The organism is Streptomyces sp. NPDC033178, from assembly GCF_055577685.1.
The window spans coordinates 1-56,339 of sequence record NZ_JBVIPT010000009.1 but is presented as its reverse complement, the minus strand read 5'-3'; the positions used below and the strand labels follow the sequence as shown (position 1 = coordinate 56,339).

Here is a 56,339-nt window from a genome sequence, read left to right as displayed (position 1 = left end):
TCGTCACCGTGCTGCTCCTGGAGATCGGTCCCGACGGCGAAATGCGTGCCCTCAACTGCGGTCACCCGTGGCCGTATCTGCTGCGCCACCACGCGGGACCGGTCGGTGTACGAGGACATGTGGAGCACCTCGCCGTCGGCGATCCCCTGCCTCCCCTCGGGCTCTTCCCCCTCCCCGCCGAGCTGCCCGTCGTCCGCTGCGGGTCCTTCCTGCCCGGCGAGGCGCTGTTCCTGCACACCGACGGTGTCGAGGACGCCCGCGACAGCGACGGCCGGTTCTTTCCCCTCACCACCACACTCGCCGAGGCCGCCCACACCCAACCGGTCTCACCCCAGGCGGTACTCCGCACGGTCCTCACCCAACTCCTGCGGCACGCGGGCGGATTGCCGACGGACGACGTCGCGCTGCTGATCCTGCGCAACGACCGGGCAAGAGTGCCGGTCCAACAGGGCAAACCGGTGGCTCACAACAGTGCCCCGTAGGGGCGCGGGGCTGTGACATCGTGCGGCTCCGCCGCGTGGGCTCGACCAGCCACGAATCACCTGCAGCGAACGCGCGACAGGCATCCTTTTCCTGCTGAGCCGGCGGAGCCGTCCGCCCCGCCACGGAGTGTCGGGCAGGCAGCTGGGCGGACGGCGCGAATCGGGCCGCCGCACTGTACGAGGGGGAGCCGGCGGCCCGGCCGGCCTCTTACGAGGCAATTCAGTCAACCGGGTGGCAACTCTCCGCAACAGCGCGCGTACTGCCCGGATTCGAGCACTCCGTTCACACCCCGTGCGAAGACGGAGGCGCTACGTTAAGCAGCACCGTCTGCACCGAGCCACCGGATGGCATTCATGCAGCCCAACACTCTGCTCGACGCGATCCTCGACGAGGCCGGTATCTCGCACGCGGGACTCGCCGCCCATGTGAACCAGGCGGGCCGGGCGCGTGGCCTCGCACTCCGTTATGAACACACGGCCGTGGCGCGGTGGTTGAAGGGGCAGCGACCGCGCGGCCAGGTACCCGATCTGATCTGCGAGGTACTCGCCGGCCGCCTCCAACGGCCCGTCACACTCGACGACATCGGCCTCGGTGTGCCCGGCGAACCGGCCACCCCGCACGGCACGACGCTCTCCGGCTTCGTGGAACGCGCCACCGCGCTGTGGCGCTCCGACGAACAGCAGCGCCCGCACATCCTGGGCGCCCCCGCCGTCACCGGCACGCCGGCCGTGATGCCCGTGTGGGAGTGGGAGAACCCGCCCGAGGACGTGGACGTCTCGCGCGGCGGACGGCACCGCGTGAGCATGTCCGACATCGAGATGCTGCGCGCCGCCCGCGCCCACTACGAGCAGATGTACCGCAAGGCCGGTGGCGTGGCGACCCGTACCCGCATCGTCGGCTTCCTCAACTCCGAGACCGCGCCGCTCCTCAGGGGCAGCTACACCGACGCCACCGGCCGCCAGCTGCACCGGGCCACCGGCGGCCTGGTGGCGATCGCGGGCATCTGCGCCTACGACTCGGACGCGCACGGCCTGGCCCAGCGGTACTTCCACCAGGCACTCCGACTCGCGAAGGCCAGCGGGGACAGGGGACTTGGCGCCTATGTCATCGCGCTCCTCGTCAACCAGGCGCTGTTCATGCGCGAGCACCGGCAGGCGGTCGCCTTCGCGGAGGCCGCCTTGCGCGCCGCGGGCCGGCACATCACCCCGGCGCTCGCGTCGGACCTCTACGCGATGCAGGCCAAGGCGTACGCACACCTCGGCGACGGCAGCAGCGCGCTGTCCTGCATCCGGCGTGCCGAGCAGGCCGCCGAGCGCATCCGACGCGGCTACGAACCGGACGAGACCGGCTATGTCCAACCCGGTCTGGTCAACGTACAGGTGGCGGAGGCCCTCTTGAGCCTCGGAGATCTGAGCGCCGCGCGGGAGCACGCCGCGGCGGCCGTGGACAACCCGGCGCACGACCGGGGCAGGGTGCACCGGCTCGCCATGCTCAGCCAGATCGAACTGCGCCAGGGCAACGCCGACAAGGCGGTGGTCACCGCGGTCGAAATGGCGGAGCGGGCGCGGGGGATGGAGTCGCAGCGGCTGCGCGACAGACTGCGGGCGGTACGCGAACACCTGGTGGCCAACGGGTGCGCGGGCACCTCCGAAGCCGCCGAACTCATCGACGGGGCACTGCGCGTACCGCTCTAGACGTTCCGACCACCGCGGGGAGCCCCCGAGCCTCCCCGCGGTGGGCAACTCTGCACCTGCCGCTGCGCTGTGAGGACGCTCCTGCTGCCATATTGCCATCTACTCGGCGGAAGGTGGCAGAACCGTGCAGTGGACGAAACTGAACGAACAAACTGTGTACGCAAACCGCTGGTTCAGCGTCAATCTCGCAGATGTCGAGCTGCCGGACGGTCGGCACCTCGATCACTTCTTAATACGGCTGCGGCCCGTCGCCGTGGCCACTGTGGTGAATGAGGCGAACGAGGTGCTCCTCCTGTGGCGGCACCGCTTCATCACCGACAGCTGGGGATGGGAGCTTCCCGCGGGTGTCGTCGAGGACGGCGAGGACATCGCCGTCGCGGCGGCCCGCGAACTGGAGGAGGAGACCGGGTGGCGACCGGGACCCCTGCGCCATCTGATGAGCGTCGAGCCGTCCAACGGGCTCACCGACGCACGGCACCACATCTACTGGGCCGACGAGGGCGCGTACATCGGGCATCCCGTGGACGACTTCGAGTCGGACCGTCGGGAATGGGTTCCCCTCAAGCTCGTCCCCGACATGGTCGCCCGCGGCGAGGTCCCGGCCGCCAACATGGCTGCCGCGCTGCTCCTCCTGCACCATCTGAGGCTCGGGCAGGACGCTCTGCCCTGATCCCCCCACCGCGTCCTGGGGCCTAGCGGCCCAGAGCCTGATAGACCGCCACGGCGAGCGCGCCCACGGCCGTGACGACCGCTACCGCACGCAGCGGCCAGCGGGTGTGTTCCAGGGTGACGACCCGTGCGCTCAGGTCGTTCACCTCCTTGGCGGTCTGTTCGGCACGATGGCTGAGCAGAGCCAGGCCGCCCTCGACGCGGGCATGAGCCACATCGAGTCGGCGGCGTAACTCTGCGAGTTCTCCTTGGACCACGGGATGCTCCGGGTCGGCGGTCACGGGTCCGCTCCTTTCCGTAGTCGGCACATCCGCTTCATGCGCACGGAAAGTCAACTCGCCTGGTGGACACGTGGGGAGAGTGTGCGAGGGGCATATGCGGGCCCGCCACGCACACGGTGTGTGAATGACGCGGACCCGGCCCCCCGAAGGGAGCCGGGCCCGCGTAGGCCTGAGGTTGCACGGACAGTAGTCGCGCCCCGTAAGTGCGCGGGGCTGCGACACACGCGGCTCCGCCGCGGGAGCGCTCAGGCGGAGATGCAGAAATCAGGCGTACGTGTAGAACCCGGAGCCGGACTTACGTCCGAGCCGTCCCGCGTCCACCATCCGCTGAAGCAACGGCGGAGCCGCGTACAACGGCTCCTTGTACTCCTCGTACATCGAGTACGCGACCGACGAAACCGTGTCGAGCCCGATCAGGTCGGACAACTTGAGCGGGCCCATCGGATGGGCGCACCCGAGCTCCATGCCGTTGTCGATGTCCTCGCGACTCGCCATGCCGGACTCGAACATCCGGATCGCGGAGAGCAGATACGGGATCAGCAGCGCGTTGACCACGAAGCCCGAACGGTCCTGCGCACGGATGGCGTGCTTGCCGAGGATCTTCTCGACCAGCGACTGCGCCCGGCTGATGGTGCCCTCGGACGTGGTGAGCGCCGGGATCAGCTCGACGAGCTTCTGCACCGGGGCCGGGTTGAAGAAGTGGATGCCGATGACCTGGTCGGGACGCGACGTGGCGACGGCGAGCTTCACCAGCGGGATCGAGGAGGTGTTGGAGGCGAGGATCGCGTCCTGCCGGGTCACCACCTGGTCCAGCACCTGGAAGATCTCGGTCTTCACCTGCTCGTTCTCGACGACCGCCTCGATCACCAGGTCGCGGTCGGAGAACTCGCCGAGGTCGGTGGTGAAGGAGAGCCGCGCCTGGGTGGCCTCGTGCTCCTCCTCGGAGATCTTGCCGCGCTCGGCCGCCTTGGAGAGCGAGTTGTAGAGCCGGGTCCGGCCAATCTCCAACGCCTCACCGGTGGTCTCGGCGACCTTCACATCCAGGCCGGCGCGGGCGCACACCTCGGCGATGCCCGCCCCCATCTGGCCGCAGCCCACCACTCCGACGCGTTCGATGTCGGTCACATCGTCCCTTTCGCTCTCACTCGTCACTGGCCCGACAGGTCCCGGTCCGGTGCCTGTCACCGCCACGCACGTTACTCCGGAACTGCACACGATCGTCCGGCCGGGTCGGGCATGCTGTGCGGTGGAAACGGTCCGTGACCAGGCGGACCCGGAGTGTTTGGAGCGTGCGGCATGGGGCGTATGTCACGTCGGGGATTCGCGGCGGCCGCGGCGGTCGGGCTGTCGGGACTCGTGACGGCGGGACTGGCGGTGGCGGCGGAGGTCTCCGGGGGTGACGGGTCCGGTGGCGGCTCCGGGGGCGACGACTCCCGGCCCCGCAGGCGCCGCGCTCCGGCAGGCGAGCTGCGCGGCATGTGGGTGGCGACCGTCGCGAACCGTGACTGGCCCTCGAAGCCCGGGCTGACCGCGGCCCAGCAGCGCGCCGAGCTGCTCGGGCACCTCGACCAGGCGGTGGCGCGCAGGCTGAACGCGGTGATCTTCCAGGTGCGGCCCACGGCCGACGCGTTGTGGCCCTCGCCGTACGAGCCCTGGGCGCAGTGCCTCACCGGCGTCCAGGGCAAGGCCCCCGGCTGGGATCCGCTCGGCACCGCGGTGAAGGAGGCCCACGCGCGCGGCCTGGAACTGCACGCCTGGTTCAACCCGTACCGGATCGCCAACCACACCGACCCGACGAAGCTCGTCGCCTCGCACCCCGCGCGCAAGCACCCCGACTGGGTCGTGCCGTACGGCGGCAAGCTCTACTACAACCCGGGGCTGCCCGAGGTCCGCACGTTCGTCCAGGACGCGATGCTCGACGCGGTGGAGAAGTACGCCGTGGACGCCGTGCACTGGGACGACTACTTCTACCCGTATCCGGTCGCGGGCCAGGTCTTCGACGACGACGACGCGTATGCCGCGTACGGCGACGACTTCGCCGACCGGGCTGCCTGGCGGCGGAACAACATCGACCAGCTGGTGCTGGAGACGGCCGCCCGGATCAAGAAGGTCAGGCCGGGCACGAGGTTCGGGATCAGCCCGTTCGGGGTGTGGCGCAACGCCACGACCGACTCGCGGGGCTCGGACACCCGGGCCGGCGTGCAGACGTACGACGATCTGCACGCGGACACCAGGAAGTGGGTCAGGCAGGGCTGGATCGACTACATCGTCCCGCAGCTCTACTGGAACATCGGCTTCGCCGCCGCGGACTACGCGAAGCTGGTCCCCTGGTGGGCCGAGGCCGCGCGCGGCAGCAGCACGAAGCTGTACGTCGGTGAGGCGCTCTACAAGGCCGGTGACCCCGCGCAGCCCGCGGCCTGGCAGGACGTGGCTGAACTGTCCCGGCACCTCACCCTCGCGCGGAACCATCCGGAGGTACGCGGGCACGTCTTCTTCTCCGCCAGGGAAGTGGCGGCCGACAGCATCGGAGCCATGGCACGCGTGGTCGCCGACCACTACGAGCAGCCGGCGAAGCCCGCGCGCAGGGCCTAGTGGGCCGTGTCCTTGTGGTGCTGGACCACGCAGTCGGGGCCGGGTGACATCAGGGTCTCGTGGCCGTCCTCGAAGCGGACCCGGTAAGGGGGGCTGCCCTTCTGTCCGAGTACCTCGATGACTTCCGCGACCTTGTCGTGCTGCCCGACGATCCTGCCGTGCACCAGCAGATGGTCGCCTACGGTTGCTTGCATCTGTAGGGCCTCCTCGTTCCGCACGGGAGTAGCGGTTGGTGGCCGTAAGTCTACGGCGGGTGACACGGGTTGGTACCGGCTCGTGCGGGCCGGTCAACCCCGGGCCCGTTGGGTGACGGCGATGCAGACGAGCACGGCCGCGGCCGTCAGCGGTGCGGCCGGTGTCAGATGCTCGCCAAGGAGCAGCACCGACCACACCAGTGTGAGCAGCGGCTGGGCCAACTGCAACTGGCTGGCCTTGGGGATGCCGATCGCCGCCATGCCGCGGTACCAGACGACCAGACCGACGAACTGGGAGCCGGCCGCGACCCAGAGCAGCCCGGTCACGCTGTGCGCGGTCAGCTGGACGGGCTCGTACGACAGCGCGATCGCGGCCACGGGCACCGTCACCGGCAGGCACAGGACGAGCGCCCAGCCGATGACCTGCCAGCCCGGCATCACGCGGGCCAGCCGTCCGCCCTCCGTGTATCCAGCGGCGCAGACCAGCAGGGCCCCGAAGAGATAGGCGTCCGCGCCGGTCAGTGCGCCGCCGCTCTGCTGCACGGTGAACGCGATCACCACGGCCGCGCCCGCGGACGCCGCGATCCAGAAGGTGCGCGAGGGGCGGGTGCCGACGCGCAGCGCCGAGAACAGGGCCGTCGTGAGAGGGAGCAGCCCGACGACGACCGCGGCGTGCGCGGTGGTCGACGTCTGCAGGGCGAGGGTCGTCAGCAGCGGGAAGCCGAGCACGACTCCGGCGGCGACGACGGCGAGGCCCGCCCAGTGAGGGCGGCCGGGGAGCGGTATCCGCAGGGCGAGCAGGCAGCCGCCCGCGATGACGGCCGCCAGGACGGTCCGTACGGCGACGAGCGACCAGGGGCCGAACCCCTCAAGGCCCCAGGCGGTGGCCGGGAAGGTGAGGGAGAACGCCGTGACGCCGAGGGCGGCCTGGAGGGTGCCTGCCCTCGCGGCGGAGCCCCGGCCCGTGGCGGGCCGGCCGGATCCGGGGGCGACGGGCACCGCTATCGCGGTCTGCGCAGTAGCGCTATCCTGTGCTCTCATGCAAGAGCGTAGCAGTGTCGGTGATCTGGCGAATCAGCTGAAGAGCGAGCTGAACCGCTACTCTCCAGGTGGAAAGCTGCCATCCAGTCGGGCCCTCGTCGAGCGGTTCCGGGTGAGTCCCGTGACCGTGTCCCGGGCGCTGGCCCAACTGGCCGCCGAGGGGCTGGTGGTCACACGGCCCGGAGCGGGGGCGTTCCGGGCCGCGCCGCGCGATGCCGGGCCGGCCGTCGGGGACACCTCCTGGCAGGAGGTCGCCCTGAGCGCGGACTCCGCCGCCGAACTCGTACCGCGCACGGTCGACGCCTCCGCGGTGGTCGCCACGCTCGCCGCCCCGCCGCCGGGAGTCGTCGAGTTCAACGGCGGTTATCTGCACCCCTCGCTCCAGCCCGAGCGGGCGATGGCCGCTGCCCTGTCCCGGGCCGGCCGCCGCCCCGGTGCCTGGGGGCGTCCGCCCGTGGACGGGCTGCCGGAGTTGCGCGAGTGGTTCGCGCGGGGCATCGGCGGTGCCGTCACCGCCGCCGAGGTGCTCATCACGGCGGGCGGCCAGTCCGGGCTGACCACCGCGCTGCGCGCACTCGCCCCGCCCGGCGCCCCGGTCCTCGTCGAGTCGCCCACCTACCCCGGCATGCTGGCGATCGCCCGCGCCGCCGGCCTCCGGCCCGTGCCGGTGCCCGTGGACCGGGACGGTGTGAAACCGGCGCTGCTCGCCGACGCCCTGAGGGCGACCGGGGCCCGCGTCTTCGTCTGCCAACCGCTCTTCCAGAACCCGACCGGCGCGGTGCTCGCCCCCGAGCGGCGCGGCGAGGTCCTGCGGATCGCACGCGACGCGGGCGCGTTCGTCGTCGAGGACGACTTCGTACGCCGACTCGTGCACGAGGACGCGGGGCCGCTGCCGCGTCCGCTGGCCTCGGACGACCCGGACGGGGTCGTCGTGCACGTCTGCTCCCTCACCAAGGCGACCTCACCGAGCTTCCGGGTGAGCGCGCTGGCCGCCCGCGGGCCCGTACTGGAACGGCTGCGGGCGATCCAGGTCGTCGACACCTTCTTCGTGCCGCGCCCGCTCCAGGAGGCGGCCCTGGAACTCGTCGGCTCGCCCGCCTGGCCGCGGCACCTGCGTGCCGTCGCGACCGAGCTGAGGAACCGCCGCGACACGATGACCGCCGCGCTCCGGCTGAACCTCCCCGAACTCGCCCTGCCCCACATCCCGTCCGGCGGCTACCACCTGTGGCTGCGCCTCCCCGACGGCACGGACGAACAGGCCCTGTTCACCGCCGCGCTCCGCTCGGGCGTCGCCGTCACCGCGGGCCGCCCCTACTTCAGCGCCGAACCCCCGGCCGCACACCTCCGGTTGAGCTTCGCCGCGGTCGCCGGGACGGCGGAGATCGCGGAGGGCGTACGGAGACTGCGGACGGCCTGTGACGAGGTGCTCCGGGCCCAAGGCGCGCCCGGCGATCCGATGGCACCGGGTCTCCGGTGATCCACCGTCCGTGAGCATTCCGTGAGTGCTGCGGATCACCTCTTGACCTGCGGAGTCCCGCCCTCCACGATCGCCGCATGCATGTTCGGGTCACGCTGGTCGCCGCCGCCCGCAGTTCCTCGCTGCTCGCCGAGCGCTTCGACGACGACCGGCCGCTGGACCAGGCGGGCTGGGGCGAGGTGCAGCGCGTCGCGCACATGCTGGTGTCGTTGGCGGCGGCCGAGCTGCGGTACTGCTCACCGACGCCGCGCAGCCGGGCCACCGGTGAGGCGCTGGGTCTCGCGCCGCTGGCCCAGCCGGCCCTGCGGGACTGCGACATGGGGCGCTGGCGCGGGCTCACACTCGGCGAGGCGATGGCCCGCGAACCCGAGGCCGTGGACGCCTGGCTCGCCGACCCGTACTCCGCGGCGCACGGCGGGGAGTCGCTGGTGGAGTTCATCCAGCGGGTGGGCGGCTGGCTCGACACCCGCCCGGCCGACGACGGGGGCCGCATCGTCGGCGTGGCCGAGCCCGCCGTCGTACGGGCCGCGCTCGTCTACGCCCTGAAGGCGCACCCGTCGGCGTACTGGAACCTCGACGTCCGCCCCTTGTCGACGGTCACGCTCACAGGTCGGGCCGGGCGCTGGAACCTCCGCTTCGAGGCCCAGTCCGAACGCCTTTAGCGCTGCTCGGGATCCCGCTGGGAGGCTTTCGGCTCGGGGGCGTGCTCGGGCTCCCGCCCCGTGTCCCGCGTGTAGTCCGTCGTGAGTAGCAGGTCCTTGGCGGGGCCGCCCACCCGCCACACCGTCCGCCAGCGGTCCGCGTCGCGCACGGTGAACTCGCCGCGGTAGAGGTCCGCCGCGCACGGATGGTCGGTGACGTGGTGCCCGGAGGTCAGGTCCAGGTCGTGGAAGGGGCGGCCGTCGGCGAACCGTACGTCGGCCCGGCCGGCTCCGTCGCCGTCCGCCAGGAACCGCAGGGTGCGCTCGGCGGGGCGGGCCACGTCCTGCCACACGAAGGTGCCGGACTCGTGGTGGAGCAGCCCCTTCTCGTCGTCGAGCGGCTCGAACACCGTCGTCCCGCTGAACGAGCCCTGGGCCCCGCTCGCGAGATCCCGCACCGAACGCTCCACGCGCCAGCTGCCCGTCAGATACGCCAACACATCGGTCACCGGCCAGTATTCGGACATCCCCTCCGCCTCCCCGGCCTCTCCTGTGCAACCCATTGACGTGCTCCTGCCCTCTACCTATCTTGCCGTTCGAAGTATTGATCAGTGTTCGATATCCCGAACATATTGATCTCGCTTGCCGACCCCCTCTAGAGCCGCGGAGGATCCATGTCACGCACCCGCAACCGCTGGAGACTCTCCCTCACGGCCACCGCACTGCTGGCCGCGTCCTTCCTCGTCCCGGCCCCGGTGGACGCCGCCGCCGAGGACGTCACCGCCGAGGGCACCACCGACTACGCGATCACCGTCGACCCGAGGACCGCGGGCGCGAAGATCGACGACACGATGTACGGGGTCTTCTTCGAGGACATCAACCGGGCCGCGGACGGCGGTCTGTACGCGGAGCTCGTGCAGAACCGGTCCTTCGAGTACTCGAAGGCAGACAACGGCTCGTACACGCCGCTCACCTCCTGGGCGACCACCGGCACCGCGAAGACCGCGGACGACGACGGCCGACTGAACTCCCGTAACCGCACGTACCTCGCCCTGGACGGCGGCTCGTCCGTCACCAACTCCGGCTACAACACAGGGATTTCAGTCGAGAAGGGCAAGGTCTACGACTTCTCCGTGTGGGCCCGCGCGGAGGGCGGATCGGCGCTCACGGTCACCCTCCAGGACGCCGACGGCGAACTCGCCGGGGCCCGGCGCGTGACCGCCCGCGGCGGCTGGGCCAAGTACACGGCACACTTCACCGCCACCCGTACCAGCGCCACCGGTCGGCTCACGGTGGGCACCGGCAGCCCGGTCGCACTCGACATGATCTCGCTGATCCCGCGTGACACGTACAAGGGCCATGGTCTGCGCAAGGACCTCGCCCAGAAGATCGCCGCCCTGGACCCCGCGTTCGTCCGCTTCCCGGGCGGCTGCCTGGTCAACACGGGCTCCATGCAGGACTACAGCGAGGCCTCCAACTGGGAGCGCAAGCGGTCGTACCAGTGGAAGGACACCGTCGGACCCGTCGAGCAGCGACCGACGAACACCAACTTCTGGGGCTACAACCAGAGTTACGGGCTCGGCTACCACGAGTACTTCCAGTTCTCCGAGGACATCGGCGCCATGCCGCTGCCCGTCGTGCCCGCGCTCGTCACCGGCTGCGGCCAGAACAGGGCCGTCGACGACGACGCGCTCCTCAAACGGCACATCCAGGACACCCTGGACCTCATCGAGTACGCCAACGGTCCCGTGACCAGCGAGTGGGGCAGGAAGCGGGCGAAGGCGGGCCACCCGAAACCCTTCCACCTCACGCACCTCGCGGTCGGCAACGAGGAGAACCTGCCGAACGAGTACTTCGAGCGCTTCAAGAAGTTCCGCGCGGCCATCGAGGCGAAGTACCCGGACATCACCGTCGTCTCCAACTCCGGCCCGGACGACAGCGGTTCGACGTTCGACACGGCCTGGAAGCTCAACCGGGAAGCGAACGTCGACATGGTCGACGAGCACTACTACAACAGCCCGGCCTGGTTCCTCCAGAACAACGACCGCTACGACTCGTACGACAGGAACGGGCCCAAGGTCTTCCTCGGTGAGTACGCCTCGCAGGGCAACACCTTCAAGAACGCCCTCTCCGAAGCCGCGTTCATGACCGGCCTGGAGCGCAACGCGGACATCGTGAAGCTCGCCTCGTACGCCCCGCTGCTCGCCAACGAGGACTACGTGCAGTGGCGGCCCGACCTGATCTGGTTCAACAACCACGCGTCCTGGAACTCCGCCAACTACGAGGTACAGAAGCTCTTCATGCGCAACGTCGGCGACCGGGTCGTGCCCTCGACCGCGACCGGCACACCCTCGCTGAACGGGCCCATCACGGGCGCGGTCGGCCTGTCGACGTGGGCGACGACAGCCGCGTACGACGATGTGCGGGTGACCGGCGCGGACGGTACCGCGCTGCTCAGTGACGACTTCTCCGGTGACGCCTCCAGGTGGACCCACACGGGCGGCGGCAGCTGGAGCGTCCAGGACGGGCAGTACGTGCAGAGCGACGTGGCGGCCGAGAACACCATGGTCTCCGCCGGCGACCCGGCCTGGCACGATTACGACCTGCATGTGAAGGCCACCAAGAAGTCCGGCAAGGAGGGCTTCCTCGTCGCCTTCGGCGTCAAGGACACCGGCAACTACTACTGGTGGAACCTGGGCGGCTGGAACAACACCCAGTCCGCCGTCGAACAGGCCGTGGACGGCGGCAAGTCGACGCTCGTCTCCAAGGCCGGGTCCATCGAGACGGGCCGCGCCTACGACATCGACATCAAGGTGCGCGGCCGGCAGGTGACCCTTCTCCTCGACGGTCAGGAGTGGGGCAGCTTCACCGACGACAAGCCGGCCGAGCCCTTCCGGCAGGTGGTCACCAAGGACAAGAAGACCGGTGACCTGATCGTCAAGGTGGTCAACGCCCAGGCGGCGGACGCCCGTACGGCGATCGACCTCGGCGGCGCGAAGGTCCGCTCGAAGGCCGCGGTGACCACGCTGGAAGCCGCGCCCGACGCCGTGAACACCGAGACGGACACGGCTGTCGCGCCGGTCGTCTCCACGTTCTCGGGGGTGGCCGACAGGTTCACGTACACCTTCCCGGCGAACTCGGTGACGTTCCTGCGGATCAAGAAGGGATGACCGGGCGGGCGGCCCGGGCTCCGGACGGGGCCTGGGCCGCCTGTACGTCCTGTGCGCCCGGGCAGGCGCCTCGGCCGTGACCGGGGGCGCACCCCGACGCCGGAGTCGCCGCGTCGCCGGAACCGGGCGCTTCCCTCGGCAGGAGGCGCTCAGTTCCCGGCGCGCTCCGGCTCGGTGGCCAGAGATCGCAGGGCGAGGAGGTGGCCGTTGAGGGTGCCGACGTAGACCACGCCGTCCACGACCGTCGGCGAGCGCACCCGGTGACCGGCTGGGAACTTCCCGCGCAACGTGCCGGTGGCCGCGTCCAGGGTGTACAGGTGGTGGTCCCAGGAGCCGAAGTGGACCAGCCCGTCGGCCACCGCCGCCGAGGACGCCACCGCCCCGTCGGCGGCGAACCGCCATCGCGGCTCGCCGGTGGCGGCATCCACCGCGTAGTGATGGTTGTCCCAACTGCCGCAGTGCACAAGGCCGTCGGCGACCGCGGGGGAGGCGGTCACATAGTGGCCGGTGCGCCACTCCCACTTCCGCCGCCCGTCGTGGGCGTCCACCGCGTAGAGGCTGCTTCCGCTGCTCAGGAAGACCGTCCCCCCGGACACCGCCGGCGCCGACCCCTCGTTCCACTCGCGGCCGGTGGTGAACCGCCAGCGCCTCTCCCCGGTGGCCGCGTCCACGGCATGGAGACCCCTGTTGTCGCGCTCCCCGCCGACGTGCGCGTACACCACGCCGTCGGCCACGGTCGGGCATCCGAGCACCTCGCCGCCGGTCAGCTCCCATCGCTGCTCCCCGGTGGTGGCGTCGAGGGCCCGCAGACCGTTCCCGTTGCCGATGTACACCACCCCGTCGGCCACGGCGGCACGTGAGCTCACGGGCGCACCGGTACCGGCCTTCCAGAGCTGCCGCCCGGTGAGTGCGTCCAACGCGTACACGACGCCCTTCGCGTCGTCGCTGCCGAAGTGGACCACTGAGTCGGCCACCACCGGCGCCAGGGGTCTGATCCGATCATGACCGGTGGCGAAGCTCCACCGCTGCTGCCCGGTGGCCGCGTCCAGGGCATACAGCTCAGGCCCGCTGCTGACGTGCACGACGCCGTCCGCCACGGCCGGCCTCGACATCCCTCCGTGGCCGGGCGCGAAGCGCCACCGCTCCCTCGACTCCGGTGACACCATCCACCGCACCCCGTTTCCGCCCGTCCCCGCCCCGTGGGCCCGGTCGGAGCCCACGGGCATGATCCCTCACAGGGGCCGGGTGGAGAAGAAGACGTTCAGCGACGCCCGCAGGGCTCAGGTGTCGGGGTGTCGTCGAGGCGCCGTGTCAGGAAGGTGCGAGGACGCAGAACTCGTGGCCGTCCGGGTCAGTCAGGCACGTCCACGGGACGTCGCCCTGGCCGAGGTCGAGGTCGGTGGCGCCGAGGGCCCGCAGCCGGGCCACCTCCGCCGCCTTGTCGTCGCCGGGGTGGGGCAGCAGGTCGAGATGGACGCGGTCCGGCACGGTCTTCGCGCCGGACTCGCGGAGGAATTCGAGATACGGGCCGACACCGTTGGCGGAGCGCAACGACGCGTGATCGTCGGTCACCTCGCGCACGGTCCAGTCCGTCGCCTCGCCCCAGAACCGGGCCATGGCCCGCGGATCCGCGCAGTCGACCACCACCGCGGCGATCGGCCCGGTGTCCCGGTAGATCTCCCGGGGCTCCAGCACACAGAACTCGTTGCCCTCGGGGTCGGCGAGGACCGTCCACGGCACGTCTTTCTGACCCACGTCGACGGGCGTCGCACCGAGAGCCTTCAGGCGCGCGACCAACTCCGCCTGATGGGCGGCAGAGGTGGTGGCGAGATCGAGGTGCGTACGGTTCTTCGTCGCTGTCTTGGGCTCCGGGACCGGAACGATGTCGATGCAGACGGCGACCGGATGCGGCCAGACGAGTTCGCCGTCGGGTCCGCCGTCGGGTCCGACGTAGGTGGTCACACCGGGGCTGAAAACCCTCCAGCCGAGCGCTTCCGCCCAGAACCGGCCGACCGCCGGGCCGTCGACAGCCTTGATGTTCACCTGGACCGGTCGCAGCGCCATACCGGCGATCCTATGCACCGGCTCCGCGACGACATCCGCAGTTACCGGACCCGGCCCGCGCCACACCGCCGAGATTGCATAAACGTGCATCGAAACGTATAGTCATGCCATCCAGGAGGAGGGTTCCATGGCGGTACGTGCGGCAGTGGCCGGAGCGAGTGGGTACGCGGGCGGGGAACTGCTGCGTCTGCTCCTGGCGCACCCCGAGATCGAGATCGGCGCTCTGACCGGAAACTCCAACGCGGGGCAGCGGCTCGGTGCGCTGCAGCCGCATCTGCTGCCACTGACCGACCGCGTGCTTCAGGAGACCACACCCGAGGTCCTCGCGGGGCACGATGTCGTCTTTCTCGCGTTGCCCCACGGCCAGTCCGCCGCCGTCGCCGAGAAACTCGGTCCGGATGTACTGGTCGTCGACATGGGGGCCGACTTCCGGCTGAAGGACGCGGCCGACTGGGAGCGGTTCTACGGCTCGGCGCACGCCGGGACCTGGCCCTACGGCCTCCCCGAACTGCCGGGTGCCCGCGCTGCGCTGGAGGGGTCCAAGCGCATCGCGGTGCCCGGTTGCTACCCGACGGCCGCCTCGCTGGCGCTCTTCCCGGCGTACGGTGCCGGTCTCGCCGAGCCCGAGGCCGTGATCGTCGCCGCCTCCGGGACCTCCGGAGCGGGCAAGGCCCCCAAGGCGCATCTGCTGGGCAGCGAGGTCATGGGCTCCATGTCCCCGTACGGCGTCGGTGGCGTCCACCGGCACACCCCCGAGATGATCCAGAACCTCGGCGCGGCCGCCGGCGAGCCCGTCACCGTCTCGTTCACCCCGACCCTCGCCCCGATGCCCCGCGGCATCCTCGCCACGTGCACGGCCAAGGCTCGCGAGGGCGTCACCGCCGAGTCCGTGCGGGCCGCGTACGAGAAGGCCTACGCCGACGAACCGTTCGTGCACCTGCTGCCCGAGGGCCAGTGGCCCGCGACCGCGTCCGTCTACGGTTCCAACGCCGTTCAGGTGCAGGTCGCGTTCGACGCGGCCGCGCACCGCATCATCGCGATCAGCGCCATCGACAACCTCACCAAGGGAACCGCGGGCGGTGCCGTCCAGAGCATGAACATCGCCCTCGGGCTCGACGAGGCCACCGGCCTTTCCACGATCGGAGTCGCACCGTGAGTGTCACCGCCGCCAAGGGGTTCACCGCCTCCGGCATCGCCGCCGGAATCAAGGAGAACGGCAACCCGGACCTCGCCCTCGTGGTCAACACCGGGCCCAAACTGGCCGCGGCGGGCGTCTTCACCTCCAACCGCGTGAAGGCCGCGCCGGTGCTCTGGTCGGAACAGGTCCTGAAGGACGGCGAGTTGACCGCCGTCGTCCTCAACTCGGGTGGCGCCAACGCCTGTACGGGCCCCAAGGGTTTCCAGGACACCCATGCCACCGCGGAGAAGGTGGCCGAGTCCCTCAACACCGCCGGGCTGGACGAGACGGGCGGTCACGCCGCAGGCATGATCGCCGTCTGCTCCACGGGCCTCATCGGGCTGCTTCTGCCGATGGACAAGCTGCTGCCGGGCGTGGACAAGGCAGTTGCCCAGCTCAGCCCGCACGGCGGCGAGAAGGCCGCCATCGCCATCAAGACCACCGACTCCGTCCACAAGACCGCGGTCGCCGCGGGGGACGGCTGGACCGTCGGCGGCATGGCCAAGGGCGCGGGCATGCTCGCCCCCGGTCTCGCCACGATGCTGGTCGTCCTCACCACGGACGCCGACCTCGAGAGTGACGTACTGGACAGGGCCCTGCGCGCCGCCAGCCGTACGACCTTCGACCGGGTCGACTCCGACGGCTGCATGTCGACCAACGACACCGTGCTGCTGCTGGCCTCCGGGGCCTCCCAGGTCACCCCGGACGAGGCGGAGTTCGCCGAGGCGGTACGGAAGGTCTGTGACGACCTCGGTCAGCAGCTCATCCGGGACGCCGAGGGCGCCAGCAAGGACATCAAGGTCGAGGTGATCAACGCGGCGAGCGAAGACGACGCCGTCGAGGTGGGCCGCTCCATCGCCCGCAACAACCTCCTCAAGTGCGCGATCCACGGCGAAGACCCCAACTGGGGACGGGTGTTGTCCGCGATCGGCACGACCGAGGCCGCCTTCGAGCCCGACCAGCTCAACGTCGCCATCAACGGCGTCTGGGTCTGCAAGAACGGCGGTGTCGGCGAGGACCGCGACAAGGTCGACATGCGCTACCGCGAGGTCCACATCGTCGCCGACCTGGCCGCGGGCTCCGACACGGCCACCATCTGGACCAACGACCTGACCGCCGACTACGTCCACGAGAACAGCGCGTACTCGTCATGAGCACTACCCGCAAGCACACCGCACTGCCCAAGGCGCAGATCCTCATCGAGGCGCTGCCCTGGCTGACGCGGCACAACGGCAGGACCGTCGTCATCAAGTTCGGCGGCAACGCCATGATCGACGAGGACCTGAAGGCCGCGTTCGCACAGGACGTCGTGTTCCTGCGCCAGGCCGGGCTCAAGCCGGTGGTCGTGCACGGCGGCGGCCCGCAGATCAGCGCGGCCCTGGACCGGCACGGCATCGTCAGCGAGTTCAAGGCGGGCCTCAGGGTCACCACCGAGGACGCCATGGACGTCGTACGCATGGTGCTGGCCGGACAGGTCCAGCGCGAGCTCGTCGGACTGCTCAACCAGCACGGACCGCTCGCCGTCGGACTCACCGGCGAGGACGCGCACACCATCACCGCCACCAGGCACCAGCCCGAGATCGACGGGGAGTTGGTCGACATCGGGCGGGTGGGCGAGATCACCGCGATCGACACGGGCGCGATCGAGGCACTGCTCGCCGACGGCCGGATCCCGGTCGTCTCGTCGATCGCCCGTAGCCAGGACGACGGACATGTCTACAACGTCAATGCTGATACGGCGGCTGCGGCACTCGCTGCGGCGCTGGGCGCCGAAACACTGATGGTCCTCACGGACGTCGAGGGACTCTACGAGGACTGGCCGAACTCCGACGAGGTCATCAGCCGGCTCACCGCGAGGGAGCTGGAGAAGCTGCTGCCCGAACTGGCCAGCGGCATGGTGCCGAAGATGGAGGGCTGTCTGCACGCCGTCCGCAACGGCGTGAACACCGCCCGGGTGATCGACGGCCGGGTCCAGCACTCGATCCTGCTGGAGATCTTCACCGACGAGGGCATCGGCACGATGGTCGTGCCGGACGCGCAAGAGCCGCACGGGCCTGAGCCGATCAGTCATGAGCCGAACAGGCATGAGGGGGAAGCCGTATGACCGCCAACGAACAGCTCACCCAGCGATGGCAGGGTGCGCTGATGGACAACTACGGCACCCCGCGGCTGCCCCTCGTCCGCGGCGCGGGCACCAAGCTGTGGGACGCCGACGGCAAGGAGTACCTGGACTTCGTCGGCGGGATCGCGGTCAACGCGCTCGGCCACGCCCACCCGGCGATCGTCGAGGCCGTCAGCCGGCAGATCGCCTCCCTCGGCCATGTCTCCAACCTCTTCGTCGCCGAGCCGCCCGTCACGCTCGCCGAACGGCTGCTCCAGCTCTTCGGACGGGACGGCCGGGTCTACTTCTGCAACTCGGGGGCCGAGGCCAACGAGGGTGCCTTCAAGATCGGCCGACTCACCGGCCGCGGGCACATGGTCGCCACCCAGGGCGGTTTCCACGGCCGGACCATGGGCGCGCTCGCGCTCACCGGCCAGCCGGGCAAGCAGGAGCCGTTCCTGCCGCTCCCGGGCGACGTCACCCACGTGCCGTACGGGGACCCGCAGGCGCTGGCCGCCGCCGTCACCGAGGACACCGCGCTGGTCGTCATCGAGCCGGTCCAGGGCGAGAACGGTGTGGTCGTGCCGCCGCCCGGTTACCTCAAGGCGGCCCGCGCCATCACCGCCGCCACCGGCACGCTCCTCGTCCTCGACGAGGTGCAGACGGGCGTCGGCCGGACGGGGCACTGGTTCGAGTACCAGGCCCACGAGGGTGTCCTGCCGGACATCGTCACGCTCGCCAAGGGCCTCGGCGGCGGGCTTCCGCTCGGTGCGACCGTCGCCTTCGGCCGGGCCGCGCAGCTGCTGAAGCCCGGCCACCACGGCACGACCTTCGGTGGTAACCCGGTCGCCTGCGCCGCCGGACTCGCCGTCCTCGACACGATCGAGGCGGAGGGGCTGCTGGAGAACGTGAAGCGGACGAGCGAGAAGCTGCGGGACGGAATCGAGTCTCTCGGCCACCCGCTGATCGACCATGTCCGGGGAGCGGGCCTCCTCCTGGGTATCGTGCTCACCGAGCCGCTCGCGCCCCAGGCGCAGCAGACGGCTCAGGACGCCGGTCTCCTGGTGAACGCGCCCGCCCCCGATGTCGTACGGCTGATGCCGCCGCTGAACGTGAGCGACGACGAGGTGGACGTGTTCCTGCGGGCCCTGCCCGGCGTCCTCGACCAGGCCCGAGACGCCGACGGGGACGGAGCATCCTGAGGAATGGGACGACGACGATGAGTCAGGCGCAGGACCACGAGCACGCGGGGCCGGCGGTCCCGCAGACCCGCACCGCACGCCACCGCCGGATCGTGGACATCCTCAACCGGCAGCCGGTGCGCTCCCAGAGCCAGTTGGCGAAGCTGCTCGCCGACGACGGGCTGAACGTCACTCAGGCGACGCTCTCCCGGGACCTGGACGAGCTGAACGCGGTGAAGATCCGCAACAACGACGGCGACCTGATCTACGCGGTGCCGAGCGAGGGGGGTTTCCGTACCCCTCGCGCGCCGCTGGGGGAGTCGGCGAAGGAAGAGCGGATGCGGAGGCTGTCCTCGGAGCTGTTGATCTCCGCGGAGGCCTCGGCGAACCTCGTGGTTCTGCGGACTCCTCCGGGGGCTGCGCAGTTCCTCGCCTCGGCGATCGACCAGGCCGAGCTCCACGACATCCTCGGGACGATCGCCGGGGACGACACGTTGCTGCTGATCAGCCGGAACCCCACGGGTGGGCAAGCGTTGGCCGATCACTTGCTGCGGTTGGCTCAGAACCATCATTGAGGCTGCGTGGTGGGTGCGGGCGGGCTGTGGCTGGCCGCGCAGTTCCCCGCGCCCCTAAAGGGCTTGGCCCAGCTCAGACGGATTGCCCGGCCCTCCGCGCCCTTGAAGGCAGCCTCGGCTCAGGGCGCTTGCCAGGACGCCCGTGCTTCTAAAGGCTTGGCCCGGCTCCGACGGATTGCCAGGGCATCTGCGCCCCTGGAAACCCGCTGCAGCTCAGCCCGCTCGTCACGACGTCCGAGCCCCTGGACTCCTTACCGCCCGTGCGTGCCCGAAGGGCTGACTCCGCCTCAGTTCAGGCCGCTCGTCGGGACGCCCGCGCCTCTGCCCCCGGCTGCCCGCGCGCCCGAAAGGTGGCTCCCGCTCAGCCCAGCCGATTGGCCAGGCCCCCCGTGCATCTGACCTCGTCGCCCGCCGTGATCAGTAGGGCCTCGACGTCCGGCAGGGATTCCAGCCAGGTCAGGGCCTGGCGGGAGCCCATGGCGAAGGCCGCTGTCGCCCAGGCGTCGGCCCAGGTGATGCGGGGGCCGACGACGGTCACGGCGACCAGGTCGGTGACCGCGGAGCGGCCGGTGCGCGGGTCCACGATGTGGGTGCCGCGCTCGGCGGAGCCGGAGGTGGCCACGGCCAGCTCGTCGACCCCCGCCGCGGAGACGACGGCGGCAAGCCCGCCGGGCCGCAGCGGGTCGGAGACGCCGACCCGCCAGGGCCGGTGCGGCCCCGGCACGCCGTACATCTGCACGTCGCCGCCGCCGTTCACGCTGACGCCGCTCGCCCCGGCCGCGACGAGATGCCGGGCCACGCGCTCGACGGCCCAGCCCTTCACCATGCCGGTCGGGTCGATGAGACCCGCGTATCTCGTACTGAACCAGCCGTCGCTCAACCGCTCGGCCTCGGCGCACAGTTCGAGCACCTCGGCGACTTCCGGGTCGCAACTGTCGACGGTCAGTTCGCCGCGCGCCAGCCGGGAGATCTGGCTGTCCTCGCGGTAGGTGCTGAACACCTCGTCCACCGCGTGGAGTTGGGCCACGGCTTCCGCCAACGCGGCCTGTACGGCCTCGGGTTCACCGCCCCGTACGTCGAAGGAGAAGACCGTGCCCATCACCTCCTCCGCGTGACGCACCGCGACGGGCGCCTCGGTGGGTTCGGCGGGTTCGGCCAGGTCGGCCGGTTCGGTTGGTTCAGCCACCGGCCTGGTCCAGGGCCGACTGCAGGGACTTCTTGTAGCCGCCGCTGGTGTACGTGGCGCCGGACACGGCGTCGATGTCGGCGCTGCCCGCCGCGACCGCGGCCTGGTTGAGCTTGGGCACCGCGTCACCGCTGATCTGGCTGCTGCGTCCGCCGCTGGGCGACTGCACCGCCTCGGCCTTGGTGATCTTCCCGCCGGTGACGGTGATCCGGACCTGCACGGGGCCGTAGTCGGTCTCGACGGCCGTGCCCGTGAGGGTCTTCGCCTGGGCGGCACCCCCGCCGGTGGATCCGCCCGTGGATCCGCCGGTGGACCCGCTCGCGTCGGCCGAGCCGCCTCCGCCGCCCGAGCCGCCGCCGGTCGCCGCGGAGGAGCCCGCCTTGTCGAGGGCCGACTGCAGGGACTTCTTGTAGCCGCCGCTCGTGTAGGTGGCGCCCGAGACCGCGTCGATGTCGGCGCTGCCCGCCTGGATCGCCGCCTGGTTGAGCTTGGGCACCGAGTTGGTGCTGACCTCGGTACTGCGCCCGCCGCTGGGTGCCTGGACGGCGGCGGCCGAGGTGATCTTCCCGCCGCTCATGGTGACCCGGACCTGGACATTGCCGTACTCGGTCTTGACGACGTCACCGGTGAGGGTCTGGTCACCTCCGCCCGCGGCCTGCACGCCGCCGGAGCCCTGGGGCGCGACCGACTGCTGACCTTGTGGCGTGCCCTCGGCCGACGCGGCCGCCGGGTCCGAGGAGGGCTTCAGCGTCAGCAGCAGCACGATCCCGGACACCGTGGCGGCACCGGCCAGCACGATTCGTCGCAGGGGGTGGCTCTTCTTCATCGGTGCGGACTCCCGTTCGTCACAGCTCGAAGGACTCGTGGTGGATGCGGCGGGCCGGCACGCCCGCGCCGCGCAGTGCGGTGTACGCGCCCTCGGCGAAGCCGGGAGGCCCGCACAGGAACACGTCGTGCTCGTCGATGTCGGGCAGCTTCCGGCGCAGCGTCTCCGGGTTGATGTCCGGGCGCTCCCCGTCGGGGCTGTTCACGGCGTACATCAGGCGGGCGCCGCGCTCGTCGGCGATCGCCGACAACTCGTCCCACAGCGCCAGGTCCTGCGTGCTGTTGGCCCGGTACAGCAGGGTGAGGTCGCCGCGCTCGGCCGGCAGCGTCTCGAACAGCGCCCGCATCGGGGTGATCCCCACTCCGCCGGCCATCAGCAGCACCTTGCCGCGGCTGCGCCGGGACGCGGTCATCGCGCCGTACGGGCCCTCGGCCCACACCCGCGTGCCCCGCTTCAGCCCCTTCAGCGCGGTGCTGTGGTCGCCGAGCGCCTTGACCGTGATCCTGAGCAGCCCGGGCCTGGGCGCCGCCGACAGCGAGTACGGGTGCGAGCTGAGCCGCATGCCCGGTGCCAGGAACCGCCAGCGGAAGAACTGCCCCGGCTCGGCACCGATGCGGTGCAGCCGCTTCCCGCTGATCAGGACGGAGACGATGCCCGGCGCCTCCTCGACGACCTCCTCGACCCGCATCCGGTGCCGCAGGTTCAGCCGGATCGGCGTGATCACCCGGTACCAGAGCACCAGCGCCGTCACGGTCCCGTACAGCGCGTACCAGGCCGTCGTGGCGGCTGGCTCGACCGCGAAGTCGTTGCCGGTGGACAGCTGGTGCCAGAACGACAGGTACACGGCCGCGTACGTGAGCAGGTGGATGTGGTACCAGGTGTCGTACGGGATCCGCTTGCGCAGTCCGCCGACGGAGATCAGGCCGATGAACAGCAGCACACCCGTGCCGATGGCCGCCTTCCCCATGTCGGGCAGGGTCTTGACCGACTCGATGGTCTGGTCGACGACCCCCGTGTTCGCCTGCAGGGCGTAGCCGTACATCGTCAGACCGATGTGGGCGAGCGTGAGGCAGAGCATGTAGCGGCCGCTCATGGCGTGCCAGCGGGCGACCCGGTCGGAGCCGACCCGGCGTTCCAGCGCCGGCACCCGGGCCATCTGCAGGACCACGAGAGCCATCAGATACCCGGCCAGCAGACCGGTGATCCTGCCCGCGTTCAGGATCCGGCCCTTGTCGTCCGCGATGGACGGGGTGTTGCTCCACCACAGCCAGATCACGCCCGCCGCACCCGCCCACACGGCGATCAGCAACGGGATGGCGGGGGAGCGACGTGGGCGAATGCGGCGCATCGTCTGGCGCCGCGCCGCGCGGCCGCCGGCGATCGTGCTCACGGTTCCTCCGTGGGGGACGCTGGGAAGGGGAGTGGCCCCTTGGCCCAGTGGTACGTCCCGGGACGGCGGAGTGTTCAACGGCCCGCGGAGCAAGCCGTGAACTGGTGCGACTCGCGGTAACCCGAGGTGGCGCGGGTCTCTTCGGCGGACGGCCGAGCGGAGGTCGGTGCGGAGGTCGGTGCTGAGGTCAGTAGCGGACGATCGAGGTGGGCCCGCCGTCCGTCCCGATGGCGATGTGCGGGCTGCGTGCCGGATCGGCCCAGGTCAGGATGCGTCGCATCGCGTCATGGGACACGGAGACACAACCGGCCGTCGCTCCACTTCCGTTGACGTGCAGGAAGATCCCCGCGCCGCGCCCCCGCACCGGCCGCTCGTAGTTGAAACCGATGACGAGCGCGTACGCGTACTGCGTCCCGTACGTGATCAGGTGCTCGGACTCGGCGGCACGGCAGTCGGCCGGGCGTGGCTCGGTCCAGCGGTTGTAGGAGCGGGAGGCGGTGTCCTGGCACCACCAGGAGTTCTGCTTCACCGGGCGGTACTTCGCCCTGGTCCCCTCGGGCGCCGGCTTGATGCCGAAGGCGTACGGGAGGTCGTACAGGCCGGTGGGGGTGGTGTCGGTGCCCTGCTTGCGGGAGTTGCCCTCGACGAGCCCCTTGGCGCCGAAGCGCGCGGGCACGGAACCGGCCTTCACCCAGCGCCCGTCCCGCCGGTTCCACCAGGTGACCGTGCCGGTCGTCGAGGAGGTCCGGGAGGCCTGCGCGGTGATCAGCTGGCTGCCGCCGCCGGTGTCCGCCATCCGCTCGGGCAGCGGAGGCGGGCCGGCGGCGTCACCGGCCGGACCGGGGGCACTTGGGGCCAGTACGAACAGGGATACGGACGCGAGAAGGGCGGCTCCTGGGCGCATGCTCAGAAGCTACTGGGAGGCAGGGGCGGCGGCAGCCCGGGTGGGCCGTCCGGGCGCCGGCCCTCGGTGTGTTCCTCGGTGTCGCCGCCGGGGTTCCCGTGGCTTCCGGGTGGCCCGCCGGGGCGCCCGGAAACCACGGTGTGCACAGGGTCCGGGCTCACGGACCCAGCGGGTTGAGGAGTTCGGCCCTGCCCTCGAACGCGTACAGCAGGAGGTCGGTCATGTCGAACTTCCCGTCGGCCTTCCGCTGCGGGTCGGGCGTGAGGAACGGACGCCAGAAGGGGTCACGCACGATGGAGTGGTGACTGCCTTCGATGGCGCGGTGGAAGACCTCGGCGACGATGCGTCCGCCGACGCCGGTCAGTTTGCCGCCGCCGTTCACCTCGGCCTCGCGGAGGATGTAGAACCACAGCGGGCAGTCCTTGACGAGCTTCTTCCTGAGCGGGTCGGAGAGCTGGGCTCCGTCACGGTTGTCGAAGTCGGAGGCGAGCAACGGCTTCACCTTGAGCCGCGAGGCCATCTGCTGACCCGTGGCGAGACTCACCATGTTGGCCCGGGTGAGGTTCCGGAACGCCAGGTTCAACTCGATGGCGTCGCCGGGCCCCTGCGGGCGTGCGCCGAACGAGCCGAGCGGGAGTTTCGCCAGCGGGTCGACCAGCAGAGTGTCGATGCGCTTGGTGAGGTTGAACTCCGCGGCGGTCACGGCGAGGTCGGCGCGACCGCCCTTGGGGAAGTCGAACAGGCGCCGGAAGTCGGCGATCCAGTTGGTGGGAAGGCGCTCGAAGCCGCCCGACTCGGGGTCGTTGATGTCGCCGGCCGGGGAGAGGTTGCCGCTCGTGCCGGTGAAGCGGAACAGCAGCTCGAGCGTGGCCTCGGTGAGGCCCCCCGTGCGGAAGATCCTGTTCCACTCGTATTCGTCGCGCACCATGCTGTGGCCGAGGCGGTAGGCGGCCACGGAGAACTCGATCGGCATCGTCGGGCGGTCCTGATCCCCCGGCGAGGGCTCGAAGTGCTTGCGCCCCTTGGAGAAGACCTCGTCGATGACGCTCCCGTCGACGATCTGCGGGAGGAAGTCGTGGACGAGCATCCACTGGTAGTGCTTGACGACCGCCTCGCGCGCCGACTCGAAGAGCACCGCGCTGGACACGCCCTTGTCGGCGAGCTCGGTCACGAACCGGTTGTGGAAGCGGATGAACGCGCTGTGGATCTGGGCGACGGCGAGGTTCTCGTCGTTGCGCGGATCCGGGATCAGCGGACGGCGCCGCTCGGACGGCAGCGAGCCCGCTCCGACGCGCGGCAGGTCGAAGCCGGCCAGCGGGTCCTTGGTGATGTCGGTGGCGCCGGGGATGCCCTGGGTCGTGCCGGACTTCAGCCGGATCCCGTCGTCCTCGTAGAAGCGGCGGTCGAAGCGGTTGTCCGGTCCGAGGCCGTAGAGGCTGTCGAGGTCCAGCGCCGGCGACCTGCCCTGGAGCAGCTGCTGGACGGTGACGTCCTCCTCCAGTTGCACCGCCGTGGCGTCCAGGGTCATGTCGTGGTCCACGAACTGGCCGAGATAGGTGAAGCCCGCCGGTACCCCGGGGTTGGAGTTGGGCTGGCCGCCAGGGCCGGGCGGGTCCGTGGTCATCTTCTGGGCGAGTTCCGCGCGCTGGGCCCGGTCGAGCAGCTGGTCGGGCTTCGCCTTCGGTCCTAACCGGGAGAACTGGAACTTGCGCAGCGCCGCGACGCTCGACGCCGCCTGCGCTTCGGCCGGTTTGTCGGTTCCGGGGTCGGCGAGGATTCCCTCACCCACGACGAAGAACGAGTTCCGGACATGACGTTTGCTCTGAGGTTCGCTTGCGGCTCGGAACATGGATCCCCCATCCGTTCCTGGTGTCCCCGCCCGGTGGGCGGTTCTTGCCGAGCGTAGGGGCTGCGCACGGCGGAAGGGAGAATTCCGTCAAAAGGCACAACTATCATGTCCACTAAGAAGATCGGCAAAACGTCCATACTCCGACATCGCGCACTGGCGTGGTGCAAGGTTCTCGGGTGGTGCGGGCTCAGGCCGGGGTTGGAGGCAGCGGCAGGGGCAGCCCGGGCAGACCGTCCATGCTTGTCGCGATGTACTCCTTCTTCCCGAAGTACGCGTCGAGTGAGGCGTCGTCCTCCCGCGCGAAGCGCTTGGCGTGCAGATCGCGGTCCTCGTCGTACGACATGAAGGGGACCGCGTAGCCGCAGGTGTCCCGGACGAGTTCGGCCGTCACCACGATGACCGCGCGCAGGCCGTGCGGTGTCGGGTCGATGCCCGGGAAGTGCGTGAGGAGTTCCCTGAAGCGCGGGTCGTCGCGGAAGACCGGCTCGCCCCGGCCGTGTACGCGGACGATGTTCGGCGGGCCCTGGAAGGCGCACCACATCAGGGTGATCCGGCCGTTCTCCCGGAGGTGGGCGATCGTCTCGGCGTTGCTGCCCGCGAAGTCCAGATAGGCGACGGTGAGTTCGTCGAGGACCACGAACGAACCGGTGAGGCCCTTGGGTGAGAGGTTGACCGTGCCGTCGCCCGACAGCGGCGCGGTCGCGGTGAAGAAGATGGGCTGCGCCTCGATGAACGTACGCAGGCGGCCGTCTATGCGCTCATAAGTCTTTCCCATGTCTAACGATTATGGGTGCGACTCCTTCGCTTGTCTAACGAATTGCGCCGCCCGCGCGTGTGGGGGTGCGGCGGGCGGCGTGGTCTCCGTGTCGTGCCCGGAGATCCCCGGGGCCCGCGGACCTTGCGGCCTACGGGCCCCGGGGTCGCCCCGGCCGGCGTGCGGGGCGCCCGTGGGGGGACGTCGGTGATTCGGTGACTACTTGTTGAGCGTGCAGGGGGCGAGAGCGTCGAGGCCTGTGGGCTTGGCGGCGGTGCGGCCGATGGCGGTGGCGATGCGGTTGATGGTCGCGACGCGCTTGTCCTTGAGCGGGCCGACGATGGCGTTCTGTGCGAAGTTCGCGCCGCCCTGGCCGACGGTGTCGACGAGGCGCTTGTTGGCCTCGGCGATCTGGGTGTCGAGCAGAGCCAGGTTGCGGTCGACCTCGGCCTTCGCGGAGGCGGGGATCGCGGGCAGGCTCGGTGCGACGGCGGGGCAGCTCACGGTGCCGGCCGCGTTCGTGTTGCCGGTGTTCCCCGTGTTGCCCGTGTTTCCAGTGTTGCCGCCCGCCTGCTGTGTGGGGGACGCGCTCGGCGACGCCGCGGCACCGCCTCCGGCCGCCCCACCCGCGTTCAGCGTGCAGGGGGCGAGAGCGTCGAGGCCTGTGGGCTTGGCGGCGGTGCGGCCGATGGCGGTGGCGATGCGGTTGATGGTCGCGACGCGCTTGTCCTTGAGCGGGCCGACGATGGCGTTCTGTGCGAAGTTCGCGCCGCCCTGGCCGACGGTGTCGACGAGGCGCTTGTTGGCCTCGGCGATCTGGGTGTCGAGGAGGGCGAGGTTGCGGTCGACCTCGGCCTTCGCGGAGGCGGGGATCGCGGGCAGGCTCGGCGCGACCGCGGGGCAGCTCACGGTGCCGGGGGACGCCTTTGTTCTGGCGGCCTGGCTGTTGCCGCTCTTGGACGTTTCCCCGGCCAAGGCCGATCCGGCGATGACCGCTCCGGACAACGCCACCGCGGCCACGCCGCCGATGATGGCCACACGGCGCTTGTTGTACTTCGGAAGAGCCCTGGACATGCGAGTGCCTCACTTGGGTCAGGAGTGGGTTTACAAACGCGGCGCCGGCGTTCGGGGTGGAGTACGGGAAAGCGGTTTCCCGCGTTCAAGCGACTCCGGAATTACTTTCCGGCACACCTCGGATTGACGAATCATGCAGAGCACTGCATACTCATGCATGTCAGTGAATGCATTGTGAGGAGAAGCCCGTGACCGAGCGCGTCGTACTCGCCTACTCAGGCGGTCTGGACACCTCCGTCGCCATCGGCTGGATCGCCGAGGAGACGGGCGCCGAGGTCATCGCTGTCGCGGTCGACGTCGGCCAGGGCGGCGAGGACCTGGACGTCATCCGCAAGCGCGCGCTCGCGTGCGGCGCCGTCGAGGCCGAGGTCGCGGACGCGAAGGACGAGTTCGCCGAGGAGTACTGCCTCCCGGCGATCAAGGCCAACGCCCTCTACATGGACCGCTACCCGCTGGTCTCGGCCCTCTCCCGGCCGACGATCGTCAAGCACCTCGTCGCCGCCGCCCACAAGCACGGCGCGGGCATCGTCGCGCACGGCTGCACCGGCAAGGGCAACGACCAGGTGCGGTTCGAGGCCGGCATCCAGGCCCTCGGCCCGGACCTCAAGTGCATCGCCCCGGTCCGCGACTACGCGATGACCAGGGACAAGGCGATCGCCTTCTGCGAGGAGAAGGGCCTGCCGATCGCCACCACCAAGAAGTCGCCGTACTCCATCGACCAGAACGTCTTCGGACGCGCCGTCGAGACGGGCTTCCTGGAGGACATCTGGAACGCCCCGATCGAGGACGTCTACGAGTACACGCAGAACCCGGCGCTGCCGCGTGAGCCCCACGAGGTGGTCGTCACCTTCAAGGCGGGCGTCCCGGTCGCCATCGACGGCAGGCCCGTCAGCGTCCTCCAGGCCATCCAGCAGCTCAACGCCCGCGCGGGCGCCCAGGGCATCGGCCGGATCGACATGGTCGAGGACCGGCTCGTGGGCATCAAGTCCCGTGAGGTGTACGAGGCTCCCGGCGCGATCGCGCTGATCACGGCCCACCAGGAGCTGGAGAACGTCACCGTCGAGCGTGAACTCGCCCGCTACAAGCGGCAGGTCGAGCAGCGCTGGGGCGAGCTGGTTTACGACGGCCTGTGGTTCTCCCCGCTCAAGCGCGCCCTGGACGGCTTCATCAACGAGGCCAACCAGCATGTCTCCGGCGACATCCGGATGACCCTGCACGGCGGCCGTGCCGTCGTCACCGGCCGGAAGTCCGAGGAGTCGCTGTACGACTTCAACCTCGCGACGTACGACTCGGGCGATACGTTCGACCAGTCCAAGGCGCAGGGGTTCATCGACATCTTCGCGTTGTCTTCGAAGATCGCGGCCAAGAGGGATTTGGCGTAGGGGATCCGCGGGCCGGTGCGTAACCTGCGGGTTGTCGTGGGCTGGTCGCGCGCCGCGGCGGAGCCGCAGATCGACACAGTCCCGCGCCCCTTCGGGGCGCGTCCCGCTACCCAACAGTTCTGAGGAGCACAGCAAGTGAGCAGCAACAGCGGTGATGTACGGCTCTGGGGTGGGCGGTTCGCCGACGGGCCCGCCGAGGCTCTGGCCAAGCTGTCCGCGTCCGTCCACTTCGACTGGCGGCTGGCGCCGTACGACATCGCCGGATCGCGTGCCCACGCACGCGTGCTGCACAAGGCGAACCTCCTCACCGACGACGAGCTGGAGCGCATGCTCGCGGGGCTCGACCGGCTGGAGTCCGTCGTCGCGGACGGCTCGTTCGTGGGCACCATCGCCGACGAGGACGTCCACACCGCCCTGGAGCGCGGCCTCCTGGAGCAGCTCGGCCCGGACCTCGGCGGCAAGCTGCGCGCGGGCCGTTCGCGCAACGACCAGGTCGCCACGCTCTTCCGGATGTACCTGCGCGACCACGCCCGGATCATCGGCGGCCTGATCGCCGACCTCCAGGACGCGCTGATCGGGCTGGCCGAGGCGCACCCGGACGTCGCGATGCCGGGCCGTACGCACTTGCAGCACGCCCAGCCCGTACTGTTCGCCCATCATGTGCTGGCGCACGCCCAGTCCCTGGCCCGGGACGCCGAGCGCCTGCGGCAGTGGGACGAGCGGACGGCCGTGTCGCCGTACGGCTCGGGCGCCCTGGCCGGTTCCTCCCTCGGCCTCGACCCGGAGTCGGTCGCCAAGGACCTCGGCTTCGAGCACGGCAGTGTCGGCAACTCCATCGACGGTACGGCCTCGCGCGACTTCGTCGCCGAATTCGCCTTCATCACCGCGATGATCGGGGTGAACCTCTCCCGGATCGCCGAGGAGGTCATCATCTGGAACACGAAGGAGTTCTCCTTCGTCACCCTCCACGACGCCTTCTCCACCGGCTCGTCGATCATGCCGCAGAAGAAGAACCCGGACATCGCCGAGCTGGCGCGCGGCAAGAGCGGACGGCTGATCGGCAACCTCACCGGTCTGATGGCGACGCTCAAGGCGCTGCCCCTCGCGTACAACCGCGACCTCCAGGAGGACAAGGAGCCGGTCTTCGACTCCTGCGACCAGCTGGAGGTCCTGCTGCCCGCCTTCACCGGCATGATGGCGACCCTCACCGTCCACCGCGAGCGCATGGAGGAGCTGGCCCCGGCCGGGTTCTCGCTCGCCACCGACATCGCCGAGTGGCTGGTCAAGCAGGGCGTGCCGTTCCGTGTCGCGCACGAGGTCGCGGGGGAGTGCGTCAAGGCCGCGGAGGCCGACGGCATCGAGCTCGACGGCCTCACCGACGAGCAGTTCGCGAAGATCTCCGCCCACCTCACACCGGAGGTCCGGTCGGTCCTGAACGTGCCGGGCGCCCTGGCCTCCCGCAACGGCAGGGGAGGCACGGCCCCGAGCGCGGTCGCGATCCAGCTGACCGAGGTGAAGGCGAACGTGGCGGCTCAGCACGAGTGGGCGACGGCCAAGAAGAAGTAGCTATCGGTCCCTGAAGGGCCTCCGGCCCTTCAGGGGCGCGGGGCTGTGACATTTGCGGCTCCGCCGCGGGGCGCGACAAGCCGCGACGCACCCGCACCCGCCAAGGCGCCGAACGAACCGAGCTCTCAAGGCGCCCCGTCCTCACCAAAGGTCATCGCGGGTTACGTTGGTCGAAGCCGTACTGGAGCCGACCCAACGGAGCCCGCGATGCCCTTCGCCCGACTGGCCACAGCAACGACCCCCACCTGCCACATCGGACTGGGCCTCGCCGCAGTCGGCCGTCCCGGCTACATCAACCTGGGCCGGGACCACGATCTCGGCGAGGACCGCAGCGTCGAGACGCTCCGCACCCGCACCCACGAACTCCTCGACGCCGCCTACGCCCAGGGCGTGCGCTACTTCGACGCCGCCCGCTCGTACGGCCGCTCGGAGGAGTTCCTCGCCGGCTGGCTGGACACACGGTCCGACATCGGGGACGTCGTCGTCGGCAGCAAGTGGGGCTACACCTACACGGCCGACTGGCGCACCGACGCCGAGGCGCACGAGATCAAGGACCACGGCCTCGCCACGTACGAGAGGCAGCGCGCCGAGAGCGCCGAGCTGCTCGGCGACCGGCTCGACCTCTACCAGATCCACTCGGTGACCCCGGACAGCCCGGCCCTCACCGACAAGGAACTGCACGCCAGGCTGGCCGAGGCGGCGGCGCAGGGCCTGACCGTCGGCTTCTCCACCAGCGGTCCGGCCCAGGCCGACGCGATCCGTACCGCGCTCGCCGTGACGGTCGACGGCGAGCCCCTGTTCCGTACCGTCCAGGCCACCTACAACGTCCTGGAGACCTCCGCGGGGCCCGCGCTCGCCGAGGCGCACGACGCCGGGCTCACCGTGATCGTCAAGGAGGGCATGGCCAACGGCCGGCTCGCCGACCCGCACGCGCCGGACGCCGTACGCGCCATCGCCGAGGAGGCCGGCCTCGGCTCCGACGCGATCGCCCTGGCGCTCGTCCTGCGACAGCCCTGGGCAGGTGTCGTCCTCTCCGGCGCGGCCACCGCCGTCCAGCTCTCCTCGAACCTGCACGCCGCCGTCGTGGACCTCGACGACGAGCAGCAGGCCCGGCTCGACGCGCTGACCGAGGAGCCGGTGGCGTACTGGGAGCGGCGCGGGCAGCTGCCCTGGCACTGACCGTTGACCGATCCGCTCTGCCGCCCCTTCTTCTGCTTCTTCGGCTGATTTTTCGCGGGAACCGCTGGTGGTGAGCGTCGCACGCTTCGGATGAGACATTGATGTCTCATATGGGTTATGGTTGTCTCATGGCTGTCGACCGTGACCACGTGCTGCGCAGCGCAGCCGCCCTGCTCACCCGGAAATCCACCGCCACCATGGACGAGGTCGCCAAGGCGGCCGGGATCAGCCGGGCCACGCTGCACCGCCAGTTCGCCGGGCGTGACGCCCTCGTGCGGGCGCTGGAGGATCTCGGCATCCGGGAGTGCGAGGCCGCCCTGGACGCGGCACGGCTCGACGAGGACACCGCCCGGGAGGCCGTACGCCGTCTGGTGGGCGAGATCGAGAGCGCCGCCGGGCTGCTCGCCTTCCTCTACTCCGAGAACCAGCTGTTCGAGGGCGAGGAGCGGCACGAGGGCTGGGCCCGGCTCGACACACGGATCGCCGCGGTGTTCCGACGCGGCCAGGAGAGCGGCGAGTTCCGCATCGACCTCACCCCGGCCTGGCTCACGGAAGCCCTCTACGGGCTCATCGCCTCCGGGGCGTGGGCCGTGACCGAGGGCCGGGTGGCCGCCAACGACTTCCACCACATGATCGTCGAGCTGTTGCTCGGCGGCGCACTACGGAGAGAGGAATCATGACCAGCACGGTGCGGCCGGCGTTTGCCGCGGAGACGGAGAAGCGTCCGGGCCGCTGGCTCGCGCTCGCCGTCCTCGTCCTCGCCGTGCTGCTGGTGGCCGTCGACGCGACCGTCCTCGGTCTCGCGACCCCCTACATCAGCGAGGACCTCAAGCCCTCCGGCACGCAGCTGTTGTGGATCGGAGACGTCTACTCGTTCGTCATCGCGGGCCTGCTCGTCTCGATGGGCAGCCTCGGTGACCGCATCGGGCGCAAGAAGCTGCTGCTCGTCGGCTCGGTCGCGTTCGGTCTCGTCTCCGTGCTCAACGCCTATGCGAGCACTCCCGAGTTGATGATCGTGGCGCGCGCACTGCTCGGCGTCGCGGGCGCGACCCTGATGCCCGCCACCCTCGCGCTCATCCGCAACCTCTTCCACGACCCGCGCGAACGCAGCCTCGCCATCGGCATCTGGGGCGCCACCGCCTCGGCCGGCACGGCGGTCGGCCCGGTCGTCGGCGGATTCCTCCTCGAACACTTCTGGTGGGGCTCCGTCTTCCTGATCAACCTCCCCGTGATGGCGGTCCTCGTCCTCGTCGGTGTGAAGCTGCTGCCCGAGTCCCGCAACCCCGAGCCCGGCCCCTGGGACCTGATGAGCGTCGTGCTGTCGCTCGTCGGCATGGTCGGCATCGTGTACGGGATCAAGGAGGCCGCCTCGCACGGCCCGAACGCCACGGCGGGCGCCGCTGCCCTGCTCGGCGCGGCTGCGCTCTACGGGTTCGTACGCCGTCAACTCACGCTGCCCGTCCCGCTGTTGGACATGCGGCTGTTCCGCAACCGCGGGTTCTCCGGGGCCGTGCTCGCCGATCTGCTGACCATCCTCGGCCTGTCCGGCCTTGTCTTCTTCCTCTCGCAGTTCCTGCAACTCGTGCAGGGCAGGGGGCCGTTGGAGGCGGGCCTTGCCGAACTGCCCGCCGCGCTCGGTGCGGTGGCGGCCGGCCTGGTCGCGGGTACGGTCGCGCGCCGGTACTCGGTGCGTGCCGTCACCGCCGGTGGGCTCGCCGCGATCGGGCTCGCCCTGGGTGCGTTGACCCTGCTCAGCGAGTCGACCGGGTATCCGCTCCTCGGCGGGGCCCTGCTGGTCGTCGGCGTGGGCGCGGGCTTCTCCTTCACCGTGACCGCCGACGTGATCCTCTCCAGCGTGCCCAAGGAACAGGCGGGCGCCGCGTCCGCGGTCTCCGAGACGGCGTACGAACTCGGCGCGGCCCTCGGCATCGCCCTGCTCGGCTCCATCGTCACCGGTGTCTACGCCGGGTTCACGGCCCCGCCGGGCACACCCCCCGAGGTGGCAGCCGCGGCCCACGAGTCCCTCGGCGGCGCCGTCGAGGCATCCGCGGAACTGCCCGACGCCGAGCCACTCCTCGACGCCGCCCGCACGGCCTTCGTGGACGGCATCGCCCTGGCGGCAGGTCTCGGCGCGGCGGTACTGCTGGCAGCGTCGGTGGCGGCATGGGTACTGCTGCGGGACCAGAAACTGGGGGACGGGGCGGAGCACCCGTAGAGACCCCCGCGTCTCTGTCCGGCTGCGGGCGATCGCGCCCCTCAAGGGGCGCGGGAACTGCGCGACAAGCCACAACCCACCCGCAGCCAACAAACACCCCCCGCCCCCTAACCCGCAGGCAGCGTCCCCCTTTAAGCCCGTTTTCGCCCTCACCTGATGGTCTTGGCCCCGTACCGGACGTCGTCCCACACGGCCGAAGGAGCCACCGACCATGACCCGTCGTATCCGTAACCGAAAGATCCTCGTCGTCGCCGTGCTGGCCGCCGCAGGCCTGGCAGGCGGTGGCGTCGCCCTCGCCGCAGACGGCGACGAGGCCCCCCGCGAAACGGTCCGCTTCGTCGTCGAGGAAGGCACGGCCGAGGACGGAGCGGCCGACAACGGAACCCGCACGTGGACCCGCGAGGACTGCCCCGACAAGGACGGCACCGGCGGCACCCCCTCCGTGGATCCGAGCAACCCCGCGGCCGCGCTGTGACCACCGCCGACCCACGTGGCGACAGCGCGAACCCACGCGGCGACACCACGGACGGGAAGCTCCTCGAAGAGGCGCTCTTCGAGGTCAAGCGGGTGATCGTGGGCCAGGACCGCATGGTGGAGCGGATGTTCACCGCGGTCCTGGCCCGGGGCCACTGCCTGCTCCAGGGCGTCCCGGGCGTCGCCAAGACCCTCGCCGCGAAGACCCTCGCGCAGGTGGCCGGCGGACGCTTCGCCCGGCTGCAGTTCACCCCCGACCTCGTCCCGTCCGACATCACCGGCACCCGGATCTACCGCCCGTCCCAGGAGACGTTCAGCGTCGAACCCGGCCCGGTCGTCGCCAACTTCGTCCTCGCCGACGAGATCAACCGCGCCCCCGCCAAGGTGCAGTCCGCGCTCCTCGAAGTGATGGGCGAGCACCAGGTGTCCATCGGCGGCACCACCATCCCCGTCCCCCAGCCGTTCCTCGTACTCGCCACCCAGAACCCCATCGAGTCCGAGGGCGTCTACCAACTCCCCGAAGCCCAGCGCGACCGCTTCCTGCTCAAGGTCGACGTCGCCGTCCCCAGCGAGTCCGAGGAACTCGCGATCCTCTACCGCATGAGCGTCGACCCGCCCAGGGCGCGCCCCGTCCTCACTCCCGAGCGGCTCATCGCGCTCCAGCGCACCGCCGACGAGGTGTTCGTGCACCACGCGGTCGCCGAGTACGCCGTACGACTGGTCGTCTCGACCCGTGAACTCGCGGGCCCCGGCAGCCGGTTGGCCCACGGCGCCGGCCCGCGCGCCACGCTGGGCCTGGTGGCCGCCGCCCGCGCGCTCGCCCTGCTGCGCGGCCGTGGTTACGTCCTCCCCGAGGACGTGCACGACCTGGCCCACGAGGTCGTCGCCCACCGGCTCGTGCTGTCCTTCGACGCGCTCGCCGACGGGATCACCGGCGCCGAGATCGTCGACGAGGTACTGGCCGCCGTGGAGCAGCCGCACATCACCCCGCGCCAGGCCGCCACGCGCGCCGAGGGACGAACGGAGGGGCGACCAGAAGGCCGGGCAGAAGGCCGCACGGAAGGACACGCAGAGGGGGGAACGGAGGGCGAAGCGGCATGAGCGGCATCCCGTCCCTCAGTGAACTCACCCCCGAACAGGCCCTGAAACACCTGGAGTTGCTCTTCACCCGCCGCCCCGACGGCCTCCTCCAGGGCGACCACCCCGGTCTCGTACCGGGGCCGGGCACAGAGGTGTCCGAGACCCGGCCGTACGTCATCGGCGACGACGTACGCCGGATGGACTGGAACGCCACCGCGCGCACCACCGTCCCGCACGTCCGGCTCACCCTCGCCGACCGCGAACTGACCACCTGGATCGTGCTCGACGCGTCCGCGAGCATGGACTTCGGCACGGCACGGATGGAGAAACGCGACCTGGCCGTCGGCGCGGCAGCGGCCGTCGCCTTCCTCACCGAACGGGCCGGAAACCGGCTCGGCGCGCAGATCACCGGACCGGCCGGCATCCAGCGGATCCCGCCCCGCACCGGACGCCACCACCTCCTCACGATCCTGCGGGCCGCCCTGGACCGCCCCCGGGTGGCGGCGGGCACGGCCCAGGACGCCCGGCACTCCCTGGCCGACGCCCTGCGCTCGCTGCGCACACTCCCCGGCAGCGGCCTGGTCGCCGTCGTCTCCGACTTCCTGGAGACCGGCTGGGAGCAACCCCTCCGAACGATCGCCCACCGCCACCAGATCCTCGCCGTCGAGACCGTCGACCCCCGTGAACTGGAGCTGCCCGCCGTGGGGTTGCTCAACGTCGTCGACCCCGAGACCGGCATCAGGCGTGAAATCCCCACCCACTCAAGGAAGTTGCGTGAGCGGTACGCCGAAGCAGCCCTGGAACAGCGTGCGTTGATCAAGGCATCCATCCGCCGGGCGGGCGCGGCCCACCTCCGGCTGCGTACGGACCGCGACTGGGTGCGTGACGTCGTACGCCATGTCGAGGAGCAGCGGCGCCGGTCGGGAGGCGGTGCCGCGTGAACACGTCCGTCGCCCCGGTGTCGGTCGCCTCGGTGTCCGCCGCGCCGATGCCCGTGCCCCCGATGCCCGTGCCCCCGTATCCCCTGGAGGGGGCCATGAGTCCGATGGAGGTGCCGTGAGTCTTCACTCGCCCGGCTGGCTGCTGCTCCTGGTGCCGCTCGCCCTGCTGATCGGCGCCTATCTCCTGGTGCAGCGCAGGCGCGGCCGGTACGCGGTCCGCTTCACCAACCTGGAACTGCTGGACAAGGTGGCGCCCCGGCGGCCCGGCTGGCGCCGCCACGTCCCGGCGGCTGCCTTCTGCGGCACGCTCGCACTGCTCGTCGTGGGCTTCGCACGGCCGACCACGGAGGTGCAGGTACCACGTGAGCGGGCCACGATCGTGGTGGCGTTCGACGTGTCGGCGTCCATGGAGGCCACCGACGTCGAGCCGACCCGCTTCGAGGCCGCCCAGCGTGCCGCGCTCGCCTTCGTCGACCGGCTGCCCGAACGCTTCAACGCGGGACTTGTACCGTTCAGCGGCTCCGCCACGGTCGCGGTCCCGCCGACCACCGACCGCGGCGCCCTGCGCTCGGCCATCGAACGGCTCACCACCGGCGAGGGCACGGCGATCGGCGAGGCCGTCGTGGCCGCACGTGACGCCGTCCGCATGCTCGACCGGGAGGCCGAGACCAAGCCGCCGCCCGCGCACATCGTGCTGCTGTCCGACGGCTCCAACACCACGGGCCGGTCCGTCGAGTCGGCGGCCCAGGAGGCGGCCGGCGACAAAATCCCGGTCTCGACCATCGCTTACGGCACGGAAAGCGGGACCATTGACCTGCCGTCCGGCGACACGGTGAGCGTCCCGGTCGACGGTCCCGCCCTGCGGGGCCTCGCCTCCAGCACCGGCGGCGACTTCCACGAGGCCGCGACGGGCGAAGAACTCCAGGAGGTGTACGAGGACATCGGCAGCTCCGTCGGGCACCGCACCGAGGAACGCGAGATCTGGCAGTGGTTCGTCGCGGCCGGTCTCCTCACGGCCCTCGCCACCGCGGCCACCTCACTGCTCTGGTTCTCCCGACTCCCCTGATCCGCAACCCCTCCGGCTTCCGGCGCCCTGCTCCGGCATCCGGCTTCCGGCACCACCGGGTTCCGCGCCCCGGCCCCTCGGGGCCAGGGTTCCGCGACCAAGGAGGAACGACCGTGTCGTACGACCGATTCCAGGGCCACCCGGACCCTCCGCGTCACCCGGGACCACCGCGCGGCACGGGCATCCCGGGCCGGCCGGTTTCCCCGGATCAGCCGGGTCTTCCGGGCCAGCCGGGTCTCCCGGATCATTCAGGCATGCCGGACCGGCCGGGTCTTCCGGGCGGCACGGGCCTCCCCGGCCGCGCGGGGCCCCCGGCTCACCCCAGCCCGACCCGCCCGCTGGGCCCGTCACGCCCCACCGGGCCACCCCGTCCACCCGGTCCCCTGGGCCCCAACGGCCCCAGAGCGGAGGGCCATTGGGCCGAGGCGGAGCCAGGCGACCCGTACCGGAGCGGGCGGCCCCACACCCCCTACCCGGGCCTCGGTGAGCCGCGCGGCCCTTCTTTCCTGCCCGGTCGGCCCCCCACGGGATTCGGCCCGGCCGCGCCGCCGGAGACGTCGTACCCGAGCCTGAGCCCGTACGCGCCCCCGACCCCGCAGCCCCCTCCGGCTCCGCCTCCCCGGTCTCCCCGCAAGGTCAGCCCCCTCGTGGCCGCGGTCCTCGCCGCCGTCCTCGCGGGCGGGGCCGCAGGGTACGCGGCGGGGACCGTCGGCGACGAGGAGCCCGCCGCGTCGGCGGCAGGGCAGGAGGGCGCCACGGGGCTCGAAGCGGTCGCCGCGCGTGTGCTGCCGAGTGTCGTGTCGATCGAGACGGCGGACGGACAGGGCTCCGGGTTCGTGTTCGACGAGCGCGGCCGGATACTCACCAACGCGCATGTGGTGGCGGGGAGTTCGGAGGTGTCGATCGAGCTCCAGGACGGGCGCCGGCTCCGTGCGGAGGTGCTTGGTGACGACCCCGCCAACGACGTGGCCGTCCTGGAACCGGAGACCGCCCGCGGTCTGCGCGCCGCCGAACTGGCCGCCGGAGCGCAGGCCAAGCCCGGCGTGGGCGACACCGTCCTCGCCATCGGCTCCCCGCTCGGCCTCAGCGGCACCGTCACGTCGGGCATCGTCAGCGCGCTCGACCGGTCCGTGCGGCTCGGTGAGGGCGGCGAGCGGCGGCGGGCCCTGCAGACCGACGCGTCGATCAATCCGGGGAACTCCGGTGGTCCGCTCGTCGACGCGGACGGTCGTGTGATCGGCATCAACACGGCTATCGCGACGTTGGACCAGCAGCGGGGCGGTTCGATCGGGATCGGGTTCGCCATTCCGGTGGCGGATGCGCGGGCCGCCGCGCGGGCGATCATCGCTGGATGAGTGGGTCGCGGGACGGTTCGGTTGAAGCTGCGGGTTCGTTGTGGCTGGTCGCGCAGTTCCCCGCGCCCCTGAAGGGGCACGACTCGGCTCGGCGTTGGAAGGCGGGTGGGGTGTATGAGACTGCTGGTCGTCGAGGACGAGGAAGATCTCGTCGTCGCTCTCAAGGTCGGGCTGGTGCGGGCCGGTTACGCGGTGGACATCGCGCCCGATGTCGACACGGCCACGGAGAAGCTGGCCGTCAACGACTACGACCTGGTGCTGCTGGACCTCAACCTGCCCGACGGCGACGGCTTCTCGGTCTGCCGTGCCGTACGGGCCACGCCCGGCGGTCCGCGCATCCTGATGCTCACCGCCCGCGACCGTCTCGCCGACCGGGTCCGGGGCCTCGACGAGGGTGCCGACGACTACCTGGTGAAGCCGTTCGCGCTGCCCGAACTCCTGGCCCGCATAAGGGCGTTGCTCCGCCGCGAGGACGGCGGAACCGCTGTCGTCGAGGTCGGCGAACTCCGCCTGGACACCGCCCGGTTCGAGGCCTTCCGGGGCGCACGCCCGCTCCAGCTCACACCCAAGGAGTTCGGCGTCCTGCACTACCTGATGACCCGCCCGGGACGTGTCGTACCGGCCGAGGAGCTCCTCGAACACGTCTGGGACGAACACGCCGACCCGTTCACCAACACCGTGCGGGTCACCGTCGGTTCGCTGCGCCGGAAGATCACCGGAGAAGAGGAACCGCTCATCGAGACGGTGATCAGGCAGGGGTACCGCCTCAAGGAGACACGATGATCGGCAGGACACGATGATCGGCGCGCTGCGGATCGTCAGGGCCAGGCTCCGCCTCCCGGCGTTCACCCACACCATCCGCTTCCGCCTCACCGTGCTCTACTCCGGTCTCCTCTTCGTCCTCACCGCGCTGGTTCTCGGCGGGACGTACCTCGCGGTCGAGCGCAGTGGCGAGGCGCACCCCGTCAGCAAGCAGTTCTCGGCGTCGAAGTACGTGAACGACGAGTACGTCGGCGAGATCCCGGTGGTGAAGGTCCAGGAGGTCGAGGCCGCCGTCAACTACGAGACCCTCGCCAACCTCCGCCGCTTCTCCTTCGCCGTACTCGGCGGGCTCGGCGTCACCAGCCTCGCCATCGGCTGGATCCTCTCCGGCCGCGCCCTGCGTCCCGTACGTGCCATCTCCCGTACGGCCGCCGAGATCCAGGCGACCGACCTCTCGCAGCGCATCCGCCTCGACGGGCCCAAGGACGAGCTCCGCGACCTCGCCGACACGGTCGACTCCATGCTCGACCGCCTGGACGAGGCCTTCCGTGCCCAGCGCCAGCTCATCGACGACGCCTCGCACGAACTGCGCAGCCCGCTCGCGATCATCCGGGCCAACCTGGACGCGGTGCTGACGGCGGAGGAGTCCGAGGAGGCCGAGCGCAGGGCGGCCGTGCGAAGTGTGGACCGCGCAACGACCCGTATGACCCGCCTGGTCGAGGACCTGCTGGCCACCGCCCGCCGTACGGCACCCGCGCTGGCCGACGCGGACGTCGATCTGGCCGCGGCCGCGGGTGAGGCCTGCGAGGAGTTCGCGCCGCTCGCCGCCGAGCGCGGGCTCGTACTGCACCGGCGTCTCACCACGGGCCTGACGGTCATCGGCGACCACGACGCGCTGCGCAGAGCGGTCGGCAACCTGCTCTCCAACGCCGTACGGCTCTCGCCGCCCGGCACCGGCATCACGGTCGCCGCGGGCCGGGTGGACGGCTGGCTCTGGGCATCGGTCCAGGACGAGGGCCCTGGCATTCTCGACGACGACCAGACCAGGGTCTTCGACCGCTTCTGGCGCGCGAAGGGCAACGGCGGCGGCCGCGACCGTCACGCCGGCCTGGGTCTCGCGATCGTCCGCCAGATAGTCGAGTCCCACGGCGGCCAGATCCGCCTCTTCTCAACCCTCGGCAAGGGCTCGACCTTCGTCCTCTGGTTCCCCTCGCCAGGCGCAGACCACACCAACGCGGCCCCACCGGACGAGCAACCTCGTTGAAGCCTTCGTCGACTGCGGGTCTCTTCTTTCAAGGCGGCGGGTCGAGCGCCCCTTCAGAACCGCGGCGGGGCCGCGCCCTGTAGGCCTGCGTCGGGGCTGGCGCCCGACAGGGGCGCGGGGAACTGCGCAACAAGCCACAACGAACCCGCAGCGTCACAGCCCAGGCCCCCCACCACCCGAGCCCGCCTGCCCAACCAGCGGAGCTAAGCCGCTTCCTTGGCCTTAGTGGCGTACATGTCCACGTACTCCTGCCCCGACAACCGCATGACCTCAGCCATCACCGAGTCGGTCACGGCACGCAGCACATACCGGTCCCGGTCCATCCCCTCGTACCGAGAGAACTCCATAGCCTCACCGAACCGAACAGTGACGCGGCCCGGCCGCGGAAACCCCGCACCGCCGGGCTGGATCTTGTCCGTGCCGATGATGGCGAACGGGACGACGGGCGCGCCGGTCATCATCGCCAGGCGGGCGATGCCGGTGCGGCCCCGGTAGAGCCGGCCGTCGGGGGAGCGGGTGCCCTCGGGGTAGATGCTGAAGACCTTGCCCTCCTCCAGCACACGTCGGCCGGTCATCAGCGCCGCGACACCGCCGCGGCCGCCGTCACGGTCGACCGGGATCATGCCGCAGCCCGTGAAGAACCAGGCCATCAGCCGGCCCTTGATGCCCTTCCCGGTGACGTACTCGTCCTTGCCGATGAAGAAGACCTGCCGGTCGCAGAAGAGCGGCATGATCATCGAGTCGATGAACGTGAGGTGGTTGCCGGCCAGGATGACCGGGCCTGTGCCCGGGATGCGCTCCGCACCCTCCACCCGTGGGCGGAACATCAGGCGCATGATCGGTCCGAGCACTGCCTTGATGAGCGCGAAGCGGGACAACGTGCCCTCCGGTGTCAAGGGATCGGTATAAGTCTGTGCAGGTGAGGACGATACTCGCGGCCCCCCGGGTCTTGCACATCGGGTTCACCGAGTGGATACGCACTGTTGACCCTTGTTTACCTGCGGTGGCGCCCCGTCGCACGGCTGTCATCCGTACGACACGGTGTGACGAAGTCCGCACCCGTTAGGCCTTTTGGGAGGCCGGGTACCCACCCCGGCCACCTCCACCCACCCGGTGGGTCCGGCGTTTGATGACAAGTCAGTCGCGGGCGAGTCGGTCCGGGGCGACTTCCGCCCGCCCCGGCCAACTCACGCACCCCACACGACATCCAGCGTCACCCGCGTGTTCCGTCCAAGGTCTCCCCTCCGTCACCCCGGCGCACCTACGATCGTCCCGCTTTGACAGGTCCAGGGCAGTATGCGGAGGAGCGCACATGGGGACGCAGGAGTCGAACGAGGGACTGAACGGGACCGGCCCGGGACGGCGCGCGCTGCTCGGGGCCGCGGTCCTCGGCGCCGGCGGAGCGGTCCTCGGGGTACCGGCCACGGCAAGAGCCGACGAGAAGCACGGCGGCGGTGGCTACAAGAGCCTGCCGAAGCCGACGATCATCGGACACCGCGGGGCCAGCGGCTACCGGCCGGAGCACACGCTCGGCTCGTACCAGCTGGCCCTCGACATGGGCGCGCACGTCATCGAGGCGGGCGACCTGGTGCCCACCAAGGACGGCCACCTCGTCTGCCGTCACGAGCCGGAGATCGGCGGTACGACGGACGTCTCCGCGCACCCCGAGTTCGCGAGCCGCAAGACCACCAAGCTCCTCGACGGGGTGTCCACCACCGGCTGGTTCACCGAGGACTTCACGCTCGCCGAGCTGAAGACGCTGCGCGCCAAGGAGCGCATCCCGGCCAACCGCCCGCACAACACGCTCTACGACGGCCGCTGGGAGATCCCCACCTTCGAGGAGGTGCTGCGCTGGCGCGAGGAGCAGAGCCGCAAGCGTGGCAAGCAGGTCTGGATCTACCCCGAGCTCAAGCACCCCACCTACTTCCGCAAGCTGGGGCTCGGCCTGGAGGAGCGGGTCGCCAAGGTGCTGCGCAGGCACGGCCTGGACAAGAAGAACTCGCCCGTCATCCTCCAGTCCTTCGAACCGACCAGCATCCAGCGCCTGAACAAGCTGGTCGGCAACCCCCTGGTCGTGCTCCTGTCCGCCGCCAACACCCGCCCCTGGGACTTCGTGGAGACGGGCGACCCGCGTACGGTCGCCGACCTGGTCAAGCCCGCGGGCCTGAAGCAGATCGCCTCCTACGCGCAGGGCATCGGACCGACCCTGGACCTGATCATCCCGAAGGACGCGAGCGGCAACCTCACCACCCCGACCACCCTGGTCCGGGACGCGCACGCCGAGGGCCTGATCCTGCACCCGTACACGATGCGCAACGAGAACCCGTTCCTGCCCGCGAACTTCCGCAAGGGCACCGACGCGGACGGCTACGGGGACGCCTTCGGCGCCTTCCGGACGTACTTCGCTACCGGCATCGACGGGGTCTTCACCGACAACCCCGACACCGGCATCCTCGCCCGCGAGGACTTCCTGAAGCGCTGAGCCCTCACCGACGAACCACCACCGCGCTCGTCAACAGCTGAGCCCCCGGCCCCGGTTGGGGTGACAGACGGCCGCCCCGGCAACCTCGTACCGGGGCGGCCGCATCGTGCCGCATATGACCCACGACATGCTCGACACGCTGCGTCCGCTGCTCGCTGCCGAGGCCTCCGCGGAGGCATATGCCTCGGGCGCGGAGCCCGGCGACCTGGAACAGGCCGTCTGGGTGCGCCTCCTGGAGCACCTCGGCACGGACGGCCCGCCCGCCGACCCGGCCGCCTGGCTGCGCGGCGCCGTCCGCTCCGAGGCCCGCCGCACCCGGCACACCGCGAGCATCGAGCTGCCGTACGCGTCCGAGCCCGCCGACGAGAGCCGGCCCGGCCCGGAGCAGCTCGCGCTCACCGCGGCCCGGCGCCGGGCCCTGCACTCCGCCGTACGCAAGCTGCCGGGCCGCTGCCCGCGTCTCATGGCAGCGCTGCTGTCCCCGCAGGACCTCACATACCGGGAGATCGCGGGGGAGTTGGGTATCTCACAGGGCAGTCTCGGTCCGGAACGTTCCAGATGCCTGGGTTGTCTGCGCCGAATGCTTACGTCGGAGGTTGCGGCGCACGAAGCACGGGGATAGGAGTGAGGGACAACGGCGGAACAGGTGAGCGGGAGGCATGCACACATGGGCATGAGCGTGACCATCTCGGCGGCGACCGACAAGGACGCCGAACAGATCCTCAAACTGCAGTTCCTCTGCTACCAGAGCGAGGCCGAGCTGTACGGCGACTACAGCATCGAGCCCCTCACCCAGCCGCTCGACTCCCTCAAGGCGGAGCTCGCGGGTGGCACGGTCCTGGTGGCCCGGCTGGGCGACGAGGTGGTGGCCTCGGTGCGTGCGGCTGTGGATGCGGATGGCACGGCCCGCATCAACAAGCTGATCGTCCATCCGCGCATGCAGCGGCACGGGCTGGGCGGGCGGTTGCTCGACGCGATCGAGTCCCGGCTGGCCGAGGACGGCGGGGCGAAGAGTTTCCAGCTCTTCACGGGGCATCGCAATGAGCACAATCTCCGGCTGTACCGGAAACATGGGTATCAGCTTGTTTCCACGGAGCGGGTGGATGAGCGGCTGAGTCTGGTGACCCTTGCGAAGGGGTCTTCGACCAGTGCTTTTGTTGCCAGCGCGTAGCGCTCCGCGGGGGTGCCGGATGCGTCTGCGGGGCCGTCGTGGCTGGGCGCGCAGTTCCCCGCGCCCCTAAAAAGGGGCGCGCCGGACCCTGACACCTGCCTATCGAGTCGCGGTTCTGCTGCGGCGGAGCCAGAACAGTGCCGTCACCGGCAGTAGGACCGGGATGAACAGGTAGCCCATTCCGTAGTCCGACCAGACCGTGGCGTCGGGGAAGGCCGAGGGGTCGGTCAAGGTCCAGGTGCCCACGGTCAGGACGCCCGCGAGTTCGGCGGCGCAGCACACCAGCGCCGCCTTGCGGGCCGTCTCGCCGCCGCGGACGAGCGAGTACGTGATGAAGCCGTAGACCAGACCGGCCACCGCGGACAGCGAGTAGGCGAGCGGCGCCTTGTCGAACTCCGTCGCGATCTGCACGGCGGAGCGCGACACGGCGCCGACGACCATCACGCCGTACAGCCAGACCAGCAGGATGCCCGGACCGCCGATGAGCCGTGTCCGTCCCGGCTGCTTGTCGGTCGCCGCCATCTCAGCCTCCCCAGATGTCGTAGAGCCGCACCTGGAGCACGGCGAGGACCACACCGCCGGCCGCGACCGTGATCGAACCCCAGCGGGTGCGCTCCGCCAGCGACATGAAGCCGGCCGCCGGGATGCACGCGAAGGAGCCGATCAGATAGGCCACGAAGATCGTCGTGCCCTGCTCCGGCTTCTCGCCGCGGGCCAGCTGGACGATGCCCACCACGAGCTGGACGAGTGTGAGCAGCGTCACCACGGCCATCCCGATGAAGTGCCAGTCCTTGGTCGGCTGGTCGCGGTAGGCGGCCCAGCCGCACCAGGCGGCGAGCGCGAGCGCGGCGACGGCGGTCGCGACCGTCAGGGCATCAAGCATGCCGCGACCCTATTACGGGCCAAAAGGCCCGATGCGATCGCCCCCGGGGTGCCCCGTAGGGTCGAGGGCATGAAGATCCAAGCCGATGCCCTGCTGTTCGACAACGACGGAACGCTCGTCTCATCCCTTGAGTCGGTGCACCGGTGCTGGACCAAGTGGGCCGAGGAGTACGGGATCACCGCCGAGGAGTTCGCCCGGGTCGAGCTGCACGGCCGCCCCGCAGCCGAGATAGCCGCCGACCTGCTGCCCGCCGACCGTGTCCCCGAGGCCGTCGTGCGCATCGAGCAGCTGGAGGTCGAGGACGTCGAGGGCGGTGTCCATCTCCTGCCGGGGACCAGGGCGCTCCTCGACTCCGTGCCCGCCGACCGCTGGGCCGTCGTCACCTCCGCCACCCGGCGGCTCGCCGAGGCCCGCCTCGACGAGGCCGGTATCCGGCCCAAGACCCTGATCGCCGCCGACGACATCACGCGCGGCAAGCCCGACCCCGAGCCGTTCCTGCTCGCCGCCCGCCGCCTCGGCGTGGACCCGGCCCGCTGCGTCGTCTTCGAGGACGCGCCCGCGGGCCTTCAGGCAGGCCGCTCCGCCGGGATGACCACCGTGGCATTGACCACAACACACCAGGCCGCCGAGCTGCACGCCGACATCGTCGTCGGTGACCTCTCGGCCGTGTCGGCGCTGGTCACGGACGGGGGAGTGGAGATCTCCGTCGGCGACTGAGGAGTGTCCACCGCTGTCCGCGATGCGGACAGCGGTTCTCGGTCCCGTCCGTACGTCTGCTTTACTTTTCTCATGACCACGACGAGCAGCCGCATCCTTGCGACCGAGGCGACCATGACGCCCGGTGCTCGCTGTATGTGTCGAATGTGCGCCTTCTAGAGGGCCCCCGCACCACCCAGAGCCTCGCGCCCCGAAGCGAGACCGCTCAGGTCTGCCCGTACGACCTTTTCGTACGCGACTGAGCCTGCCCCGCGCACGCAGTTCTGCCGAAACCCGGCTTTCATCGCCACCGCGTGAACAACCGTGCCGCGTTCCGACCGAATGCACCCGTGCCCGGCGCACACCCACGCCCTGCACTCGACAGTGACGGAAACCCCAGTGATCACGACAACAGGCCTGAAGAAGGTCTACCGCTCGCGCGGCCGTGAGGTCACCGCCCTGGACGGCGTCGATCTGCACGTCCGCGAAGGCGAGGTGTACGGCGTCATCGGACAGTCCGGCGCCGGCAAGTCCTCCCTCATCCGCTGCGTCAACCTCCTGGAGCGCCCCACCGCTGGCACCGTGACCGTCGCCGGACAGGACCTCACGGCCCTCGCCGGGCGCGGCCCGCGTGCGGGCCGCGAGCTGCGGAAGGCGCGCAGCCACATCGGCATGGTGTTCCAGCACTTCAACCTGCTGTCCTCGCGGACGGTCCAGGACAACGTCGAGCTGCCGCTGGAAATCCTTGGCGTGTCAGGGAAGGAACGTTCCCGCAAGGCGCTGGAACTGCTCGACCTCGTCGGCCTCTCCGACAAGGCCAGGTCCTACCCGGCCCAGCTCTCCGGCGGCCAGAAGCAGCGCGTGGGCATCGCCCGCGCCCTGGCCGGCGACCCGAAGGTGCTCCTCTCCGACGAGGCCACCAGCGCGCTGGACCCCGAGACCACCCGCTCCATCCTGCAGCTGCTGCGCGACCTGAACCGGCAGCTGGGCCTGACCGTCCTGCTCATCACGCACGAGATGGACGTCGTCAAGAGCGTCTGCGACTCGGCCGCCCTCATGGAGAACGGGAGGATCGTCGAGTCCGGCACCGTCAGCGAGCTGCTCGCCACCCCCGGCTCCGAGCTGGCCGCCGCGCTCTTCCCGGTGAGCGGCGACGCGTCCGCCGACGACCGCACGGTCATCGACGTCACCTTCCACGGTGACGCCGCGACCCAGCCGGTCATCTCGCAGCTCTCGCGTACGTACAACATCGACATCTCGATCCTGGGTGCCGCGATGGACACCGTCGGCGGCAAGCAGGTCGGCCGGATGCGCATCGAACTGCCCGGCCGCTACGAGGAGAACGTCGTGCCGATCGGCTTCCTGCGCGAGCAGGGGCTGCAGATCGATGTCCAGGGCCAGGCGCCCGTGCTGGTGAAGGAAGGTGCCAAGTGACCTGGTCGGAGATGCAGCCGCTGCTGGAGCAGGCCTGTTGGGACACCCTCTACATGGTCGGCTGGTCGACACTCATCGCCGTCGTCGGCGGTCTGCCGCTGGGCGTCCTGCTGGTCCTCACGGACCGGGGCGGCCTGCTGCAGAACACCGTACTGAACAAGGTCATCGGGCAGGTCGTGAACGTCGCCCGCTCGATGCCGTTCATCATCCTGATGGTCGCGCTGATGGGCTTCACCCGCTCGATCACCGGTACGACGATCGGCCGCGAGGCCGCCATCGTGCCGCTCGCGATCGGCGCGATCCCCTTCTTCGCGCGTCTCGTCGAGACGGCGGTCCGCGAAGTGGACGGCGGGCTCGTCGAGGCCGTGCAGTCGATGGGCGGCAACACCTGGACGGTCGTCCGCAAGGTGCTCGTCCCCGAGTCGCTGCCGTCGCTCATCTCCAGCACCACCACGACGATCGTCGCGCTCATCGGCTACTCGGCGATGGCGGGCACGGTCGGCGCGGGCGGGCTCGGTGACATCGCCATCCGCTACGGCTACCAGCGCTTCGAGACCGAACTGATGTGGATCACCGTCGGCATCCTCGCCGTGGTCATCTCCCTCATCCAGTTCGCCGGGGACTTCGCCGCCCGCGGGCTGCACCGCCGGGGTGGCCAGTCGGGCGCCGCCCCGAGGCTCAGGCTCCTGAAGGCCGCCACCGCGACCAGCAAGACCGTCTGACCCCTACGGCTCCCGCTCCCCACCCCCAACTCCCCACCCCCAACCTCCTTAGTCCTCACCCCCCTTGGTTCTCCCCGCACACCCTCCGCGGGGCCGCTACACCCTCAGGAAAGGCACTTTTCGTGCGTAACACTGCCAAGTTCACCACCGCCGTCCTCGCCGCCGGAGCCCTCACCCTGGGTCTCACCGCCTGCGGTTCGGAGGACTCCGGCGCCGCCGACACGAGCGGCCCGCTGGTCGTCGCCGCGAGCCCGGTCCCGCACGCCGAGATCCTCACCTACGTGAAGGACAACCTGGCGAAGGACGCGGGCCTCGACCTGCAGGTCAAGGAGTTCACCGACTACGTCTTGCCGAACACGGCGACCCAGGACGGCTCCGTGGGCGCCAACTACTTCCAGAACCAGCCGTACCTCGACGACTTCAACAAGAAGAACGGCACCGACATCGTGCCCGTCGTCACGGTCCACCTGGAGCCGCTCGGCCTCTACTCCAGCAAGATCAAGAAGGCCGACGAGCTGAAGAGCGGTGCGACGGTCGCCGTCCCGAACGACACGGTCAACGAGGCGCGGGCGCTCAAGCTCCTCGACGCCAACGGGATCATCACGCTCAAGGACGGCGCGGGCAACGACGCGACCCCCAAGGACATCGCGAAGAACCCGAAGAACCTCAAGTTCAAGGAGCTGGAGGCGGCCCAGACCCCGCGCTCCCTGGACGACGTCGACGCCGCGGTGATCAACGGCAACTACGCCATCGAGTCCGACCTCAAGCCCTCCGAGGACGCCCTCGTCCTGGAGTCCGCGGACAACAACCCGTACGGCAACTTCCTCGCTGTCAAGAAGGGCAACGAGGACGACCCGCGCGTCAAGAAGCTCGCCAAGCTCCTGACCTCCCCCGAGGTCAAGAAGTTCATCGAGGACAAGTACGCCGGCTCCGTCGTCGCGTCGTTCTGAGCCCGCTGCCAAGGATCGAGGACGATCACAGATGCGTAAGCCCGTAATTCCCGCCGCCGCGGCCGCACTTGCCCTGGGACTCGGGCTCACCGCCTGCGGTTCGGAGTCCGGCTCGGGCGGCGGCGGTTCCGACGGCCCCCTCGTCGTCGGCGCCACTGCGGTCCCGGCCGGCGAGGTCCTCTCGTACATCAAGAAGGACCTCGCCACGAAGAACGGACTCGACCTGGAGATCAAGGAGTTCACGGACTACGTCCTGCCGAACACCGCACTCCAGGAGGGCTCGCTCGACGCGAACCTGTACCAGAACGAGCCCTACCTGGACGACTTCAACAAGTCCAAGGGCACCGAGCTGGTCCCGGTCGTGAAGGCGTACCTGCCGCCCATGGGCGTGTACTCGAAGAAGGTCCAGGACGTCACGAAGCTGGCCGACGGAGCCACCGTCGCCGTGCCGAACGACATCACCAACGAGGGCCGCGCCCTCCAGCTCCTGGCCTCCGAGGGAGTCATCACACTCAAGGACGACGCCGGCACGACCGCGTCCCCGGCGGACATCGTGAAGAACCCGAAGAACCTCAAGTTCAAGGAGCTGGAACCGGCCCAGCTGCCGCGCTCCCTGGACGACGTGGCCGCCGCGGTCATCAACAACAACTACGCCCAGGACGCCGGCCTCAGCCCCGCCGAGGACGCCGTCCTCCTGGAGTCCGCGAAGAACAACCCGTACGCGAACCTCCTCGCCGTGAAGAAGGGCAACGAGGACGACCCCCGGGTCGAGAAGCTCGCGAAACTCCTGACCTCTCCCGAGGTGACGAAGTTCATCAAGGACAAGTACCAGGGGTCGGTCCTGCCGGTCACCTCCGGCTGACGCCGTCTCGCTCGCACTCACGGGGTCGATTCGTCGACAACGACTCGGCCCCGTGGTGCAGTTCGGTGCTTTCATGCTGCATGCTGGGCAGTTCAGCAGGCCCGACGGTCCCTGATGGTTACGGAGCGGCGCATGACTAACACCTTCCCCGACATCTCCCTGAGCACGGAGCGGTTGGTGCTGCGCCCTCTCGAGGACGAGGACGTTCCGGCCCTCACGGAGATGATGAACGACGAGCAGGTCGTGGCCTGGACCGCCGTTCCGCAACCGTTCACCGAGGACTCCGCCCGCTCCTGGGTCAACCGGTACGCACCCAGCGAGCGCACCTCCGGCCGCGGGCTCGACCTCGCCGTCACCGAGTTCCTCACCCAACGCCTGGTCGGCATCGTCCAGTTGGGCAAGACGAATTGGCATGTCCGCTCCACGGAGCTGTCGTACATCGTCGCCCCCTGGGCGCGCGGCGAGGGATACGCGTCCGAGGCAGCCCTCGCCACCGCCCAATGGCTCTTCGGCGACCAGAAGTTCGAGCGCCTGGAGCTGCGCACCGCCGCGGACAACACCGCCTCGCAGCAGGTCGCGCAGAAGATCGGCTGCATCAGTGAGGGCGTCCTGCGCAACGCCTGTATAGCGCGCACCCGTACCGAGGACGGGAGCTGGGTCGCCCTGCGCACCGACTTCATCGTGTGGGGCCTGCTCCCCGAGGACATCGAGGGCATCGCCGAGCAGCTCGCCGACACCGGCGGCTTCACCTCGTACTCCGACTGGAACTGACTTCGCGGCCGCGCCGGAACCGACGCCGTAGCCGGACGGCCACCGCCCGGAGGACGGCCGCGGACCCGCGCCCCCACTCCCGGAAGTCCCGAGGTACGCTCACGGGGCTCCGCATGCCTGCCTGGCGGGCCGCATGCCCATCCGAGACCTGCGAAGACTCCAGGAGACTGACGACGATGGCCGACCGGGTCACGGTGATCGGCTGGGACGGCTCGCCGCTGACCGACGCGGCGCGCTCGGCTCTGGGTGCCGCCACGCTGGTGGCGGGAGCGGGCCATCACCTGGTCCTCCCCGAGGTGCCCGCGGCCGCCGAGCGCATCCGGCTCGGCAGCGTCGCCCTCGCCGCCCGGCGCATCGCCGCCCACCGGGGCACGGCCGTCGTCCTCGCCGACGGCGACCCGGGCTTCTTCGGAGTCGTACGCACTCTGCGCGCCCCCGAGTTCGGCCTGGAGGTCGAGGTCGTCCCGGCGGTGTCGTCCGTGGCCGCCGCCTTCGCCCGCGCGGGTATGCCCTGGGACGACGCACAGGTGGTCGTCGCACACCGGCGCACCCTGCGACGCGCGGTGAATGTGTGCCGCGCACACACCAAGGTCGCCGTCTTCACCTCACCCGGAGCCGGCCCCGCCGAGCTGGGCCTGCTCCTCGAAGGCGTCCACCGCACCTTCGTCATCTGCGAGGAACTGGGCACCGCGCGCGAACGGGTCACGGTCCTGACCTCCGACAAGGTCGCCGACCACACCTGGCGCGACCCGAACATCGTCATCGTCATGGGCGGGCCCGTCACCTCCTCCGAGGGCGGCAGCTGGATAGCCGGACGCGACCCGGGAACCGGACCGCGCGGCTGGGCCCTGCCCGACGAGGTGTACGGCGGCGATCTCGGCGAGGGCGAGACCGAGGTACTGCGGGCCGCCCAACTCGCCCGCCTGGGACCGCGCGTCGGCGACCTCGTGTGGGACATCGGCTCCGGCAGCGGCGCCTTCGCCACGGAGGCCGCGCGCTGTGGCGCCGCCGTCATCGCCGTCGACCGTGACCCGAACGCCTGCGCCCGCACCATGGCCACCGCCCGCCGTTTCGGCGTCCAGCTCCAGATCACCCACGGCACCGCGCCCCACATCCTGGAGAACCTGCCCGAACCGGACGTCGTACGCGTCGGGGGCGGCGGCGCCGCGGTGGTCTCCGCCGTCGCCGACCGGCGTCCGCAGCGGATCGTCACGCACGCCGCGACACGCGACGCCGCCGAACTCGTCGGCAGGGACCTGACGGAGCACGGCTACCAGGTCGAGTGCGCCCTTCTGCAGTCCGTCGAGCTGGACACCAGGGTCTGGACGGAGAAGGAGCGGAGCGTCGCGTTCCTGCTCACCGGACTCCTGCCCGATCGCTCCCTGTGATCCGGTTGTCGTACCGCGCGCGGTAGGCTGGCCGATCGTTGCACCGCGCTCGGCTTGTCCGGTATTTCGCCGGTCAATGTCCGGAAAACGCACCTGTTTTGGGGTGCGTGTGGTACGGCGGAAATCCGGAGGACGCGCAACGTGGCGCAGTCCACAGCGGGCCGTGGCGGATCACCCTGTCGCGGTGGCGGGCCGACCGCGACAATGCCAGTTAATGGCTTTGTCGACCGGTCGTTCGTGCCGCCCGGCACGCATGCTCGTTACTTCATTGCGGGCGGTCGGTGCGCCGCTCCGGACGAGCAGGTCGTTGGAGCACTAACCGATGGGCGAGGGGTACGCATGACCGACACCGGCCAGGTCCCGGGCGAGGGGCTGCCGGAGAACCAAGGCATGGTGGAGCAGCCGGGCGTCCCCGCCCCCGGCGCGTACACCTACCTCTCCGACACCACCGCCGAAGACGAAGACCTGTTGCTGCTGCCGGGCGCCCAGGGCGCGTGGGGCAACGAAGTGGCCCCGCCGGCCCCGGCGCCGGTCGTCGAGACCGTCCACGAGCCGGGACCCCACGAGACGGCGGGCCGCGACAGCGGCTCGGTCGACCTCAGCGCCGTCCGGATGTCCTCCCCCGCTCCGCAGCCGCCCGTCGCCCGTCGCCCGCTGCACCTCGGCCCGCCCACCCCGGACGGCGCCGGCAGTCCGGTGCGTTCCCTCGCCGACCGCGGCCCGGCGGGAGCACCGGCCCACGCCGTTCCCGTACGACAGGCCGGTCCGCCCACGGTCGGACCCGAGTACCTCGACGTGCCGCGGGACGAGATCGCGCTGCAGGGCGCGGCTCCCTGGGGCGCGCAGGCGCAGGCGCAGGTGCAGGTCGCGCCGCCAGTGGCACAGGTCGGCTCCGAGGCCGGGGCTGCAGAAACGGTCTTCCCCGAGGGCGGGGGAGCGCACGCCGGTGGCACTCCGGACGACGGGCCCGCGCCGGTCGCGGAGGCCGCGCACACCCCCGACGCCGAGGCCGCGCCGCTCGCCGGCGGCGAAGGAATCCCCGCCGCACAGCCTCCCGCCGAGGCGCCCGCCCCCGAGCCGGCCCAGGCGGAGCAGACACAGCAGGCGCATCCGGACCCGAGCGCTGCCGAGGTCCCCGAGGCGGGGCCTGCTTCCGTCCAGGCCGCCGCCGACGCTCCGGAGGCGGCCGACGCCGCGGAGGCGCAGGAGACCGTGTCGGCTCCGGACCCCGCGTACGTTCCTCAGCAGCCGGAAGCCGGGCAGGTTCCCGAAGCAGCGCACGTTCCCGAAGCGGTCCAGGCGCCGGAGGCCGTCGCCCTGGCCCCGGAAGCGGTCCAGGTCCAGGACTACGCGCAGGCCCCGCTGCTCGCGGACGGTTCGCTCTTCCCACAGGCACCAGAGACGCCCCACACCCACGAGGTCGCCCAGACCGCCCCCGAGTTCGCGCACGCCCCCGACCTCGCCCGGTTTCCGCAGCCCACGCCGTTCCCGGTCGCGCCTGTCGCCGCGTACGCCTCGCAGGCGTCGGACGACACCGGCCCGCACACGCCCGAGGCCTACCAGCCTCCGCAGGCGGCCGACGAGATGCAGCCCGCGCACGCGGAGCAGGCCCCGCACCCGCAGGCCGTGTACGAGGTGGAGCAGCAGTTCCAGGACCCGGCGGCCCAGCTCGCCGAAGCCGGTCCGCAGGCCGGAATCCCGGAGCAGCAACCGCAGTTGACGGAACCCGCACCCGCCGTGGAAGAGGCCGCTCAGGCTCAGGACGCCGTCCAGCCCCCGCAGTTCGCGGAGCCCGCGGAGGCGCCCGTCGCCGACATCACCCCCTCGCAGCCGGCAGCCCAGGTCGACACCGCCGCACAGCCAGAGGCACCGGAACCGGTGGCGGTACCCGACCAGGTCGCGGCACCCGAACCGGTCGCGGTCCACGACGACCCGAGCCACGATGTCCCGACGCACGGCGACGAGAGCCCCAACGCTCCGACTCACGGCCACGAGCCCCACGACGAAGAGGCCGTCCCCATGGCCGTCCCCGCGGAGGCGGCCCACGCGGAACAGAGCGTCGGCCAGTTCGTGCCCGTCGAGGGCACCATCCCGACCACCCCGCACCTCGCTCCGACCCCGCCGCACGCCATGACCGTGCCGCCCTTCCCGGAGGAGCTCGCCGAGCAGCCCACCGAGGAGACGGCGGCCCCGGCCGCGGCGATCACCGATCAGCTCACGGCCGCCGAGCAACTCGCGAACCCTGAGCAACTCGCGCCCGCCGAGCAGCCCGCGCCCGAAACCGCGCCCGCGGAAGAACCGGCGCCGGTACTGGTCCTGCCCACCCCCAGGGAGCCCGAGCAGGCCCCCGAGGCCGAGGCAACTCCCGTACCGGAGGCTCCGGTTCAGGTCGAGAACCAGGACCAGTACGCGGAGCCCGTGGCCGCACAGCACGCGGAGGACCTGGACACCAGGGCCGCCGACCAGGAAGAGAGCACGGCCGCCGTGGCAGAGACGAGAGAGCCCGCCGGCCCGGCGGCGCCCGGCTACGACGACGCCGAGCGCGATGCCGTCCTGCGTGTGATGCGCGAGCGCCGGGACATCCGCAACGGCTTCCGCAGCGACCCCATCCCGCACGACGTGCTGCTCCGGGTCCTGGAGGCGGCCCACACGGCACCGTCCGTCGGCCACTCCCAGCCGTGGGACTTCGTCGTCATCCGCTCGGCGGAGACCCGCCGCACGATGCACGAACTGGCCCAGCGCCAGCGCGAGGCGTACGCCAAGTCGCTGCCCAAGGGCCGCGCGAAGCAGTTCAAGGAACTGAAGATCGAGGCCATCCTCGACACCCCGGTGAACATCGTCGTCACCGCGGACTCGACCCGGGGCGGCCGGCACACGCTCGGCCGTCACACCCAGCCGCAGATGGCGCCGTACTCCTCCGCGCTCGCGGTCGAGAACCTCTGGCTCGCCGCCCGGGCCGAGGGCCTGGGCGTGGGCTGGGTGAGCTTCTTCGACGAACGGGAGATGGTCCGTGAACTGGGCCTGCCCGAGCACCTGGACGTCGTCGCCTACCTCTGTGTCGGATACGTCGACGAGTTCCCGGAGGAGCCCGAGCTGATGCAGGCGGGCTGGTCCAAGCGCCGCCCGCTCTCCTGGGTCGTCCACGAGGAGACGTACGGCCGTCGGGCGCTGCCGGGAGAGGAGCCGCACGACCTGCTCGCCGAGACCGTCTCCAACATCCGCCCGCTGGACGCCAAGGCGCTCGGCGAGGCGTGGGAGCGCCAGAAGCGCATGACGAAGCCGGCCGGGGCCCTGGGCATGCTGGAGATCATCTCCGCCCAGCTGTCGGGCCTGTCCCGGATGTGCCCGCCGCCGATCCCGGAGCCCGCGGCCGTCGCGATCTTCGCGGGCGACCACGGCGTGCACGCCCAGGGCGTCACCCCGTGGCCGCAGGAGGTCACCGGCCAGATGGTGGCCAACATCCTCGGCGGGGGAGCGGTCTGCAACGCCTTCGCCAACCAGGTCGGCGCCGAGGTCTGCGTCGTGGACGTGGGCGTGGCCTCCGACCTGCCCGCGACCCCGGGCCTCCTGCCCCGCAAGGTCCGCGCGGGCACGGCCGACATGACGACCGGCCCCGCGCTGACCCGCGAGGAGGTCAAGGCGGCCATCGAGGTGGGCGTCGAAACGGCCCGCGACCTCGTGGCGGCCGGCAACAAGGCCCTGATCACGGGCGAGATGGGCATCGCCAACACCACCGCGTCGGCAGCGCTGATCTCCGTCTTCACCGGCGCCGACCCCGCCGAGGTCACCGGCCGGGGCACCGGCATCAACGACGAGACCCTGGCCCGCAAGACCGAGGTCGTACGCCGTGCCCTGGAGCTCCACCAGCCCGACCCGGCCGACCCGATCGGAGTCCTCGCGGCCATCGGCGGCCTGGAGCACGCCGCGATGGTGGGCCTCCTCCTGGGCGGCGCCTCCCTGCGCACCCCGGTGATCCTGGACGGCGTCAGCGCCGGCGCCGCCGCCCTGGTGGCCCGTGCCATCGCTCCCGAGGTCCTCGCGGCCTGCATCGCCGGCCACCGCAGCGCCGAGCCGGGCCACGTAGCGGCCCTCAACAAGCTGGGCCTGCGCCCCCTGGTCGACCTCGACCTCCGCCTCGGCGAGGGCACCGGCGCCCTCCTGGCCCTCCCGGTGGTCCAGAGCGCGGCACGAGCGATGCACGAGGTGGCGACGTTCGACTCGGCAGGGGTAACCGAGAAGTAGACCTGAGTCGTCGGTCTTTTTCCCCCCCCTCCCCCGGGGGGGAAAGGGGGGGACAAAACAACAACAAAACCACACCCCCCGGGGCCCCGGGGGGGGGACACCCATTTCCTGGAGGGGGGGGGGTTGGGGAA

General features: G+C 70.8%; 53 protein-coding genes (1 of these 53 running past the window's edge). 36 read left to right on the top strand and 17 right to left on the bottom strand.

Annotated elements, in window-relative coordinates; translation table 11 throughout:
- The 3 genes from ACZ5VQ_RS22835 to ACZ5VQ_RS22825 all read left to right on the top strand — a co-directional run.
- Positions 1 to 482, top strand: partial view of a PP2C family protein-serine/threonine phosphatase gene (locus tag ACZ5VQ_RS22835; protein WP_469106475.1) — the final stretch only. The gene continues 697 nt to the left of window position 1, outside the view; 482 of the gene's 1,179 nt are visible here — the last part of the coding sequence; the start codon falls outside the window, past its left edge; its stop codon occupies positions 480 to 482.
- Positions 483 to 836: 354 nt separating this feature from the next.
- The gene (locus tag ACZ5VQ_RS22830) at positions 837 to 2,177 is read left to right on the top strand and encodes a transcriptional regulator (protein ID WP_362077915.1); all 1,341 of its coding nucleotides are present in this window, start codon (positions 837 to 839) and stop codon (positions 2,175 to 2,177) included.
- Between the two features lie 124 nt (positions 2,178 to 2,301).
- Positions 2,302 to 2,847 carry an NUDIX hydrolase gene (locus ACZ5VQ_RS22825; RefSeq protein WP_055613886.1) on the top strand — a complete coding sequence of 182 codons (546 nt, stop codon included), beginning with the start codon at positions 2,302 to 2,304 and terminating at the stop codon, positions 2,845 to 2,847.
- 22 nt (positions 2,848 to 2,869) lie between these two features.
- Here the strand turns inward: ACZ5VQ_RS22825 and ACZ5VQ_RS22820 are convergent, their stop codons facing one another.
- Positions 2,870 to 3,127, bottom strand: a complete 258-nt coding sequence (locus ACZ5VQ_RS22820) for a hypothetical protein (RefSeq protein WP_200399404.1) — start codon at positions 3,125 to 3,127, stop codon at positions 2,870 to 2,872.
- 264 nt (positions 3,128 to 3,391) lie between these two features.
- Positions 3,392 to 4,252, bottom strand: coding sequence for a 3-hydroxybutyryl-CoA dehydrogenase (locus tag ACZ5VQ_RS22815; RefSeq protein WP_469106474.1), 861 nt, complete (start codon positions 4,250 to 4,252; stop codon positions 3,392 to 3,394).
- Positions 4,253 to 4,423: 171 nt separating this feature from the next.
- Between ACZ5VQ_RS22815 and ACZ5VQ_RS22810 the strand changes: the two genes are divergently transcribed.
- Entirely contained in the window at positions 4,424 to 5,719 is a 1,296-nt protein-coding gene (locus ACZ5VQ_RS22810) for a glycoside hydrolase family 10-like protein (RefSeq protein ID WP_469106473.1), read from the top strand.
- Here ACZ5VQ_RS22810 and ACZ5VQ_RS22805 read toward each other — a convergent pair.
- Together ACZ5VQ_RS22805 and ACZ5VQ_RS22800 are read right to left on the bottom strand one after the other, a co-directional pair.
- On the bottom strand, positions 5,716 to 5,913 hold the full coding sequence (locus tag ACZ5VQ_RS22805; protein WP_143635548.1) for a DUF1918 domain-containing protein: 198 nt from the start codon (positions 5,911 to 5,913) through the stop codon (positions 5,716 to 5,718). The genes ACZ5VQ_RS22810 and ACZ5VQ_RS22805 overlap by 4 nt on opposite strands.
- Before the next feature lie 93 nt (positions 5,914 to 6,006).
- Positions 6,007 to 6,954, bottom strand: coding sequence for a DMT family transporter (locus ACZ5VQ_RS22800; RefSeq protein WP_469106472.1), 948 nt, complete (start codon positions 6,952 to 6,954; stop codon positions 6,007 to 6,009).
- Here ACZ5VQ_RS22800 and ACZ5VQ_RS22795 point away from each other — a divergent pair.
- Together ACZ5VQ_RS22795 and ACZ5VQ_RS22790 are read left to right on the top strand one after the other, a co-directional pair.
- Positions 6,848 to 8,431: an aminotransferase-like domain-containing protein gene (locus tag ACZ5VQ_RS22795; RefSeq protein WP_469106471.1), complete on the top strand. Its 1,584-nt coding sequence runs from the start codon at positions 6,848 to 6,850 to the stop codon at positions 8,429 to 8,431. The genes ACZ5VQ_RS22800 and ACZ5VQ_RS22795 overlap by 107 nt on opposite strands.
- A 77-nt stretch (positions 8,432 to 8,508) precedes the next feature.
- Entirely contained in the window at positions 8,509 to 9,093 is a 585-nt protein-coding gene (locus ACZ5VQ_RS22790) for a histidine phosphatase family protein (RefSeq protein WP_469106470.1), read from the top strand.
- Here the strand turns inward: ACZ5VQ_RS22790 and ACZ5VQ_RS22785 are convergent.
- On the bottom strand, positions 9,090 to 9,599 hold the full coding sequence (locus ACZ5VQ_RS22785) for a DUF6314 family protein (RefSeq protein ID WP_469106469.1): 510 nt from the start codon (positions 9,597 to 9,599) through the stop codon (positions 9,090 to 9,092). The two genes, ACZ5VQ_RS22790 and ACZ5VQ_RS22785, sit on opposite strands and share 4 nt — an antisense overlap.
- Before the next feature lie 147 nt (positions 9,600 to 9,746).
- On the opposite strand from ACZ5VQ_RS22785, the gene ACZ5VQ_RS22780 reads away from it, so the two are divergent.
- Entirely contained in the window at positions 9,747 to 12,242 is a 2,496-nt protein-coding gene (locus ACZ5VQ_RS22780; protein WP_469106468.1) for an alpha-L-arabinofuranosidase C-terminal domain-containing protein, read from the top strand.
- A 149-nt stretch (positions 12,243 to 12,391) separates the two neighbouring features.
- Here ACZ5VQ_RS22780 and ACZ5VQ_RS22775 read toward each other — a convergent pair whose 3' ends face one another.
- The gene (locus ACZ5VQ_RS22775) at positions 12,392 to 13,408 is read right to left on the bottom strand and encodes an outer membrane protein assembly factor BamB family protein (RefSeq protein ID WP_469106677.1); all 1,017 of its coding nucleotides are present in this window, start codon (positions 13,406 to 13,408) and stop codon (positions 12,392 to 12,394) included.
- Between the two features lie 145 nt (positions 13,409 to 13,553).
- Positions 13,554 to 14,306, bottom strand: coding sequence for a VOC family protein (locus tag ACZ5VQ_RS22770; protein ID WP_469106467.1), 753 nt, complete (start codon positions 14,304 to 14,306; stop codon positions 13,554 to 13,556).
- Positions 14,307 to 14,433: 127 nt separating this feature from the next.
- On the opposite strand from ACZ5VQ_RS22770, the gene argC reads away from it, so the two are divergent.
- Genes argC through ACZ5VQ_RS22745 form a run of 5 tightly spaced genes read left to right on the top strand, consistent with a single transcriptional unit; the run spans position 14,434 to position 19,340 of the window.
- A complete protein-coding gene (argC, locus tag ACZ5VQ_RS22765) occupies positions 14,434 to 15,462 on the top strand; it encodes an N-acetyl-gamma-glutamyl-phosphate reductase (RefSeq protein WP_398897920.1) in 1,029 nt (342 codons plus the stop codon).
- Positions 15,459 to 16,637 (top strand): bifunctional glutamate N-acetyltransferase/amino-acid acetyltransferase ArgJ, encoded by a 1,179-nt coding sequence (gene argJ, locus ACZ5VQ_RS22760; RefSeq protein WP_469106466.1) that lies wholly within the window; start codon positions 15,459 to 15,461, stop codon positions 16,635 to 16,637. Before argC ends, argJ begins: the two co-directional genes overlap by 4 nt.
- Positions 16,634 to 17,587: an acetylglutamate kinase gene (argB, locus tag ACZ5VQ_RS22755; protein WP_469106465.1), complete on the top strand. Its 954-nt coding sequence runs from the start codon at positions 16,634 to 16,636 to the stop codon at positions 17,585 to 17,587. Before argJ ends, argB begins: the two co-directional genes overlap by 4 nt.
- A complete protein-coding gene (locus ACZ5VQ_RS22750) occupies positions 17,584 to 18,786 on the top strand; it encodes an acetylornithine transaminase (protein ID WP_469106464.1) in 1,203 nt (400 codons plus the stop codon). Before argB ends, ACZ5VQ_RS22750 begins: the two co-directional genes overlap by 4 nt.
- Positions 18,787 to 18,803: 17 nt before the next feature.
- Positions 18,804 to 19,340 (top strand): arginine repressor, encoded by a 537-nt coding sequence (locus ACZ5VQ_RS22745; RefSeq protein ID WP_055613870.1) that lies wholly within the window; start codon positions 18,804 to 18,806, stop codon positions 19,338 to 19,340.
- Positions 19,341 to 19,701: 361 nt separating this feature from the next.
- Here ACZ5VQ_RS22745 and ACZ5VQ_RS22740 read toward each other — a convergent pair whose 3' ends face one another.
- The 7 genes from ACZ5VQ_RS22740 to ACZ5VQ_RS22710 form a co-directional block, all read right to left on the bottom strand.
- On the bottom strand, positions 19,702 to 20,439 hold the full coding sequence (locus ACZ5VQ_RS22740) for an FAD:protein FMN transferase (RefSeq protein WP_469106676.1): 738 nt from the start codon (positions 20,437 to 20,439) through the stop codon (positions 19,702 to 19,704).
- 79 nt (positions 20,440 to 20,518) lie between these two features.
- Positions 20,519 to 21,352, bottom strand: a complete 834-nt coding sequence (locus ACZ5VQ_RS22735; RefSeq protein ID WP_469106463.1) for an FMN-binding protein — start codon at positions 21,350 to 21,352, stop codon at positions 20,519 to 20,521.
- A gap of 19 nt (positions 21,353 to 21,371) precedes the next feature.
- Complete coding sequence (locus ACZ5VQ_RS22730; protein ID WP_269652315.1) at positions 21,372 to 22,700, bottom strand: ferredoxin reductase family protein; 1,329 nt, start codon at positions 22,698 to 22,700, stop codon at positions 21,372 to 21,374.
- 229 nt (positions 22,701 to 22,929) lie between these two features.
- Positions 22,930 to 23,646 carry a L,D-transpeptidase family protein gene (locus ACZ5VQ_RS22725; protein ID WP_469106462.1) on the bottom strand — a complete coding sequence of 239 codons (717 nt, stop codon included), beginning with the start codon at positions 23,644 to 23,646 and terminating at the stop codon, positions 22,930 to 22,932.
- Positions 23,647 to 23,803: 157 nt separating this feature from the next.
- A complete protein-coding gene (locus tag ACZ5VQ_RS22720; RefSeq protein ID WP_469106461.1) occupies positions 23,804 to 25,495 on the bottom strand; it encodes a peroxidase family protein in 1,692 nt (563 codons plus the stop codon).
- A gap of 187 nt (positions 25,496 to 25,682) precedes the next feature.
- Positions 25,683 to 26,270: a pyridoxamine 5'-phosphate oxidase family protein gene (locus tag ACZ5VQ_RS22715; protein ID WP_469106460.1), complete on the bottom strand. Its 588-nt coding sequence runs from the start codon at positions 26,268 to 26,270 to the stop codon at positions 25,683 to 25,685.
- Positions 26,271 to 26,468: 198 nt separating this feature from the next.
- The gene (locus ACZ5VQ_RS22710) at positions 26,469 to 27,323 is read right to left on the bottom strand and encodes a hypothetical protein (protein ID WP_469106459.1); all 855 of its coding nucleotides are present in this window, start codon (positions 27,321 to 27,323) and stop codon (positions 26,469 to 26,471) included.
- A 188-nt stretch (positions 27,324 to 27,511) separates the two neighbouring features.
- Here ACZ5VQ_RS22710 and ACZ5VQ_RS22705 point away from each other — a divergent pair, with 188 nt between their 5' ends.
- The 13 genes from ACZ5VQ_RS22705 (at position 27,512) to ACZ5VQ_RS22645 (ending at position 40,607) form a co-directional block, all read left to right on the top strand.
- Positions 27,512 to 28,705 carry an argininosuccinate synthase gene (locus ACZ5VQ_RS22705; RefSeq protein ID WP_469106458.1) on the top strand — a complete coding sequence of 398 codons (1,194 nt, stop codon included), beginning with the start codon at positions 27,512 to 27,514 and terminating at the stop codon, positions 28,703 to 28,705.
- Positions 28,706 to 28,840: 135 nt separating this feature from the next.
- Complete coding sequence (gene argH, locus ACZ5VQ_RS22700; RefSeq protein WP_469106457.1) at positions 28,841 to 30,271, top strand: argininosuccinate lyase; 1,431 nt, start codon at positions 28,841 to 28,843, stop codon at positions 30,269 to 30,271.
- A 207-nt stretch (positions 30,272 to 30,478) separates the two neighbouring features.
- Entirely contained in the window at positions 30,479 to 31,450 is a 972-nt protein-coding gene (locus tag ACZ5VQ_RS22695; RefSeq protein WP_469106456.1) for an aldo/keto reductase, read from the top strand.
- 128 nt (positions 31,451 to 31,578) lie between these two features.
- Entirely contained in the window at positions 31,579 to 32,130 is a 552-nt protein-coding gene (locus tag ACZ5VQ_RS22690; RefSeq protein ID WP_362077981.1) for a TetR/AcrR family transcriptional regulator, read from the top strand.
- Positions 32,127 to 33,665, top strand: coding sequence for an MFS transporter (locus tag ACZ5VQ_RS22685; RefSeq protein WP_469106455.1), 1,539 nt, complete (start codon positions 32,127 to 32,129; stop codon positions 33,663 to 33,665). The genes ACZ5VQ_RS22690 and ACZ5VQ_RS22685 overlap by 4 nt, the downstream gene beginning before the upstream one ends.
- Positions 33,666 to 33,876: 211 nt before the next feature.
- Positions 33,877 to 34,140, top strand: a complete 264-nt coding sequence (locus ACZ5VQ_RS22680; protein WP_469106454.1) for a hypothetical protein — start codon at positions 33,877 to 33,879, stop codon at positions 34,138 to 34,140.
- Positions 34,137 to 35,240 carry an AAA family ATPase gene (locus tag ACZ5VQ_RS22675; protein ID WP_469106453.1) on the top strand — a complete coding sequence of 368 codons (1,104 nt, stop codon included), beginning with the start codon at positions 34,137 to 34,139 and terminating at the stop codon, positions 35,238 to 35,240. The genes ACZ5VQ_RS22680 and ACZ5VQ_RS22675 overlap by 4 nt, the downstream gene beginning before the upstream one ends.
- Positions 35,237 to 36,160: a DUF58 domain-containing protein gene (locus tag ACZ5VQ_RS22670; protein WP_469106452.1), complete on the top strand. Its 924-nt coding sequence runs from the start codon at positions 35,237 to 35,239 to the stop codon at positions 36,158 to 36,160. The genes ACZ5VQ_RS22675 and ACZ5VQ_RS22670 overlap by 4 nt, the downstream gene beginning before the upstream one ends.
- Positions 36,157 to 36,279 (top strand): hypothetical protein, encoded by a 123-nt coding sequence (locus ACZ5VQ_RS22665; RefSeq protein ID WP_469106451.1) that lies wholly within the window; start codon positions 36,157 to 36,159, stop codon positions 36,277 to 36,279. The genes ACZ5VQ_RS22670 and ACZ5VQ_RS22665 overlap by 4 nt, the downstream gene beginning before the upstream one ends.
- The gene (locus ACZ5VQ_RS22660; protein ID WP_200399449.1) at positions 36,276 to 37,226 is read left to right on the top strand and encodes a VWA domain-containing protein; all 951 of its coding nucleotides are present in this window, start codon (positions 36,276 to 36,278) and stop codon (positions 37,224 to 37,226) included. The genes ACZ5VQ_RS22665 and ACZ5VQ_RS22660 overlap by 4 nt, the downstream gene beginning before the upstream one ends.
- Positions 37,227 to 37,873: 647 nt before the next feature.
- Positions 37,874 to 38,581, top strand: a complete 708-nt coding sequence (locus ACZ5VQ_RS22655) for a S1C family serine protease (RefSeq protein ID WP_469106450.1) — start codon at positions 37,874 to 37,876, stop codon at positions 38,579 to 38,581.
- A 114-nt stretch (positions 38,582 to 38,695) separates the two neighbouring features.
- Positions 38,696 to 39,364 (top strand): response regulator transcription factor, encoded by a 669-nt coding sequence (locus tag ACZ5VQ_RS22650; protein ID WP_200401930.1) that lies wholly within the window; start codon positions 38,696 to 38,698, stop codon positions 39,362 to 39,364.
- A gap of 13 nt (positions 39,365 to 39,377) precedes the next feature.
- Complete coding sequence (locus tag ACZ5VQ_RS22645; RefSeq protein ID WP_469106449.1) at positions 39,378 to 40,607, top strand: sensor histidine kinase; 1,230 nt, start codon at positions 39,378 to 39,380, stop codon at positions 40,605 to 40,607.
- 203 nt (positions 40,608 to 40,810) lie between these two features.
- Here ACZ5VQ_RS22645 and ACZ5VQ_RS22640 read toward each other — a convergent pair whose 3' ends face one another.
- Positions 40,811 to 41,485, bottom strand: a complete 675-nt coding sequence (locus ACZ5VQ_RS22640) for a lysophospholipid acyltransferase family protein (protein ID WP_055616518.1) — start codon at positions 41,483 to 41,485, stop codon at positions 40,811 to 40,813.
- 434 nt (positions 41,486 to 41,919) lie between these two features.
- Here ACZ5VQ_RS22640 and ACZ5VQ_RS22635 point away from each other — a divergent pair, with 434 nt between their 5' ends.
- From ACZ5VQ_RS22635 to ACZ5VQ_RS22625, 3 genes are all read left to right on the top strand, one after another.
- On the top strand, positions 41,920 to 43,089 hold the full coding sequence (locus ACZ5VQ_RS22635; RefSeq protein ID WP_469106448.1) for a glycerophosphodiester phosphodiesterase: 1,170 nt from the start codon (positions 41,920 to 41,922) through the stop codon (positions 43,087 to 43,089).
- 115 nt (positions 43,090 to 43,204) lie between these two features.
- Positions 43,205 to 43,711 (top strand): RNA polymerase sigma factor, encoded by a 507-nt coding sequence (locus tag ACZ5VQ_RS22630; protein ID WP_469106447.1) that lies wholly within the window; start codon positions 43,205 to 43,207, stop codon positions 43,709 to 43,711.
- A 45-nt stretch (positions 43,712 to 43,756) separates the two neighbouring features.
- Complete coding sequence (locus ACZ5VQ_RS22625; protein ID WP_469106446.1) at positions 43,757 to 44,260, top strand: GNAT family N-acetyltransferase; 504 nt, start codon at positions 43,757 to 43,759, stop codon at positions 44,258 to 44,260.
- 99 nt (positions 44,261 to 44,359) lie between these two features.
- Here ACZ5VQ_RS22625 and ACZ5VQ_RS22620 read toward each other — a convergent pair whose 3' ends face one another.
- Positions 44,360 to 44,782: a hypothetical protein gene (locus ACZ5VQ_RS22620; RefSeq protein ID WP_469106445.1), complete on the bottom strand. Its 423-nt coding sequence runs from the start codon at positions 44,780 to 44,782 to the stop codon at positions 44,360 to 44,362.
- A gap of 1 nt (position 44,783) precedes the next feature.
- Positions 44,784 to 45,143: a hypothetical protein gene (locus tag ACZ5VQ_RS22615; protein ID WP_466779073.1), complete on the bottom strand. Its 360-nt coding sequence runs from the start codon at positions 45,141 to 45,143 to the stop codon at positions 44,784 to 44,786.
- Between the two features lie 69 nt (positions 45,144 to 45,212).
- Between ACZ5VQ_RS22615 and ACZ5VQ_RS22610 the strand changes: the two genes are divergently transcribed.
- The 8 genes from ACZ5VQ_RS22610 to cobT all read left to right on the top strand — a co-directional run bounded on the left by ACZ5VQ_RS22610 (position 45,213) and on the right by cobT (position 56,208).
- Positions 45,213 to 45,860, top strand: a complete 648-nt coding sequence (locus ACZ5VQ_RS22610) for an HAD family hydrolase (RefSeq protein ID WP_469106444.1) — start codon at positions 45,213 to 45,215, stop codon at positions 45,858 to 45,860.
- Between the two features lie 321 nt (positions 45,861 to 46,181).
- Positions 46,182 to 47,273: a methionine ABC transporter ATP-binding protein gene (locus ACZ5VQ_RS22605; RefSeq protein ID WP_469106675.1), complete on the top strand. Its 1,092-nt coding sequence runs from the start codon at positions 46,182 to 46,184 to the stop codon at positions 47,271 to 47,273.
- Entirely contained in the window at positions 47,270 to 47,995 is a 726-nt protein-coding gene (locus tag ACZ5VQ_RS22600) for a methionine ABC transporter permease (RefSeq protein ID WP_143635495.1), read from the top strand. Before ACZ5VQ_RS22605 ends, ACZ5VQ_RS22600 begins: the two co-directional genes overlap by 4 nt.
- A 122-nt stretch (positions 47,996 to 48,117) precedes the next feature.
- On the top strand, positions 48,118 to 48,945 hold the full coding sequence (locus ACZ5VQ_RS22595; RefSeq protein ID WP_469106443.1) for a MetQ/NlpA family ABC transporter substrate-binding protein: 828 nt from the start codon (positions 48,118 to 48,120) through the stop codon (positions 48,943 to 48,945).
- A gap of 31 nt (positions 48,946 to 48,976) precedes the next feature.
- Entirely contained in the window at positions 48,977 to 49,807 is an 831-nt protein-coding gene (locus tag ACZ5VQ_RS22590) for a MetQ/NlpA family ABC transporter substrate-binding protein (RefSeq protein ID WP_469106442.1), read from the top strand.
- 132 nt (positions 49,808 to 49,939) lie between these two features.
- Entirely contained in the window at positions 49,940 to 50,578 is a 639-nt protein-coding gene (locus tag ACZ5VQ_RS22585) for a GNAT family N-acetyltransferase (RefSeq protein ID WP_362083038.1), read from the top strand.
- A gap of 176 nt (positions 50,579 to 50,754) precedes the next feature.
- A complete protein-coding gene (gene cbiE, locus ACZ5VQ_RS22580; protein ID WP_362083035.1) occupies positions 50,755 to 51,966 on the top strand; it encodes a precorrin-6y C5,15-methyltransferase (decarboxylating) subunit CbiE in 1,212 nt (403 codons plus the stop codon).
- A gap of 339 nt (positions 51,967 to 52,305) precedes the next feature.
- A complete protein-coding gene (gene cobT, locus ACZ5VQ_RS22575) occupies positions 52,306 to 56,208 on the top strand; it encodes a nicotinate-nucleotide--dimethylbenzimidazole phosphoribosyltransferase (protein ID WP_469106441.1) in 3,903 nt (1,300 codons plus the stop codon).
- Positions 56,209 to 56,339: the final 131 nt, after the last annotated feature.

Coding starts and splice junctions, on each gene's coding strand:
- ACZ5VQ_RS22740 (WP_469106676.1), bottom strand. CDS start 20,439: ATGGGCACGGTCTTCTCCTTCGACGTACGGGGCGGTGAACCCGAGGCC.
- ACZ5VQ_RS22780 (WP_469106468.1), top strand. CDS start 9,747: ATGTCACGCACCCGCAACCGCTGGAGACTCTCCCTCACGGCCACCGCA.
- ACZ5VQ_RS22735 (WP_469106463.1), bottom strand. CDS start 21,352: ATGAAGAAGAGCCACCCCCTGCGACGAATCGTGCTGGCCGGTGCCGCC.
- ACZ5VQ_RS22775 (WP_469106677.1), bottom strand. CDS start 13,408: ATGGTGTCACCGGAGTCGAGGGAGCGGTGGCGCTTCGCGCCCGGCCAC.
- ACZ5VQ_RS22805 (WP_143635548.1), bottom strand. CDS start 5,913: ATGCAAGCAACCGTAGGCGACCATCTGCTGGTGCACGGCAGGATCGTC.
- ACZ5VQ_RS22635 (WP_469106448.1), top strand. CDS start 41,920: ATGGGGACGCAGGAGTCGAACGAGGGACTGAACGGGACCGGCCCGGGA.
- ACZ5VQ_RS22605 (WP_469106675.1), top strand. CDS start 46,182: ATGCACCCGTGCCCGGCGCACACCCACGCCCTGCACTCGACAGTGACG.
- ACZ5VQ_RS22680 (WP_469106454.1), top strand. CDS start 33,877: ATGACCCGTCGTATCCGTAACCGAAAGATCCTCGTCGTCGCCGTGCTG.
- ACZ5VQ_RS22790 (WP_469106470.1), top strand. CDS start 8,509: ATGCATGTTCGGGTCACGCTGGTCGCCGCCGCCCGCAGTTCCTCGCTG.
- ACZ5VQ_RS22745 (WP_055613870.1), top strand. CDS start 18,804: ATGAGTCAGGCGCAGGACCACGAGCACGCGGGGCCGGCGGTCCCGCAG.
- ACZ5VQ_RS22695 (WP_469106456.1), top strand. CDS start 30,479: ATGCCCTTCGCCCGACTGGCCACAGCAACGACCCCCACCTGCCACATC.
- ACZ5VQ_RS22800 (WP_469106472.1), bottom strand. CDS start 6,954: ATGAGAGCACAGGATAGCGCTACTGCGCAGACCGCGATAGCGGTGCCC.
- ACZ5VQ_RS22725 (WP_469106462.1), bottom strand. CDS start 23,646: ATGCGCCCAGGAGCCGCCCTTCTCGCGTCCGTATCCCTGTTCGTACTG.
- ACZ5VQ_RS22715 (WP_469106460.1), bottom strand. CDS start 26,270: ATGGGAAAGACTTATGAGCGCATAGACGGCCGCCTGCGTACGTTCATC.
- ACZ5VQ_RS22770 (WP_469106467.1), bottom strand. CDS start 14,306: ATGGCGCTGCGACCGGTCCAGGTGAACATCAAGGCTGTCGACGGCCCG.
- ACZ5VQ_RS22710 (WP_469106459.1), bottom strand. CDS start 27,323: ATGTCCAGGGCTCTTCCGAAGTACAACAAGCGCCGTGTGGCCATCATC.
- ACZ5VQ_RS22730 (WP_269652315.1), bottom strand. CDS start 22,700: ATGCGCCGCATTCGCCCACGTCGCTCCCCCGCCATCCCGTTGCTGATC.
- ACZ5VQ_RS22810 (WP_469106473.1), top strand. CDS start 4,424: ATGGGGCGTATGTCACGTCGGGGATTCGCGGCGGCCGCGGCGGTCGGG.
- ACZ5VQ_RS22625 (WP_469106446.1), top strand. CDS start 43,757: ATGGGCATGAGCGTGACCATCTCGGCGGCGACCGACAAGGACGCCGAA.
- ACZ5VQ_RS22630 (WP_469106447.1), top strand. CDS start 43,205: ATGACCCACGACATGCTCGACACGCTGCGTCCGCTGCTCGCTGCCGAG.
- ACZ5VQ_RS22650 (WP_200401930.1), top strand. CDS start 38,696: ATGAGACTGCTGGTCGTCGAGGACGAGGAAGATCTCGTCGTCGCTCTC.
- ACZ5VQ_RS22685 (WP_469106455.1), top strand. CDS start 32,127: ATGACCAGCACGGTGCGGCCGGCGTTTGCCGCGGAGACGGAGAAGCGT.
- ACZ5VQ_RS22670 (WP_469106452.1), top strand. CDS start 35,237: ATGAGCGGCATCCCGTCCCTCAGTGAACTCACCCCCGAACAGGCCCTG.
- ACZ5VQ_RS22585 (WP_362083038.1), top strand. CDS start 49,940: ATGACTAACACCTTCCCCGACATCTCCCTGAGCACGGAGCGGTTGGTG.
- ACZ5VQ_RS22785 (WP_469106469.1), bottom strand. CDS start 9,599: ATGTCCGAATACTGGCCGGTGACCGATGTGTTGGCGTATCTGACGGGC.
- ACZ5VQ_RS22830 (WP_362077915.1), top strand. CDS start 837: ATGCAGCCCAACACTCTGCTCGACGCGATCCTCGACGAGGCCGGTATC.
- ACZ5VQ_RS22645 (WP_469106449.1), top strand. CDS start 39,378: ATGATCGGCGCGCTGCGGATCGTCAGGGCCAGGCTCCGCCTCCCGGCG.
- ACZ5VQ_RS22615 (WP_466779073.1), bottom strand. CDS start 45,143: ATGCTTGATGCCCTGACGGTCGCGACCGCCGTCGCCGCGCTCGCGCTC.
- argB (WP_469106465.1), top strand. CDS start 16,634: ATGAGCACTACCCGCAAGCACACCGCACTGCCCAAGGCGCAGATCCTC.
- ACZ5VQ_RS22720 (WP_469106461.1), bottom strand. CDS start 25,495: ATGTTCCGAGCCGCAAGCGAACCTCAGAGCAAACGTCATGTCCGGAAC.
- ACZ5VQ_RS22750 (WP_469106464.1), top strand. CDS start 17,584: ATGACCGCCAACGAACAGCTCACCCAGCGATGGCAGGGTGCGCTGATG.
- ACZ5VQ_RS22620 (WP_469106445.1), bottom strand. CDS start 44,782: ATGGCGGCGACCGACAAGCAGCCGGGACGGACACGGCTCATCGGCGGT.
- cbiE (WP_362083035.1), top strand. CDS start 50,755: ATGGCCGACCGGGTCACGGTGATCGGCTGGGACGGCTCGCCGCTGACC.
- cobT (WP_469106441.1), top strand. CDS start 52,306: ATGACCGACACCGGCCAGGTCCCGGGCGAGGGGCTGCCGGAGAACCAA.
- ACZ5VQ_RS22590 (WP_469106442.1), top strand. CDS start 48,977: ATGCGTAAGCCCGTAATTCCCGCCGCCGCGGCCGCACTTGCCCTGGGA.
- ACZ5VQ_RS22610 (WP_469106444.1), top strand. CDS start 45,213: ATGAAGATCCAAGCCGATGCCCTGCTGTTCGACAACGACGGAACGCTC.
- ACZ5VQ_RS22690 (WP_362077981.1), top strand. CDS start 31,579: ATGGCTGTCGACCGTGACCACGTGCTGCGCAGCGCAGCCGCCCTGCTC.
- argC (WP_398897920.1), top strand. CDS start 14,434: ATGGCGGTACGTGCGGCAGTGGCCGGAGCGAGTGGGTACGCGGGCGGG.